The organism is Rhodomicrobium sp. R_RK_3 (assembly GCF_002198715.1).
Lineage (GTDB): Bacteria > Pseudomonadota > Alphaproteobacteria > Rhizobiales > Rhodomicrobiaceae > R-RK-3.
Genome location: NZ_MWLK01000033.1, coordinates 111,848 through 167,023, shown reverse-complemented (window position 1 = coordinate 167,023; position 55,176 = coordinate 111,848). Strand labels below are relative to the sequence as shown.

At 65.0% G+C, this 55,176-nt stretch carries 54 protein-coding genes and 1 other RNA gene; 28 read left to right on the top strand and 27 right to left on the bottom strand.

All coding sequences use genetic code 11. From position 1 onward, the window contains the following. Positions 1–190: 190 nt before the first annotated feature. From tolB to BLEFHOIH_RS20320, 5 genes are all read right to left on the bottom strand, one after another. Positions 191–1,498: a Tol-Pal system beta propeller repeat protein TolB gene (gene tolB / locus BLEFHOIH_RS20340; RefSeq protein WP_348626060.1), complete on the bottom strand. Its 1,308-nt coding sequence runs from the start codon at positions 1,496–1,498 to the stop codon at positions 191–193. 580 nt (positions 1,499–2,078) lie between these two features. Continuing rightward, positions 2,079–3,146, bottom strand: a complete 1,068-nt coding sequence (locus BLEFHOIH_RS20335; RefSeq protein ID WP_088347865.1) for a hypothetical protein — start codon at positions 3,144–3,146, stop codon at positions 2,079–2,081. Between the two features lie 10 nt (positions 3,147–3,156). Then, entirely contained in the window at positions 3,157–3,612 is a 456-nt protein-coding gene (gene tolR / locus BLEFHOIH_RS20330) for a protein TolR (protein ID WP_088347864.1), read from the bottom strand. A gap of 3 nt (positions 3,613–3,615) precedes the next feature. Then, entirely contained in the window at positions 3,616–4,302 is a 687-nt protein-coding gene (gene tolQ, locus BLEFHOIH_RS20325) for a protein TolQ (RefSeq protein ID WP_245297104.1), read from the bottom strand. Positions 4,303–4,758: 456 nt separating this feature from the next. Next, the gene (locus tag BLEFHOIH_RS20320; RefSeq protein WP_088347862.1) at positions 4,759–5,166 is read right to left on the bottom strand and encodes a hypothetical protein; all 408 of its coding nucleotides are present in this window, start codon (positions 5,164–5,166) and stop codon (positions 4,759–4,761) included. A 142-nt stretch (positions 5,167–5,308) separates the two neighbouring features. Between BLEFHOIH_RS20320 and BLEFHOIH_RS20315 the strand changes: the two genes are divergently transcribed. Continuing rightward, positions 5,309–5,728: a VOC family protein gene (locus BLEFHOIH_RS20315; RefSeq protein ID WP_088347861.1), complete on the top strand. Its 420-nt coding sequence runs from the start codon at positions 5,309–5,311 to the stop codon at positions 5,726–5,728. A 200-nt stretch (positions 5,729–5,928) separates the two neighbouring features. On the opposite strand, the gene fdxA is transcribed toward BLEFHOIH_RS20315, so the two are convergent. Further along, positions 5,929–6,267 (bottom strand): ferredoxin FdxA, encoded by a 339-nt coding sequence (gene fdxA / locus BLEFHOIH_RS20310; protein WP_088347860.1) that lies wholly within the window; start codon positions 6,265–6,267, stop codon positions 5,929–5,931. Positions 6,268–6,531: 264 nt separating this feature from the next. Here fdxA and BLEFHOIH_RS20305 point away from each other — a divergent pair, with 264 nt between their 5' ends. From BLEFHOIH_RS20305 to BLEFHOIH_RS26860, 3 genes are all read left to right on the top strand, one after another. Continuing rightward, positions 6,532–7,086, top strand: coding sequence for a YfbU family protein (locus BLEFHOIH_RS20305; RefSeq protein ID WP_170937285.1), 555 nt, complete (start codon positions 6,532–6,534; stop codon positions 7,084–7,086). A gap of 574 nt (positions 7,087–7,660) precedes the next feature. Next, the gene (locus BLEFHOIH_RS20300; protein WP_088347858.1) at positions 7,661–7,849 is read left to right on the top strand and encodes a Flp family type IVb pilin; all 189 of its coding nucleotides are present in this window, start codon (positions 7,661–7,663) and stop codon (positions 7,847–7,849) included. An 87-nt stretch (positions 7,850–7,936) separates the two neighbouring features. Then, a complete protein-coding gene (locus BLEFHOIH_RS26860; protein ID WP_170937284.1) occupies positions 7,937–8,113 on the top strand; it encodes a hypothetical protein in 177 nt (58 codons plus the stop codon). Between the two features lie 260 nt (positions 8,114–8,373). On the opposite strand, the gene BLEFHOIH_RS20290 is transcribed toward BLEFHOIH_RS26860, so the two are convergent. The 5 genes from BLEFHOIH_RS20290 to BLEFHOIH_RS20270 form a co-directional block, all read right to left on the bottom strand. Beyond that, the gene (locus tag BLEFHOIH_RS20290) at positions 8,374–9,087 is read right to left on the bottom strand and encodes a phosphatidylserine decarboxylase (RefSeq protein ID WP_088347856.1); all 714 of its coding nucleotides are present in this window, start codon (positions 9,085–9,087) and stop codon (positions 8,374–8,376) included. 92 nt (positions 9,088–9,179) lie between these two features. Continuing rightward, complete coding sequence (locus BLEFHOIH_RS20285) at positions 9,180–11,030, bottom strand: ABC transporter ATP-binding protein/permease (protein WP_245297119.1); 1,851 nt, start codon at positions 11,028–11,030, stop codon at positions 9,180–9,182. Positions 11,031–11,263: 233 nt separating this feature from the next. After that, positions 11,264–11,641: a glyoxalase superfamily protein gene (locus tag BLEFHOIH_RS20280; protein WP_088347854.1), complete on the bottom strand. Its 378-nt coding sequence runs from the start codon at positions 11,639–11,641 to the stop codon at positions 11,264–11,266. Positions 11,642–11,647: 6 nt separating this feature from the next. Then, positions 11,648–14,518, bottom strand: coding sequence for a pyruvate, phosphate dikinase (ppdK, locus tag BLEFHOIH_RS20275; protein WP_245297103.1), 2,871 nt, complete (start codon positions 14,516–14,518; stop codon positions 11,648–11,650). A gap of 137 nt (positions 14,519–14,655) precedes the next feature. Further along, the gene (locus tag BLEFHOIH_RS20270) at positions 14,656–15,096 is read right to left on the bottom strand and encodes a gamma-glutamylcyclotransferase family protein (protein ID WP_170937283.1); all 441 of its coding nucleotides are present in this window, start codon (positions 15,094–15,096) and stop codon (positions 14,656–14,658) included. A gap of 198 nt (positions 15,097–15,294) precedes the next feature. On the opposite strand from BLEFHOIH_RS20270, the gene BLEFHOIH_RS20265 reads away from it, so the two are divergent. Together BLEFHOIH_RS20265 and BLEFHOIH_RS20260 are read left to right on the top strand one after the other, a co-directional pair. Beyond that, positions 15,295–15,675 (top strand): hypothetical protein, encoded by a 381-nt coding sequence (locus tag BLEFHOIH_RS20265; protein WP_125461834.1) that lies wholly within the window; start codon positions 15,295–15,297, stop codon positions 15,673–15,675. A gap of 11 nt (positions 15,676–15,686) precedes the next feature. Next, a complete protein-coding gene (locus BLEFHOIH_RS20260) occupies positions 15,687–17,903 on the top strand; it encodes a primosomal protein N' (protein WP_088347851.1) in 2,217 nt (738 codons plus the stop codon). Between the two features lie 112 nt (positions 17,904–18,015). Here the strand turns inward: BLEFHOIH_RS20260 and BLEFHOIH_RS26405 are convergent, their stop codons facing one another. Next, complete coding sequence (locus BLEFHOIH_RS26405) at positions 18,016–18,282, bottom strand: hypothetical protein (RefSeq protein WP_125461833.1); 267 nt, start codon at positions 18,280–18,282, stop codon at positions 18,016–18,018. Between the two features lie 381 nt (positions 18,283–18,663). Between BLEFHOIH_RS26405 and BLEFHOIH_RS20255 the strand changes: the two genes are divergently transcribed. The 12 genes from BLEFHOIH_RS20255 to BLEFHOIH_RS20195 all read left to right on the top strand — a co-directional run bounded on the left by BLEFHOIH_RS20255 (position 18,664) and on the right by BLEFHOIH_RS20195 (position 30,328). Then, positions 18,664–19,134 carry a BLUF domain-containing protein gene (locus BLEFHOIH_RS20255; protein WP_125461832.1) on the top strand — a complete coding sequence of 157 codons (471 nt, stop codon included), beginning with the start codon at positions 18,664–18,666 and terminating at the stop codon, positions 19,132–19,134. Positions 19,135–19,271: 137 nt separating this feature from the next. Then, positions 19,272–19,742: a BLUF domain-containing protein gene (locus BLEFHOIH_RS20250; protein WP_088347849.1), complete on the top strand. Its 471-nt coding sequence runs from the start codon at positions 19,272–19,274 to the stop codon at positions 19,740–19,742. 285 nt (positions 19,743–20,027) lie between these two features. Further along, on the top strand, positions 20,028–20,588 hold the full coding sequence (locus BLEFHOIH_RS20245; protein WP_088347848.1) for a F0F1 ATP synthase subunit delta: 561 nt from the start codon (positions 20,028–20,030) through the stop codon (positions 20,586–20,588). Then, the gene (atpA, locus tag BLEFHOIH_RS20240) at positions 20,588–22,120 is read left to right on the top strand and encodes a F0F1 ATP synthase subunit alpha (RefSeq protein WP_088347847.1); all 1,533 of its coding nucleotides are present in this window, start codon (positions 20,588–20,590) and stop codon (positions 22,118–22,120) included. The genes BLEFHOIH_RS20245 and atpA overlap by 1 nt, the downstream gene beginning before the upstream one ends. A 133-nt stretch (positions 22,121–22,253) precedes the next feature. Further along, positions 22,254–23,138, top strand: a complete 885-nt coding sequence (locus BLEFHOIH_RS20235) for a F0F1 ATP synthase subunit gamma (RefSeq protein ID WP_088347846.1) — start codon at positions 22,254–22,256, stop codon at positions 23,136–23,138. Between the two features lie 124 nt (positions 23,139–23,262). Beyond that, complete coding sequence (atpD, locus tag BLEFHOIH_RS20230; protein ID WP_088347845.1) at positions 23,263–24,690, top strand: F0F1 ATP synthase subunit beta; 1,428 nt, start codon at positions 23,263–23,265, stop codon at positions 24,688–24,690. Between the two features lie 12 nt (positions 24,691–24,702). Beyond that, on the top strand, positions 24,703–25,113 hold the full coding sequence (locus BLEFHOIH_RS20225) for a F0F1 ATP synthase subunit epsilon (protein ID WP_088347844.1): 411 nt from the start codon (positions 24,703–24,705) through the stop codon (positions 25,111–25,113). 215 nt (positions 25,114–25,328) lie between these two features. Continuing rightward, complete coding sequence (locus BLEFHOIH_RS20220) at positions 25,329–25,511, top strand: DUF465 domain-containing protein (protein WP_088347843.1); 183 nt, start codon at positions 25,329–25,331, stop codon at positions 25,509–25,511. A 361-nt stretch (positions 25,512–25,872) separates the two neighbouring features. Then, the gene (hisS, locus tag BLEFHOIH_RS20210) at positions 25,873–27,402 is read left to right on the top strand and encodes a histidine--tRNA ligase (protein WP_088347943.1); all 1,530 of its coding nucleotides are present in this window, start codon (positions 25,873–25,875) and stop codon (positions 27,400–27,402) included. A 4-nt stretch (positions 27,403–27,406) separates the two neighbouring features. Next, on the top strand, positions 27,407–28,579 hold the full coding sequence (locus BLEFHOIH_RS20205; RefSeq protein ID WP_088347841.1) for an ATP phosphoribosyltransferase regulatory subunit: 1,173 nt from the start codon (positions 27,407–27,409) through the stop codon (positions 28,577–28,579). Continuing rightward, positions 28,576–29,361, top strand: a complete 786-nt coding sequence (gene hisG, locus BLEFHOIH_RS20200) for an ATP phosphoribosyltransferase (RefSeq protein ID WP_088347840.1) — start codon at positions 28,576–28,578, stop codon at positions 29,359–29,361. The genes BLEFHOIH_RS20205 and hisG overlap by 4 nt, the downstream gene beginning before the upstream one ends. Before the next feature lie 43 nt (positions 29,362–29,404). Beyond that, positions 29,405–30,328: a methionyl-tRNA formyltransferase gene (locus tag BLEFHOIH_RS20195; RefSeq protein WP_170937280.1), complete on the top strand. Its 924-nt coding sequence runs from the start codon at positions 29,405–29,407 to the stop codon at positions 30,326–30,328. Between the two features lie 81 nt (positions 30,329–30,409). Here the strand turns inward: BLEFHOIH_RS20195 and BLEFHOIH_RS20190 are convergent, their stop codons facing one another. Continuing rightward, entirely contained in the window at positions 30,410–31,915 is a 1,506-nt protein-coding gene (locus BLEFHOIH_RS20190) for a DnaJ domain-containing protein (protein WP_170937279.1), read from the bottom strand. Between the two features lie 287 nt (positions 31,916–32,202). Between BLEFHOIH_RS20190 and BLEFHOIH_RS20185 the strand changes: the two genes are divergently transcribed. Then, positions 32,203–32,853, top strand: a complete 651-nt coding sequence (locus tag BLEFHOIH_RS20185) for a TetR/AcrR family transcriptional regulator (protein WP_088347838.1) — start codon at positions 32,203–32,205, stop codon at positions 32,851–32,853. 181 nt (positions 32,854–33,034) lie between these two features. Next, a complete protein-coding gene (locus BLEFHOIH_RS20180; RefSeq protein ID WP_088347837.1) occupies positions 33,035–33,460 on the top strand; it encodes a DUF2852 domain-containing protein in 426 nt (141 codons plus the stop codon). 228 nt (positions 33,461–33,688) lie between these two features. On the opposite strand, the gene BLEFHOIH_RS20175 is transcribed toward BLEFHOIH_RS20180, so the two are convergent. Next, the gene (locus BLEFHOIH_RS20175) at positions 33,689–33,892 is read right to left on the bottom strand and encodes a hypothetical protein (protein WP_125461831.1); all 204 of its coding nucleotides are present in this window, start codon (positions 33,890–33,892) and stop codon (positions 33,689–33,691) included. 387 nt (positions 33,893–34,279) lie between these two features. Beyond that, complete coding sequence (gene secA, locus BLEFHOIH_RS20170) at positions 34,280–37,102, bottom strand: preprotein translocase subunit SecA (RefSeq protein ID WP_088347835.1); 2,823 nt, start codon at positions 37,100–37,102, stop codon at positions 34,280–34,282. A 398-nt stretch (positions 37,103–37,500) separates the two neighbouring features. Here secA and BLEFHOIH_RS20165 point away from each other — a divergent pair, with 398 nt between their 5' ends. From BLEFHOIH_RS20165 to mutT, 3 genes are all read left to right on the top strand, one after another. Beyond that, positions 37,501–38,388 (top strand): peptidylprolyl isomerase, encoded by an 888-nt coding sequence (locus tag BLEFHOIH_RS20165; RefSeq protein ID WP_245297102.1) that lies wholly within the window; start codon positions 37,501–37,503, stop codon positions 38,386–38,388. Positions 38,389–38,545: 157 nt separating this feature from the next. After that, the gene (gene argJ, locus BLEFHOIH_RS20160) at positions 38,546–39,769 is read left to right on the top strand and encodes a bifunctional glutamate N-acetyltransferase/amino-acid acetyltransferase ArgJ (protein WP_245297101.1); all 1,224 of its coding nucleotides are present in this window, start codon (positions 38,546–38,548) and stop codon (positions 39,767–39,769) included. Between the two features lie 45 nt (positions 39,770–39,814). Then, positions 39,815–40,225: an 8-oxo-dGTP diphosphatase MutT gene (mutT, locus tag BLEFHOIH_RS20155; RefSeq protein ID WP_088347834.1), complete on the top strand. Its 411-nt coding sequence runs from the start codon at positions 39,815–39,817 to the stop codon at positions 40,223–40,225. Positions 40,226–40,404: 179 nt separating this feature from the next. Here mutT and BLEFHOIH_RS20150 read toward each other — a convergent pair whose 3' ends face one another. The 7 genes from BLEFHOIH_RS20150 to BLEFHOIH_RS20115 all read right to left on the bottom strand — a co-directional run bounded on the left by BLEFHOIH_RS20150 (position 40,405) and on the right by BLEFHOIH_RS20115 (position 44,957). Continuing rightward, the gene (locus BLEFHOIH_RS20150) at positions 40,405–40,860 is read right to left on the bottom strand and encodes a YbgC/FadM family acyl-CoA thioesterase (RefSeq protein WP_088347939.1); all 456 of its coding nucleotides are present in this window, start codon (positions 40,858–40,860) and stop codon (positions 40,405–40,407) included. Continuing rightward, positions 40,844–41,902, bottom strand: coding sequence for a Holliday junction branch migration DNA helicase RuvB (ruvB, locus tag BLEFHOIH_RS20145; RefSeq protein WP_088347833.1), 1,059 nt, complete (start codon positions 41,900–41,902; stop codon positions 40,844–40,846). The genes BLEFHOIH_RS20150 and ruvB overlap by 17 nt, the downstream gene beginning before the upstream one ends. An 85-nt stretch (positions 41,903–41,987) precedes the next feature. Then, the gene (locus tag BLEFHOIH_RS20140; protein ID WP_088347832.1) at positions 41,988–42,245 is read right to left on the bottom strand and encodes a hypothetical protein; all 258 of its coding nucleotides are present in this window, start codon (positions 42,243–42,245) and stop codon (positions 41,988–41,990) included. Positions 42,246–42,260: 15 nt separating this feature from the next. Next, positions 42,261–42,875, bottom strand: a complete 615-nt coding sequence (gene ruvA / locus BLEFHOIH_RS20135; protein WP_088347831.1) for a Holliday junction branch migration protein RuvA — start codon at positions 42,873–42,875, stop codon at positions 42,261–42,263. Between the two features lie 205 nt (positions 42,876–43,080). Further along, positions 43,081–43,620: a crossover junction endodeoxyribonuclease RuvC gene (gene ruvC, locus BLEFHOIH_RS20125; RefSeq protein ID WP_088347829.1), complete on the bottom strand. Its 540-nt coding sequence runs from the start codon at positions 43,618–43,620 to the stop codon at positions 43,081–43,083. Positions 43,621–43,734: 114 nt separating this feature from the next. Then, complete coding sequence (locus tag BLEFHOIH_RS20120; RefSeq protein ID WP_125461830.1) at positions 43,735–44,094, bottom strand: hypothetical protein; 360 nt, start codon at positions 44,092–44,094, stop codon at positions 43,735–43,737. 116 nt (positions 44,095–44,210) lie between these two features. Further along, positions 44,211–44,957 (bottom strand): YebC/PmpR family DNA-binding transcriptional regulator, encoded by a 747-nt coding sequence (locus BLEFHOIH_RS20115; RefSeq protein WP_088347827.1) that lies wholly within the window; start codon positions 44,955–44,957, stop codon positions 44,211–44,213. 251 nt (positions 44,958–45,208) lie between these two features. Between BLEFHOIH_RS20115 and rhuM the strand changes: the two genes are divergently transcribed. Beyond that, complete coding sequence (gene rhuM / locus BLEFHOIH_RS20110; protein WP_088347826.1) at positions 45,209–46,273, top strand: RhuM family protein; 1,065 nt, start codon at positions 45,209–45,211, stop codon at positions 46,271–46,273. Positions 46,274–46,281: 8 nt separating this feature from the next. On the opposite strand, the gene BLEFHOIH_RS20105 is transcribed toward rhuM, so the two are convergent. The 4 genes from BLEFHOIH_RS20105 to BLEFHOIH_RS20090 form a co-directional block, all read right to left on the bottom strand. Further along, positions 46,282–47,103, bottom strand: coding sequence for a TIGR00282 family metallophosphoesterase (locus tag BLEFHOIH_RS20105; RefSeq protein ID WP_088347825.1), 822 nt, complete (start codon positions 47,101–47,103; stop codon positions 46,282–46,284). 13 nt (positions 47,104–47,116) lie between these two features. Then, positions 47,117–47,692 (bottom strand): 5-formyltetrahydrofolate cyclo-ligase, encoded by a 576-nt coding sequence (locus BLEFHOIH_RS20100; RefSeq protein WP_088347824.1) that lies wholly within the window; start codon positions 47,690–47,692, stop codon positions 47,117–47,119. 62 nt (positions 47,693–47,754) lie between these two features. Further along, a non-coding RNA gene (gene ssrS / locus BLEFHOIH_RS20095) (6S RNA) lies at positions 47,755–47,916 on the bottom strand. Positions 47,917–48,011: 95 nt separating this feature from the next. Continuing rightward, on the bottom strand, positions 48,012–50,021 hold the full coding sequence (locus BLEFHOIH_RS20090) for a pentapeptide repeat-containing protein (protein WP_088347823.1): 2,010 nt from the start codon (positions 50,019–50,021) through the stop codon (positions 48,012–48,014). Between the two features lie 158 nt (positions 50,022–50,179). Here BLEFHOIH_RS20090 and BLEFHOIH_RS20085 point away from each other — a divergent pair, with 158 nt between their 5' ends. Further along, positions 50,180–50,476 carry a YciI family protein gene (locus BLEFHOIH_RS20085; RefSeq protein ID WP_088347822.1) on the top strand — a complete coding sequence of 99 codons (297 nt, stop codon included), beginning with the start codon at positions 50,180–50,182 and terminating at the stop codon, positions 50,474–50,476. Between the two features lie 48 nt (positions 50,477–50,524). Here BLEFHOIH_RS20085 and BLEFHOIH_RS20080 read toward each other — a convergent pair whose 3' ends face one another. Next, on the bottom strand, positions 50,525–51,331 hold the full coding sequence (locus BLEFHOIH_RS20080; RefSeq protein WP_088347821.1) for a glucose 1-dehydrogenase: 807 nt from the start codon (positions 51,329–51,331) through the stop codon (positions 50,525–50,527). Between the two features lie 135 nt (positions 51,332–51,466). On the opposite strand from BLEFHOIH_RS20080, the gene pgsA reads away from it, so the two are divergent. The 3 genes from pgsA (at position 51,467) to glyS (ending at position 54,658) form a co-directional block, all read left to right on the top strand. Further along, positions 51,467–52,060, top strand: a complete 594-nt coding sequence (gene pgsA / locus BLEFHOIH_RS20075; RefSeq protein ID WP_088347820.1) for a CDP-diacylglycerol--glycerol-3-phosphate 3-phosphatidyltransferase — start codon at positions 51,467–51,469, stop codon at positions 52,058–52,060. A gap of 3 nt (positions 52,061–52,063) precedes the next feature. Beyond that, on the top strand, positions 52,064–52,321 hold the full coding sequence (gene moaD, locus BLEFHOIH_RS20070; RefSeq protein ID WP_088347819.1) for a molybdopterin converting factor subunit 1: 258 nt from the start codon (positions 52,064–52,066) through the stop codon (positions 52,319–52,321). A 129-nt stretch (positions 52,322–52,450) separates the two neighbouring features. Continuing rightward, entirely contained in the window at positions 52,451–54,658 is a 2,208-nt protein-coding gene (glyS, locus tag BLEFHOIH_RS20065; protein ID WP_088347938.1) for a glycine--tRNA ligase subunit beta, read from the top strand. Positions 54,659–55,176 lie beyond the last annotated feature (518 nt).

Below are 55,176 nucleotides of genomic sequence, written 5' to 3'. Positions count from 1 at the left end.
GCAAGCCACTCTCAGTAGCTAGCCGAGCGGGGGATGAATTATCAAGCTGGCTGGGGGTTTCGAGTGACTTTTTGCAAGGTGTATGATGCGAAAATGCCACGAGGAATCAGGGCGATCCGCAGATGTTCCCACTCCGCTATACAAGGCGGACCGGGGATTTGACGATAAAGTGTAAGTATACGCCAATTGCCTATTTCATGAGCGGGGACCAGGACGGGTCCGACGCGAAGGCCGAAGTCGGCAGCACGCGCTCGTTGTAGCCGGTCAGATCGATGGTGAAAAGCCGGGGTCCGCCGCTCTCCCCTTGCGACTCCCGGAAGAAGGTCAGGACACGTCCGTTCGGCGACCAGCTCGGCCCCTCATTGTGGTAGCCCTCGGTCAGGATGCGCTCGCCGCGCCCGTCCGGCTGGATGACGCCGATCAGGAATTGCCCACCGATCTGCTTGGTGAAGGCGATGAGATCGCCGCGCGGCGACCAGACCGGCGTCGAATAGCGCCCGTCGCCGCCGGTGAGCTGGCGCTGGCCGCTGCCATCGGCGTTCATGACGAAAAGCTGCTGCCGCCCGCCGGCGCGATCCGATTCGAAGACGATCTGGCGGCCGTCGGGCGAGTAGCAGGGGCCGGTGTCGATGGCCTGCGTCGTCGTCAGGCGGCGAAGCTGGCGGGAGTCGAGATCCATTTCGAACAGGTTGGAGGCGCTGTCCTGCTGCAGGCTCATGATGATGCGGTCGCCGCGCGGCGAGAAGCGCGGCGCGAAGGTCATGCCGGGGAAATTGGCGACGACTTCCTGGCGGCCCGAGGCGATGTCCATGCGGATGACGCTGGGGCGGCCGCCTTCATAGGAGGTGTAGGTGATCTCGCGGTTGTTCGGGCTGAAGCGCGGCGTCAGGACGAGGCTCGTGCCTTTGGTCAGCACGCGGAGATTCTGGCCGTCCTGGTCCATCAGCGCGAGGCGTTTGACGCGCTTGTTCCTGGGGCCGGACTCCTCGATGAAGGCGATGCGGCTGTCGAAATAGGCCTTTTCGCCGGTCAGCCGCTGATAGATGGCGTCGGCGATGATATGGCCGATGCGGCGCCAATTGTCCGATGAGGTGGTGAAGGACTCGCCGGTCAGTTCGCGGCCCGAATAGACGTCCCACAGCCGGAACTGCGCCTTGATCTGGCCGCCGCCCGCATCGGTGATCTGCCCGACGGCGAGCGCTTCGGCGTTGATGACGCTCCAGTCGCGGAAGCGCGGCGGGGCGTCGACGGTGTAGATGCGCTCGAGGAAGGCGGCGCGGTCGATGGGCTTGAACAGGCCGGAGCGCTCGAGGTCGGCGGCGATAATGCCGGTGACGGCATCGGCGAGCTGCGCGCTCTGGCCGCTGGCGCCCGCGAGGAAGGGCGAGATGGCGATCGGGATGGGGCGGATATTGCCCTGGGTGATGTCGACCTCCATCACCGCGCCGGCGGGATAGGGGGGGATGGCAAGGAAGGCAAAAATTGCAAGTAAGAACAATGTCGTGAGGCGCTTCGCTGACGCGCCCTTCGGTGGCTCTGCCGGGGACGAGTCCGGCCTTTTTGCCCTCTCCCATGGGGAGAGGGTGGCGCGGCAGCGCCGGGTGAGCGGGTAATGCCTCTCCGATAGTTTGTAACCCCTCACCCCCACCCTCTCCCACTGGGAGAGGGAGTCCGGCTGTGCATGGTGCTGGGGCATGGTGTCTCTCATCAGCCGATGATCCGGCTGGGGGCGAAGTTGGGGGAGTAGACAGGTCGCGGCTGATTGCTGCGAGTGAGTTTGGCAGGATAAGCGGCAGGAACAGGAAGAGGTGCATCGGAGGGGGGCGTGCCCTTTTCCAAGGCCCCAACCCCTCACCCCAACCCTCTCCCCAGGGAGAGGGAGTCCGGCTGCGGCGGGTTGTGAATCATGTGCTATCCCCCGATGCCCGCGCGCACTCCGCTTAACCTCTCCCAGGGGAGAGGTCGGCGCGGAGCGCCGGGTGAGGGGTTGCGGACTTTGGGTTGAGCGTTCCGCTCTCATCCGATCCTCGCCTCACGGCAGGCCGCGTCGCGTCGCGCTGAATCCTGGGCGAACATCCTCATCCGCCGAACATCCGGCTGGGGTCGAAATTCAGCAGCATGTCCCGCCATTGGCCGTATTTTTCCGGCGGCATGCGGTAGGGCTGGCATTGGAAGATGGCGCGCATGGCGCTGTCGGCGGCGGGGCGGAAGAAGGGCGAATCAAAGCTGTTGGCAAGTTGCGGCGGACGGCTGAGCGTGCCGTCCTGGTTCAGCTCGATGCGCAGCTTGACGATGATCGCGTCGCCGCCGAGGCCGCCGACAGGCGGGGTCCAGCAGCGGGCGATCTGGGCGCGGAAGGCGTCGATGTCGTTGGCGCTCATGCGGCCGTCGCGGCCGGCGGGGTCGCCATGCGATTCGCGGTCGGGCAGCGGCTCGGGCGCGGTGCCGAGCGCCTGCTCCTGCAGCGAACTCGGCTTGCGCCAGGGCTCGCGGGGGCCGTCCTGCGACGGACGCTGTCCGGCGGTCGGGTCGCGGTTGAGCAGGGCGGCGATCTGCTGCGGATCGAATTCCGCCTTGCCCTCGGCGTCGGGCGCCGGCCGTTCGGCGAGCTCGGCGATGCGGTCGCGTTGCGGCCGGGCTTGCGGCTTCGGCTCGGGGTGTTTCTCGGGCTTGGGCTTGGCTTCGGATTTGGCCGCCGCTTCCTGGCGGGGCTTGGGCGCCTCGACGCGCTTGGGCGCGGGCGGCGTTGCGGCGGGCTTTGCCGCATTGGCCGCCGGGGCCTCGGGCTTTGGCGGCGGCGTCTGTTTATCGGCCTTGGCCTCGCTGTCGGCGGGCGCGGCGGTCTTCGGCTTGGGCGGGAGCAGGGCGGCCTGCTTCTGGGCGACCGTCTCGGCGGGAGGCCGGATTTCGACGGCGGTCGGCACGACATTGGCGGGCTGCTTCTCGGCAGGCGGCGGACGGCTCGCGGTCTCTTCGCTCGCCTCGTTCGGCTTGCCCGCCTTCAGCATGGTGACGGCAGATGGCGGCGCCACCGCGACCGAGATCGGCTGCGTCTCCTTCAGCGGCTGGTGCGCGCCGAAGCTGACCAGCGCGGCGGCCAGCAGCAAGGCGTGGAGCACGAAAGAAAGCAGCAGACTCGCCCGCAAGAATTTTGCCTCATTTAGGTTGCGTCGGCTCGGCTATCAGCGAGATGTGCTGGAATCCCGCGGCGCTGATCTTCCCCATGACCTTCATCAGCAGGCCGTAATTGGCCTGCGCGTCCCCCCGGATGAATATCAGCTCCTGGGGGCCCGTCTTGGCGATGGCGGTCAGCTTCGGACCAATGTCGTCGAGAGTGATTTCCGATTCCTGAAGATAAATCCGCCCATCTTGCCCGACGCTGAATGTGAGGGGCTCCTTCTGCGTTTGCGGGGCCGAGGCGTTGGCTTCGGTGCTCGGCAGGTCGATCGGCACGCCGACCGTGAGCAGCGGCGCCGTCACCATGAAGATGATGAGCAGCACCAGCATCACGTCGACGAAAGGCGTGACGTTGATCTCGCTCATCGGCTGCCGCCGCGCCCGCCTGCCGCCGCGCGCCCGTTTCGATCCGCCCCCTTGCAGTGCCGCGCCCATGCTCTAGGCCCTCATGTCGATCTGGCGGGAGACGATGGCGATGAACTCATCGGAAAAGCCCTCGAAGCGCTGGGCGAGGCGGCCCGCCTCGGCCGAGAACTTGTTGTAGAAAATCACCGCCGGGATGGCGGCGAGCAGGCCGAGCGCCGTGGCGAACAGCGCCTCGGCGATGCCCGGCGCGACGACCGCGAGGCTGGTGTTCTTCGAGGCGGCGATGGACTGGAAGCTGGTCATGATGCCCCAGACCGTGCCGAACAGCCCGACGAAAGGCGCGGTCGAGCCGACCGTCGCCAGAAACAGCAGCCGCCGCTCGAGCCGGTCGATCTCGCGGGTGATGGTCACATCCATGACGCGCTCGATGCGGTGCTGCACCCCGGCGAGCGGACGGGCGGTGCCTTCGATGGAGCGGCGCCATTCGCGCATCGCGGCGATGAACAGCGCGCCCATGGCCGAGGCGCGCTTCTGGGTGACGATGGCGTAGAGCTCGTCGAGCGACTGTCCCGACCAGAACAGGCGCTCGAAATCCTCCGTCTCGCGGCGGGTACGGCGGAAAAGCACGGTCTTCTCGATAATCACGCCCCAGCCCCAGATCGACGACAGCACCAAGCCGATCATGACCAGCTTGACGACGATATGGGCTTGCAGAAAGAGGGCAAGAAAGGAGAAATCCGGCGCGGCGGCCTCAGGCATGCGAAGTCTCTCCATCCGATGGCGCCGGAAGCGCGCAATTTCCTTGCGACACAACCCTTGTATACGAGTCGTGACTGTGACGCCGCTTGCAGGATTCGCAAGCGGCAGTTGGGTGTTTTAGGCGGGCTGCGTCACTGTGTGGGTAATTAGGCCAAAACCTTGGCGTGTGTCACCAGGGAGATAGCTGCGAATTCCGCAGGGATATTTTTGCGCGGGGCCTGGCGGCGAGGCGAGGGAGACATGATCGTCGCCCTCCACCAAAAAGAAAGCCGGCGCCCCGGAGCGCCGGCTTATTGCGGGTCTGATGAACGGACCTGATTCGCGGGGAGCCTTTCAGGCCCTCGGACAGCATGACCCGCAAGCACGACCGGGAAATCGACGCCGGTTCCCGGAAATTTCGCGCAATTTACGGATTTGATCGTGACCGGCTCCGATTGGAGCGGTCATTGACGCGTCCTAGTAGCGGCGCCACGGACGGCGGTCACGCTCTTCCTCGCGGTCCCGGTCACGCTCGCGGTCGCGCTCTTCCTCCTCCGCCTCGTCCTCGCGGTCCTTGCGGTCGCCGATTTCCTTCAGGCAGTTCTCCGGCACCCAGGCATTGTCGAGGCGGCGCGGCTCGATCTTGCACCAGCCATATTCGGTGCATTTGGCCTTGATCTTGGTGTCGGGACGCAGCCGGATCTTGGTCTCGCAATGATGGGCGTCGCAATCGAACACGGCGGTCTTCTTGACGACGAGGAAATAGCGGATCTCGCGCTCGTCGCCCTTGTCCCGGCCACAGCAATAATAATCGGCCTTGGCGGCCCCTGATCCAGAGCCGAGCAGCGGCAGTGCCAGCAACGCGGCGAACGCGTACAGTCTCATCGTGATTGCCCCTTGGAGGTGGAAACGTTCTGCAAGATTGCGTAGTCCCAATTAACCCCCGGAAAAGTTTTTGTTTTATTAAAATTAGAACGAACTCGGCCTATCGCTAATGAAGGCTTAAAAGCGCGAAAAGGAGCCGCGAATGCTTCGCCTGTCCATGATTACGCTCGGCGTCCGGGACGTCGCGGCGGCCACGGCGTTTTATGAGGGGTTCGGCCTGGCGAGGTCGCCGGCCAGCCAGGAGAGCGTGAGCTTCTTCCAGATCGGGCACGGCGTGCTCAGCCTGTTCGGCCGGGAGGCGCTCGCGGAGGATGCCAATGCGGGCGATGTCTGGTCAGGCGCGGGCGGGGTGACGCTGGCGTATAATCTGCCGGATGAGGCAGGCGTGGACGAGGTCATGGCGCGGGCCGAGGCGGTCGGCGCGCGGATTTTGAAGCGGCCGCAAAAGGCGTTCTGGGGCGGCTATCACGGCTACTTCGCCGATCCGGACGGCCATGTCTGGGAGATCGCGTATAACCCGTTCATGCCGGTGGATGAGACCGGGGCGGTGACGTTGCCTTGAGCATGGCGGGCGCGGAAGCGCGCGAAGGCAGAGTGTGCTCGCCGACGCAGGCGTTGCGGTGTCATTCCCGCGACGGCGGCAATCCAGTACGCAGCAGTAGTCGCGTTCAGGCCGAGCCTAAGCGGTTAATACTGCCATTTACTGGAATCCCGCCTTTCGCGGGAATGACAAGAATTGGGAATGTCTAGGCCGGTCGTGGCCTAATCGCCCTCACCCGGATTGGGCGAGAAATACTTCTCCAGCTTGCCCTGTTCCTCGGCGAATTTATCGGCATCGGGGAGGCTGGGCTTCTTCACCGTGATATTCGGCCATTTCTCGGAATAATCGCGGTTGAGCTCGATCCAGGATTCCAGGCCCGGCTCGGTATCCGGCTTGATGGCGTCGACCGGGCATTCCGGTTCGCAGACGCCGCAATCGATGCACTCATCCGGATGGATGACGAGCATGTTCTCGCCTTCGTAGAAGCAGTCGACAGGGCAGACTTCCACACAATCGGTGTGTTTGCATTTGATGCAGGCGTCCAAAACGACATAGGTCATCACAGTCCTCCGCTGACTGGATCTTCGTCTTTGAAGCAAGGCTGAGTGTAACGAACCCATGCCGAAGCCCCTGTCACAAGCCTCGGCGGATACTCGCGTCCTTAACGCAAATCGCCCCGACTAGCAAGGCGCGGACTGCCGCGCCGGTGGACGGTCTGGGTTGCGCAATCCTCGGGCGAGTCCTGTGCGCGACAGCCAATCAGGAATTGCGAATCGCCGCCCCGCTCATCAAACTTGCAACAACCCCAAGCCTGGAGAGCGGATGTGCTCAATCTCACGGATGTGGAACGGCGTATTCTCATCAACCAGTCGCGCATTCTGGCCGCGCTCTATCCGCTCGAGGCCCCGGAATTCGAACGCACGATCGAGATTTTGTCCGAAGGCTATCATGAGGGCTGGCAGGATGTAGTGCTCAAGGGGCTGAAGGCGCCGTTCCCCAAGGAGGAGATGAACTTCGTCTATCAGGTGCTGGAGATGTATGACTGGCTGCAAAAGTCCTTTTATGCGATCTCGCTCGAAGACAAGGTCCAGCTCAAGGAACAGACGCTGGTCTTCCCCGGCTTCGACCCTCGGACCGAGCGCAGCCACCAAGCCTATGCGACTTTCCTGATCGAGCGCCTCGACCGCTTTGCGTTTGTCGAGGTGACGAAGCCTCTGGCCGCGCCGGTGCCGATGCGGGCGGTCTATGAGGAGATGCTGAAGGGACTGCCCAGCTTCGGCGCCGATGTGCTGTCGGCGACGCAACTCAAGGCCGTGATCGCCTACATGTCGGCGATCAAATCACCCCCGGTGCAAACGCCTCGGCGCGCCGCGTCCTGAGCGCATCGCGCGCAGCCTTCGCCATCCTCGGCGCGCCGGACTTATGGCGGTCCACCAGCTCCGCTTCCCGCGTGCCCTGACGAAGCTCGAGCGTGTCAGCAGCAATTTGGCGATGCGCCGGAATGCGCGCCAGGACGATGGAAGCGGCAAGACCTCCGAGAGCGTGTAGAGGGCCCGGCGCATCGCCAAGTTGCTGCTCGTCGGAAGGTCATTGATCCATCCGGTCTAGCGAATGCTCCATTTCGGTTGCGTGTCTTTACAATGCAACTACAGATTTAGCCGAAAGGCACGCGGTGTCAATTAAGATTTCTTACCTATTAAGGTCTTGAGATCGGTTGCGGCTCGACTTCCGCACTGGGCGCGGGGCCTCCATTGGCGGTCGTCCCGATTTCGAACTTTGTTAATGGTACGCGCCCAATTTGCTTCAAGCTGATCTCATTATCGGGCATCTGAAAGCGTTCTTTAATGAATGGCTCCTAGATTTGGACCATCGGGCGCGGTGGAGTGCTTGCCGCCCAAAGAACAACTTGGTCAACCACCCAACTCAACCTGTTAAGTGTTCAGGAGACACGATATGTACAGCTTGATTACGGCCTTTGCTCGGGATGAGCGCGGCGCGACTTCGATCGAATACGGCCTGATTGCTGCGGGCATCGGCGTGGCGGTGATCACGCTGGTCGGCCAGGTCGGCGACGAGATCCGCGACCTGTTCACCGGCCTCGACCACCAGCTCAACAGCTTCAACAGCACCACCGGCCAATAATCAGCCGTCCTCGCTCAAGGGCAGAAGCGGTCCCGGACCCGCATTCTGCCCTTGCGATCTCTCGCCGCTCCGATGGGACGGATGCCGATGCCGAAGGCGATCAGCCAATTCTTCAGCCAAACCAGGGGAGCCGCCACGCTGGAATACAGCATGGTCATGGCGGCGGTTGTGCTGGGATTGATGTCGGCGATCGTGTCGCTGGGGGAGATTTTGAGCGGAATTTTTCAGACGGTCATTTCCGCCATCGCCCTGATGAATGGCTGACGAGCGATCGCGCGGTCAGGGGCGGCCAGCGGGCCAGATCCATATTTTAAGTATGCAGGCGCTTGCCGAGAATTCGCCAGCCTCAAATCGCCTTGAGCGAAATAATTGATTTATTTGCTTTTCCGAAGTCCCCGCGAAGGCGGGGATCCAGTACGCCGCAGCGATAAATCTCGGGCAAAGCCCTCATTTAAGTGCTGCCCTTTACTGGATCTCCGCCTTCACGGGGATGAAAAAAAACTGTGTTCGCCCAATCGACAGGGCTAGCTCACCCGCCCCGACCGACTCGGCTCATCGGAGCGCAGATCGGCCAGCACGGTCTCGCCGCCGACGACGCGCTGGCCTTCGCAGACCAGGATGCCCGACGCGCTCGGGATATAGATGTCCACGCGGCTGCCGAAGCGGATGAGGCCGATGCGGGCGCCGGCTTCGACCGGCTGGCCGTCGCGCACGAAGGTGACGATGCGGCGGGCGATCAGGCCGGCGATGCGCACCACGCCGATCTCCGTCCCCGAAGCGCTGCGAAACACCATCGCCTCGCGCTCATTGTCCTCGCTGGCCTTGTCGAGCGCCGCGTTGAGATAGAGGCCGGGAATATAGATCCGGCGCACCACCTGGCCGTCGACCGGGGCGCGGTTGATGTGCACGTCGAAGACCGACAGGAAGATCGAAATGCAAGTGTAAGGGCGGTCGGCGAGGCCGAGTTCGCTGCGCGGCGTGTCGAGCGCGACGGAGGTGATCTTGCCGTCGGCGGGGGCGATGATCAGCCCCTCGCGCACCGGCGTGACGCGCGGCGGGTCGCGGAAGAAATAGGCGACATAGCCGGTCAGCAAGAGCGCCAGCCAGCCGAGCGGCGCCCAGAGCAGGAACATCAAGATGGTGATGACGATGCCCGCGCCGACGAATTTATGCCCATCCCAATGCACGGGCACGAGCCCGGCGCGGATCGTGTCGATGAGATTATGACGGTCGTTCATGGCGGTCCCCTTGCCGTCTAAATTAAGGCGGCTCATAGCACGCAATGGCGACAAGACTTAGCGTTTTTAGGGGTTTTTCTACGGGTAGGCCTTCATTCGGCGGGGATCGGCTCGATGGTCAGCGTGCGGTCGACCAGCGGATCTCCGGACAGCTCGCGGGCACGGCGCTCGATATCATCGGCCTCGCGCTGGCGCGCCCACATGCCGGCATAAAGGCCCTGACGCTGGAGCAACTCATCGTGGCGGCCGCGCTCGACGATGCGGCCGGCATCGAGCACCAGGATCTCATCGGCATGGATGATCGTGGACAGCCGGTGCGCGATGACGAGCGTGGTGCGGTTCTGCGAGACCTGTTGCAGCGCCGCCTGGATCTGGTTCTCGGTAAAACTGTCGAGGGCCGAGGTCGCCTCGTCCAGCATCAGGATCGGCGGGCTTTTGAGGATGGTCCGGGCGATGGCGACGCGCTGCTTCTCGCCGCCCGACAGCTTCAGTCCGCGCTCGCCGACCATCGACCCGTAGCCGCCCGGCAGCATCTGGATGAAGCCGTCGATCTGCGCCATGCGGGCGGCCTCGCGCACCTCTTCATCCGTGGCGCTCGGGCGGCCATAGCGGATATTATATTCGATGCTGTCATTGAACAGCACCGTGTCCTGCGGGACCATTCCGAGCGCGGCACGCAAGGAGTCCTGCGTCACCTCCGCGATGTCCTGGCCGTCGATCAGCACCCGCCCGGAGGTGGTTTCGTAGAAGCGGAAGAGCAGCCGCGAGATGGTCGATTTGCCCGCGCCCGAGGGGCCGACGATGGCGACCATCTTGCCGGCAGGCACCTCGAAATCGACGCCCTTGAGAATCTGCCGCGCCGGATCGTAGGAGAAATGCACATCCTCGAAGCGGATATGGCCCTGGCTGACGATGAGCGGGCGGGCGCCGGGAATGTCCTCGACCTCGGGCTGTTGGCCGAGCAGCTCGAACATCGCCTCGATATCGACGAGGCCCTGGCGCAGCTCGCGATAGATCATGCCGAGGAAGTTCAGCGGCAGATAGAGCTGGATCAGCATCGCGTTGATCATGACGAAATCGCCGACCGTATGCGTGCCGTTGACGACGCCGCGCGCCGCCAAGAGCATGCAGATGGTCAGCCCGATCGTGTAGATCAGCGTCTGGCCGGTGTTCAGCACGGCGAGCGAGGTATAGGTGCGCACGGCGGCCCTTTCGTAGCGCAGCATGGAGAGGTTGAAGCGGCCCGCCTCCCAGCCCTCATTGCCGAAATATTTGACCGTCTCGTAATTCAGCAGGCTGTCGATGGCCTTGGTGTTGGCCTCGGTGTCGCTGTCGTTCATCTCGCGCCTAATCGCGATCCGCCATTCGCTGGCCCAGACAGAGAACCAAATATAGAAGACCAGCGTCACCGCGATGATCAGCGAGAACAGCCAGCCGAAGAAATAGGCGGTGATGCCGAGCACCATGGCCAGTTCGACCACGGTCGGGATCGAATTCAGCATCCCCATGCGGATGATGAGTTCGACGGCGGTGCGCCCGCGCTCGACGACGCGGCTGAGCCCGCCGGTCTTGCGCTCCAGGTGGAAGCGCAGAGACAGGGCGTGCAGATGCACGAAGACCTGATTGGAGACGTTGCGCACGGCGTTCTGGCCGACGCGGGTGAACAGCACGTCGCGGATCTGGGTGAAGCCCATCATCAGCACGCGGCCGACGCCATAGGCGAAGATCAGCATGACAGGCACCAGCGCCAGCCCGGCGAAGCCGATGCCGGCGTCCGGGCCGGTCGCGCTGCCGGTCAGCCAGTCGACGGCGGCCTTGTAGGCGAGGGGCGTGGCGACGGTGATGACTTTCGCGGCCAGCAAAATGACGCCCGCTACGACCACGCGCCGCTTCAGATCCGGGCGGTCCTGCGGCCAGATGAAGGGCAAGAGGCCCTTGAACACGGCGATCGGGCCGGTCCGTCTTTCTGGCGCGCCGAAAAAGGACGCGCTGGGTGGTTCGCTTCGTTGCAGCAAGCTGTTCTCGCCAGGAGTGGGGCGCGCGCCCCGCGCCCGTTCGATGGGGTTCAGCGATATAGATGAGGGGCGGGAGAAGTTAACGCAAGTTTTTCCGCCCGGTGGTGGCCGGGTAAGGAGGCTGGCACTCACACATTAAGGTGAGAAGGGGAGTCTCTCCGCTAAGTTTCCGTCGCTTTGTCCGCCGGGGTAAAGAAGGTCAGGCGGTTGCCGAAAGGGTCCGTGAGGCGGGATTCGCGGTTGCCCCAGGGCGTCGCCTCGACGCCGGGGCGGGCGTATTTGTACGCCTTCGCCCGCAGAGCGGCGGCAAAGGCATCGACATCGTCGCTTTCGATGCGGACCTGCGCGCCGGGGCTGGCATCGCCGTAATGCTCGGACAGGTGTAGCCGGCAAACACCCGAGCTGACTTGCATGTAGAGCGGGAAGTCATCGCCGAAGCGATGCTCCCAATCCACCGTGAAGCCGAGGAAATCACAGTAGAATTCCCTCGCCTTGGCTTCGTCGAAAATGCGCAGGACCGGCGTCGGCGCTCCCAGCATCGGCGCTCAGTCCGATTTGGCGGACTTGGCCTTCGACTGGGCGACCAGCGTCGCCTGGGCTGCCGACAGCCGGGCGACCGGCACCCGGTAGGGCGAGCAGGATACATAGTCGAGGCCGACGCGCTCGCAGAAATCGATCGAGGCCGGGTCGCCACCATGCTCGCCGCAAATGCCGAGCTTGATGTTGGGCCGCACCGCCCTTCCCCGCTCGACGCCGATGGCGACCAACTCGCCGACGCCCTCCTGGTCGATGGTGACGAACGGGTCCGCCTCGATGACGCCCTTGGACGTGTACTCACCGAGGAAGCTTGCGGCGTCGTCCCGGCTCACGCCGAAGGTGGTCTGGGTCAAATCGTTGGTGCCGAAGGAGAAGAACTCGGCGGTCTCGGCGATCTCGCCCGCGCGCAGGCAGGCGCGCGGCAGCTCGATCATGGTGCCGACCTGATAGACCACGGTCTCGCCCTTCTCGCGGAACACGTCGCGGGCGACCTTGTCGATCTGCTCCTTGACGATGTCGAACTCCTTCTTGACGCTGACCAGCGGGATCATGATTTCGGGCGCAACCGGCGCGCCGGCCTTGCGGCCCGCCTCGATGGCGGCCTCGAAGATGGCGCGGGCCTGCATTTCCGCGATTTCCGGATAGCTGATGGCGAGGCGGCAGCCGCGATGGCCGAGCATCGGGTTGAATTCGTGCAGCTCGGCGAGCCGGTGCCGGATCTTGGCCTCGTCCGCGCCCAGCGCTTCGGCGACCTCTTTGATTTCGGCATCCGTATGCGGCAGGAATTCATGCAGCGGCGGGTCGAGCAGGCGGATGGTCACCGGCAGCCCGGCCATGATCTCGAACAGCTCCACGAAATCCTGGCGCTGCATCGGCAGCAATTTCGCCAGCGCCGTACGGCGCCCGGCCTCGTCGGTCGCCAGGATCATCTCGCGCACGGACAGAATGCGGTCGCCGTCGAAGAACATATGCTCGGTGCGGCTGAGGCCGATGCCTTCGGCGCCGAATTCGCGGGCCTGCTTGGCGTCGCGCGGCGTCTCGGCATTGGCGCGCACCTTCATGCGGCGGATTTCGTCGGCCCAGATCATCAGCTTGGCGAAATCGCCGGACAGCTCCGGCTGGATCATCGGCACCGCGCCGAGGATGACCTGGCCCTTGCCGCCGTCGATGGTGATGATGTCGCCCTCGCGCAGCACGGTGTCGCCGATCGACATGGTGCGCGCCTTGTAGTCGATGCGGATCGAGCCCGCGCCGGAGACGCAAGGCCGCCCCATGCCGCGCGCGACAACGGCCGCGTGCGAGGTCATGCCGCCGCGCGCGGTCAGAATGCCGGCGGCGGCGTGCATGCCGTGAATGTCCTCGGGGCTGGTCTCGGTGCGCACCAGGATGACGGTGTGGCCGCTACCTTTTAGGCTCTCGGCCTTATCGCTGTCGAACACGATCTCGCCGGTCGCCGCGCCAGGGGAGGCGGGCAGGCCGGTGGTCAGGATATGCTTGTCGGCCTTGGGGTCGAGCATCGGGTGCAGGAGCTGGTCGAGCTGGCCGGGGTCGATGCGAAGGATGGCTTCCTCGCGGGTGATGACGCCCTCATCCGCCATGTCGACGGCGATGCGCAGGCCGGCCTTGCTGGTGCGCTTGCCGGAGCGCGTCTGCAGCATCCAGAGTTTTCCCTCCTGGATGGTGAATTCGACGTCCTGCATGTCGCGGTAGCGAGTTTCCAGCTTGTCGTAGATGGCGGTCAGCTCGGCGAAGACCTCCGGCATCAGCGCTTCGAGCGAGGGCTTGGTGTCGCCCGCGCCGATGCGCGCCTCCTCGGTCAGGTTCTGCGGCGTGCGGATGCCGGCGACGACGTCCTCGCCTTGCGCGTTGACCAGGAACTCGCCGTAAAGCTTCTTTTCGCCGGTCGAGGGGTTGCGGGTGAAGGCAACGCCCGTCGCGCTGGTCTCGCCGCGATTGCCGAACACCATGGCCTGGACGTTGACGGCGGTGCCCCAATGGTCGGGGATGCCGTGCAGCCGGCGATAGGTGATGGCGCGGGCGTTCTTCCAGCTATCGAAGACCGCCGCGATGGCGCCCCAGAGCTGCTGATGCGGGTCCTGCGGGAAGGGCTCGCCATGCTCGCGCTCGACGGCTTCCTTATATTCGGCAACGATCTTTTCCCAATCGTCGGCTTCGAGGTCGGTGTCGAGATCGGCGCCGGCCATGCTCTTGTAATTGTCGAGGATCTCCTCGAAGACGTGATGATCGACGCCGAGCACCACGTCGGAATACATCTGAATGAAGCGGCGGTAGCTGTCATAGGCGAAGCGCTTGTCGCCCGCCTTCGCGGCAAGGCCCTCGACGGTCGCGTCGTTCAGGCCGAGATTGAGCACGGTATCCATCATGCCCGGCATCGAGGCGCGCGAGCCGGAGCGCACCGAAACCAGCAGCGGGTTGCTCGCATCGCCGAAGGTGGCGCCGACCGTCTGGCCGACGATGGCGAGGGCGGCCGCGACTTCGGCCTTCAGCGCGTCGGGGAATTGCTTGTTGCCGTCATTGTAGATGGCGCACATCTCCGTGGAGATGGTGAAGCCGGGCGGGACCGGCAGGCCGATATTCGACATCTCGGCCAGATTGGCGCCCTTGCCGCCGAGCAGGTCGCGCAGGTCGGCCGAGCCGTCGGCGCTGCCGGGGCCGAATTTATACACAAAACCATCATGCTTCTTCGCCGCCGGGGCGGCCGGCTTCGCATCGGCACCCGGCGCAGCGCCGTTTTGAGCGGGCTGGGCCTGGCGCGGCTTGGGAGCGGTGCCCTGCAGGAATGTCGCCATGTTCTCGGCGAGCCGGACATTGTTTTCCAGCGACTGCTTGATCAGATCGTAGAAGATATTCGTGGGCATCAACCTATCCCGTCATATGCTCTTTCGGCGAAACTTTCCGTCAGATGCGATTTGGAGAGGGCCCGATCAATCGCCGCCAAAGACGGACGGCAAGATGTAACCGACTTACTTGCAGGACTTCAAGGCCCGCGCGTTCTCTAGGCAAACGGCGCGACGATAGGCAGCCGCCCGTTGCGCAGAAAGCGGCCGTCCGGAATGCGCCGCGCTGGGTGGACCGGGTGGTGGTAGAAATAGACCCAGGCCTGCAGCGCCTCTCTTGAATGCAGTCTCACTGGCACGATAACGCGTTGATAGGCTTGCGGTTCGGGCTGTTTGACGCCGCAGCCTTCATATTCGTCGAGCCAGGCGAACGTGCGGCCCGGATTGAGCAGCCTGACTGCGTCGCCATGCACGATTTCGCCCGGCTTTTCGGTCGGTACCGCGCCCGGATAGGCGCCGATCCTGTAGAGCCGTCCCGGCATGGCGGCAGGCCCCAGATAGGCGCTTTCGGCGGCCAGCCGCCGCGCCATCCCATGGCCGGAGCCCGGCCGCAGCGTGCCGTAGATGAACAAGGCGTCCGTCCGAAGGAACTTGTCCAATTGTCTCAATCCTGACACGACCCGGCGGCATGGCAAGGGCCGCAAAATACCCATTTGCGCATTTTAGGGCTACTCATGGCGCTGTCATCCCGGCTTTATGCCGCGCGCGGCCTGGCGATGATTGCCAAGCCGTGAATACGCGGATCATGCCGATTGACTTCGGCACCGGCCCGTCCAAAGTGTGAAGGCGAGGCGAGTATGTTGAGAGAACTTCTATTATCCGTTGCCAGCGGCGTGATTGTCGCGCTGATCATGCAGGTTTTCGGCGGCGGCAGCCGGCGCGATACCGGCATGCGGCAGACCATGAGCAATGTCAATTATAGCCAGCCGCGGCGGCAGCGCAGCTTCGGTGGCGGGCTGGCGCGTTTCGTGCTGGCGATCGGCGGCGGGCTCGCCCTTGCCTATAGCGTGGCGCCGTTCATCCTGCCGCGCCGGTTCCGCGATTTCGACGGCGGCTATGACCGGTTCGACGATTTCAATGGCTTCCACGCTATCACCGCCAACGCGCCGATGCTGATCCTGACCATTCTCGGCACCATCGTCATCTGGCTGCTGCTGTCCGCCTTGATGCGGCGCTGACCGGAGGCGCGATGGCCGATCTGCTGGGCTATCCGGAATCTCCGGAATCCGTCTCGGGCGTTTCGACCGTGCCGGTGCTGCTGCCGCTGCCGATCGACACCACCTATGACTATCTGCCGCCCGAAGGGCCGCCGCTCGAGCCCGGCGAATTCGTGCTGGTGCCGATCGGGCCGCGCAAGGAGATCGGCGTCGTCTGGGAGCGCGACGCCGCCGCCCGGCCGGTCGATCCGAAGAAGCTGAAGCGGATCGTCGAGCGCTTCGAGCTGCCGCCGCTGCCGGCCACGGCGCGGCGCTTCGCCGATTGGGTGGCGCGCTACACGCTGTCGCCCAGGGGCATGGTGCTCAAGATGATGATGAGCGCCAATGACGTGTTCTCGCCCGACACGCCGCGCTGGGGCTTCAAACTCGCCGGACCGCCGCCCTCGCGCCTGACGCCCGGACGCCAGCGCGCCATCGAGGCCGCCGAGGACGGGCTGATCTGGCCGAAAGCCGCGCTCGCCGAGCGGGCGGGTGTCAGCTACGGCGTCATCGATGGGCTGGCCGAGGCGGGGACGTTTCTGCGGGTCGAGCTGCCGCGGGCGAAACTCCCCCGTCCGAAGGCGGATTTCGCGCCGCCGGATCTTTCCGAGGCGCAAGCCTACGCGGCCCATGCGTTGCGGGAGCGGATCGCGGCGGGCGGCTATAGCGTGTCGCTGATCGACGGCGTCACCGGCTCCGGCAAGACCGAGGTCTATTTCGAGGCCGTCGCCGAGGCGATCCGCCAGGGACGGCAGGCGCTGATCCTGCTGCCGGAGATCGCGCTCACCAACCAGTTCCTCCAGCGCTTCGAGGCGCGCTTCGGCTGCCGTCCGCAGGAATGGCACTCCGCCATCGGGCCGGGCGAGCGCGCCCGCGTCTGGCGCGCCGTCGCCGAGGGCGAGGCGAAAGTCGTGGCCGGCGCCCGCTCGGCGCTGTTCCTGCCCTTCGCCGATCTCGGCCTGATCGTCGTCGACGAGGAGCACGACAGCGCCTTCAAGCAGGAGGACCGCGTCTCCTATCAGGGCCGCGACATGGCGGTGCTGCGCGCCTCGCTGAGCGGCGCGTCCGTGGTGCTGAGTTCGGCGACGCCATCGCTCGAAAGCGTCGTCAACGCCCAGCAGGGCCGCTATGCCCATCTGATCCTGCCGCAGCGTTTCGCCGGCGCGCAGATGCCGGAACTCTCCGCCATCGACCTGCGCAAGACGCCGCCCGAGCGCGGCCGCTGGCTCAGCCCGCCGCTGGTCCAGGCCACCATCGAGACGCTGGAGCGCGGCCAGCAGACGCTGCTCTTCCTCAACCGTCGCGGCTATGCGCCCTTGACCCTCTGCCGGACCTGCGGCCACCGCATCGAATGCCCGCAATGTTCGGCGACGCTGGTCGAGCACCGGTTCCGCCAGCAGCTCACCTGCCACCATTGCGGCTTCACCCTGCCTTTGCCCAAGACCTGCCCGAAATGCTCGTCGGAAGGCTCCCTCGTGCCGTGCGGGCCGGGGGTCGAGCGCGTCGCCGAGGAGGTGGCCGAGCGCTTTCCGGGGATCGAGACGGCGATATTGTCCAGCGACCTGGTGCCCGGCCTGCGGGCGCTGCGGGAGATCATCGAAAAGATCGCGCGGGGGGATGCCAAGATCATCATCGGCACCCAGCTCGTCGCCAAGGGCCATCATTTCCCGCATCTGGCGACGGTCGGCGTCGTCGATGGCGATCTCAGCCTTGCCAATGGCGATCCGCGCGCCGCCGAGCGGACCTTTCAGCTCCTGTCGCAGGTGACGGGCCGCGCCGGCCGCGAGGACGGCGTCAAGGGGCGCGGGCTGATCCAGACGCATCTGCCCGAGCATCCGGTGATGCAGGCCATCATCGCCAGCGACCGCGACAGTTTCATTGCCCAGGAGATCGAGGCGCGCCGCGAAGCTGCCATGCCGCCATTCGGCCGCCTCGCTGCGCTGGTGATCTCGGCCAAGGTCAAGCCCGAGGCCGAACATTATGCCCGCAAACTGGTGCTCGCCGCCCCGCGCTCGGCGAAAATCTCGGTACTCGGCCCGGCCGAGGCTCCGCTCGCCCTGATCCGTGGCCGTCACCGCTACCGCCTCCTCGTCAAGGCGTCCCGCGATGCCGATCTGCAGGCCTATTTGAGACATTGGCTCGATGGAGCGCCGCCGGCCAAGGGGAGCTTACGGCTTGCCGTGGATGTCGATCCTTACAGCTTCTTATAAGCGCTCTTAATTCCCACTGCCCCTCCCGCACGCAAAAAGTGTGAGCGACTATGCTTATATCTCATGGGTATCTCTCCTTCAAATACTCATGAGTAAACCTGTGACTTCCTGGTTATTTCCTCGGTTGATGTGCGCTCCAGATGGTGCGAGTTTTTGCAGCCTGCGCCTCGAATACTGCAAGATTTAACAGATAAGCGAGAAAATCTTGATCTTGCTCGGCAGCCATCACCGAAAGCTCCGAGGTCATCGCTTCGATATATTCAAGGATACTTTCTCTGTCGAAAGTCTGACGGTCGGTTTGACCATGGATTGTACTCGCATAATCCGGATGTCGATGAATGCTGTAATCATTGACATTTTTTTGCTGTCCTTTCGCCATAACGTTCCCCAAATAGACACAAAACGTACTTCATTCTGCATATTTGAAAATGAAGGTAAAGGCTTAAGTCAAAACATCTTTTGATTTGAACGGTTATCCGCAAGACAATCAGGCGGAGTGGATAAGGGCAATACCCTCGAACACGGACGCGTGAACACTGTATCCATGCTCCGAATCGCCAGAATTGTGCCCACTAAAGCTGCAAAAATCGTTACATAGGTATGTTGCAGAGCACGCCATAGGTAATGTGGGTAGGCGTCGCGTCTGATACTGGGGGTTGATTGTTTGTTAAGTTTGAGTGGGGGATAAGCTTGCGGATACCGGTCGCATTTGAACAATTTTTTTAGCGAAATCCTCGCGCGGGCCGGTCACGGTAAAACCATGCGACAGGCCTATCCGACGAATGGCGGCGGCGAGCCGGACTTTTATCGAATCACCTATATCAGTTCCGCAAAGGGGGACATCGGCAAGGCCGAGCTCGACGCGATTCTGGACGTCTCGCGCCGGCTCAACGCCCGCGACGCCGTCGGCGGGCTGCTCCTCTATCATGACGGCCATTTCTTCCAGTGTTTCGAGGGGCCGCGGGAGGCCGCTGAAGACACCTTCGCCCGGATCCGGCGCGACCCGCGCCATGCCGGCCTCATCGTGCTGGCCTCGCACCCTGTCGAGCAGCGCCGGTTTCGCCGCTGGTCGATGGCCTTCTTCCCCATCGATCAACTGACCAGCCGCCAGAGGCAGGACTTCGTCGATTTCACGCAGGTCGAGGCGCATTTCTCCGAAGCCGCCAAAGCCGGCGATCCGACCGCCACCTTGATCGAGAGCTTTGTCGGCAGCTTCCGCGGCCTGGAATGAGCCGGCCACCCCGCCGCCTGAATGAGACCTCAGAAGATGAGATCTTGCGCCGGTGAAACCTTAATCGCGTGGCCTTATCGAAAAATCGAAGCTTTCGCCCAAGCCTTCCCTCACACGCTGTCCAGCAGTATTTCACGATGGAGCATCCTCATGCCACGGCAGATGCCGGCGAAAGCGGATTGCACCGGATCTGCTATGTCAGTTCGGCGCGAGGCGAAATCGGCGTGCAGGGGTTGGTCGAGCTCCTCGATGTCTCGCGCGACCGAAACCAGGTCGCCGGCCTCACCGGCCTCCTGCTCTACCACGACGGCAATTTCATGCAGGCGCTCGAGGGTCCGGATCAGGCGGTGCGGAAAATGTTCGAATGGATCAAGACCGACCCGCGCCATACCGGCCTGATTCAGATGCAAGGGCGCGATGTCGGCGCACGCATGTTCCGGCGCTGGCTGATGGCCTTCCGGCCGGTCGATCAGCTCGCAACCGACCAGCGGCGCGAATTCCTCGATATCCGCCAAATCGCCAGGCAGTTCGGACCCGGCGGCAAGGACCGTGAAGAGACGGCGATCTTGATCGAAAGCTTTCTCTCTAGCTTCCGCGACCTGCACTGAATGAACGAGGCGTTCCACCCGGCCATGGGCGCTTCGGGCAGACCGATTGCGTCGGCCGGCGCGCTTCGCCGATGCCCCCCGCGCGCCGCCACATTCACCTAGCCAATAAGACGCATTGATTCCCAGCATCCGCCTTATTGCAAGCCGCACAAAGCCTGTGTTAGAGAACCTGCGACATCTTCATTTCTCAAGTTTCGGGTGCGATGCGGCCCTGGAGCTTTTATGGGCTGCGCAAAAGTCCGGGCGGGCCTTCAGCACGCAAGGCAGAATGGGAAGAACGCTAAGTTGACTGGCGAAACCACACTTGTTGCGGGAATGGCGGGGCGCTACGCGACGGCGCTGTTTGAACTCGCGCGCGACGAAGGCAAGCTCGACGAGACGGCGGCCGCGCTGACCGCGCTCGACGAACTGCTGGACGAGAGCCCGGATCTGGCGCGGCTGGTCCGCAGCCCGATCTTCTCCGCCACCGAACAGGCGGCCGCGCTGGCGGCCCTGACCGAGAAGGCCGGCATTCCGCCGCTCACCTCCAACTTCCTGCAATTGCTGGTGAAAAACCGCCGGCTGTTCGCCCTGCGCGACATCGTCGCCGGCTTCCGGACGCTGCTCGCCGATCATCGCGGCGAGATCCGGGCCGAAGTCACCTCGGCGGTGCCGCTTTCCGATCAGCAGACGGATGATCTGAAGGCGACGCTGAAGGCCAAGACCGGCAAGGACGTTTCGCTGACCAAGAGCGTCGATCCGGCGCTGCTCGGCGGGCTGATCGTGAAGATCGGCAGCCGGATGGTCGACTCATCGATTCAAACCAAATTGAGCAACATGAAAATCGCCATGAAAGAGGTAGGCTGATGGAAATCCGGGCCTCGGAAATCTCCTCGATTTTGAAGGAGCAGATTAAGAATTTCGGCCAGGAGGCGGAAGTTTCTGAGATCGGCCAGGTGCTCTCCATCGGCGACGGTATCGCCCGCGTCTATGGCCTCGACAATGTCCAGGCCGGCGAGATGGTGGAATTCCCCGGCGGCATTCAGGGCATGGCGCTGAACCTCGAAGTCGACAATGTCGGCGTCGTGATTTTCGGCGAAAATCGCGGCATCAAGGAAGGCGACACGGTCAAGCGCACCGGCTCGATCGTCGAAGTGCCGATCGGCAAGGGCCTCTTGGGCCGCGTCGTGGACGGCCTCGGCAATCCGATCGACGGCCGTGGCCCGATCGTCGCCACCGAGCGCCGCCGCGTCGACCTGAAGGCGCCGGGAATCCTGCCGCGCAAATCCGTGCACGAGCCGATGCAGACCGGCATCAAGGCCATCGACGCGCTGATCCCGATCGGCCGTGGCCAGCGCGAGCTGATCATCGGCGACCGCCAGACCGGCAAGACCGCCGTCGCGCTCGATGCCATCCTCAACCAGAAATCCATCAACGCCAGCGGCGACGAGAGCCAGAAGCTGTATTGCGTCTACGTCGCGGTCGGCCAGAAGCGCTCGACCGTCGCGCAGTTCGTCAAGGTGCTGGAAGAGCAAGGCGCGCTCGAATATTCGATCGTCGTCGCCGCCACCGCCTCCGACCCGGCGCCGCTGCAATATCTCGCGCCCTATGCCGGCTGCGCCATGGGCGAGTATTTCCGCGATAACGGCATGCACGCGCTGATCGTCTATGACGATCTGTCCAAGCAGGCCGTGGCCTACCGCCAGATGTCGCTGCTGCTGCGCCGCCCGCCGGGCCGCGAAGCCTATCCGGGCGACGTCTTCTATGTGCACAGCCGCCTGCTGGAGCGCGCCGCGAAGCTGAACGAGGATCATGGCTCGGGCTCGCTGACCGCCCTGCCGATCGTCGAGACGCAGGCGAACGACGTGTCCGCCTATATCCCGACCAACGTCATCTCGATCACCGACGGCCAGATCTTCCTCGAGACGGACCTGTTCTACCAGGGCATCCGCCCGGCGGTGAACGTCGGCATCTCGGTGTCGCGCGTGGGCTCCTCGGCGCAGATCAAGGCGATGAAGCAGGTTGCAGGCTCGCTGAAGGGCGAGTTGGCGCAATATCGCGAAATGGCCGCCTTCGCCCAGTTCGGCTCGGATCTCGACGCCTCGACCCAGCGCTTGCTGGCCCGCGGCTCGCGCCTGACCGAATTGCTGAAGCAGCCGCAATTCTCGCCGCTGCTGGTCGAAGAGCAGGTCGTCGTGATCTTCGCCGGCACGCGTGGGTTTCTCGATCCGCTGCCGGTCGCCTCGATCGGTCGCTTCGAACGCGAATTCCTCGCTTTCATGCATGACAGCCATCAGCCGCTGCTGGACGAGATCCGCACCAAGAAGGCGCTGAGCGAGGACATGGAAAAGGCCCTGCGCGGTGCGCTGGAGAAATTCTCCAAGGGGTTTGCCGCGTAAGCGGTTTGGGCATCCGCATGATCCGCGAAATTTGGCGGATCATGCGCCAGGGAAGAGGTAAGGCCGCCATTCCGCAAGGGTCGGAGCGGAGGCCGGATATGACGGACGGGGCGACTATTTTGGCGGGAATGCAATGCCGAGCTTAAAAGATCTCCGCAATCGAATCGCCTCGGTGAAGGCGACGCGCAAGATCACCAAGGCCATGCAGATGGTCGCGGCGGCAAAGCTGCGCCGCGCCCAGGAAGCGGCCGTGGCGGCGCGCCCCTATGCCGAGCGCATGAATGCGGTGCTCGCCAATCTCAACGCCCATCTCGGGTCCACCGAAGGCGCCTCGCCGCTGCTCGTCGGCACCGGCCGCGACAAGGTGCATCTGCTGATCGTGATGACCGCCGAGCGCGGCCTTGCCGGCGGCTTCAACACCAATGTCGCCCGCATGGCGCGCCAGCAGATCCGCGCGCTGCAAGCCCAAGGCAAGGACGTCAAGCTGCTGCTGGTCGGCCGCAAGGGCGCCGACGCGCTGCGCCGCGACTATGGCGGGCTGTTCCAGGAAACCGTCGACCTGCGCGCCGTCCGCCAGATCGGCTATGCCGAGGCGCAAGGGGTCGCCCGCCGCCTGCTGCGCATGTTCGACAATGGCGAGTTCGATGTCGCGACGCTCCTGTTCTCGGAGTTCAAGAACATCCTGACGCAGAAGCCGACGGCGGTGCAACTCATCCCGGCGCGCCTGCCCGACGCCGCCCCGGTCGACAATTCCGAGCCGCATGCCGATTACGAATTCGAGCCGGAAGAGGAGGACATCCTCCGCGACCTGCTGCCGCGCAATATCGCAACGCAGATCTACCGCGCCATGCTCGAGAACGTCGCCGGTTTCTATGCCGCGCAGATGGCCGCGATGGATAGCGCGACGCGCAATGCCGGCGACATGATCGAGGCGCTGACACTGAGATACAACCGCAGCCGCCAGGCGCAGATCACCAAGGAGCTGATCGAGATCATCTCCGGCGCCGAGGCTTTATGACGGCATGATTGGTCCGAGCGGGCGGAAGATCTGGACCGGCCGCTCCCATTTCTGAATGGGTCTTCGTGAGGCGGCGCGCTCAGAATGCGCCGGGCGAGACCAAGAGACGACAGGAAACAGCTTCATGGAACAAGAGAAAACCATCGGCCGCGTGCGGCAGGTCACGGGCGCCGTCGTCGACGTGCAGTTCAACGGCCATCTGCCCGCCATTCTGAACGCGCTCGAGACGCAGAACCAGGGCAACCGGCTGGTGCTCGAGGTCGCGCAGCATCTCGGCGAGAACACCGTCCGCACCATCGCCATGGACTCCACCGACGGCCTCGTCCGCGGCCAGGAAGTCATCGACACCGGCAACGTGATCGCGGTGCCGGTCGGCGAGGAAACGCTCGGCCGCATCATGAACGTCATCGGCGAGCCGGTGGACGAAGCCGGCCCGATCAAGTCGAATGAGCGCCGCCCGATCCACGCGCCCGCGCCCAGCTTCGTCGAGCAGTCGACGGAAGCGGAAATCCTCGTCACCGGCATCAAGGTCATCGACCTGCTCGCGCCCTACGCCAAGGGCGGCAAGGTCGGCCTGTTCGGCGGCGCCGGCGTCGGCAAGACGGTGCTGATCCAGGAGCTCATCAACAACGTCGCCAAGGCGCATGGCGGTTATTCCGTGTTCGCCGGCGTCGGCGAGCGCACCCGCGAGGGCAACGATCTCTATCACGAGATGATCGAGTCCGGCGTGAACAAGGAAGGCGGCGGCCAGGGCTCCAAATGCGCCCTCGTGTTCGGCCAGATGAACGAGCCGCCCGGCGCCCGCGCCCGCGTCGCGCTGTCCGGCCTCGCCGTCGCCGAATATTTCCGCGACCAGGGCCAGGACGTGCTGCTCTTCGTCGACAACATCTTCCGCTTCACCCAAGCAGGCTCCGAAGTGTCGGCACTGCTCGGCCGCATCCCCTCCGCCGTGGGCTACCAGCCGACGCTGGGCACCGACATGGGCGAATTGCAGGAGCGCATCACTTCGACCGACAAGGGCTCGATCACCTCGGTGCAGGCCGTCTACGTGCCCGCCGACGACTTGACCGACCCGGCCCCGGCCTCGACCTTCGCGCATCTTGACGCCACCACGACGCTGTCGCGCTCGATCGCGGAAAAGGGCATCTACCCGGCCGTGGATCCGCTCGACTCGACCAGCCGCCTGCTCAGCCCGCTGATCCTGGGCGAAGAGCATTACGGCGTCGCCCGCCAGGTGCAGGCGATCCTGCAGAAATACAAGTCGCTGCAGGACATCATCGCCATTCTGGGCATGGACGAGCTGTCCGAAGACGACAAGCTGGTCGTCGCCCGCGCCCGCAAGATCGAGCGCTTCCTGTCGCAGCCCTTCCACGTCGCCGAAGTCTTCACCGGCAAGTCGGGCGTGCTGGTCGATGTCGCCGACACCGTGAAGGGCTTCAAGGGCCTCTGCAACGGCGAATACGACCATCTGCCGGAACAGGCCTTCTACATGGTCGGCACCATCGAGGAAGCCGTGAAGAAGGCCGAAGAACTCGCGGCCGAAGCGGCCTAAGGATCATTGCGGATGGCCGAAACGTTCAAATTCGAACTGGTCTCGCCCGAGCGGCTCCTGGTCTCCGCCGATGTCGGCGAAGTCCTGGTGCCCGGCTCGGAGGGCGATTTCACCGTCTTGCCGCGCCACGCGCCGGTCATCGCCATGCTGCGGCCCGGCGTGCTGCGAATCCCCGAGATGAGCGGCGAACTGGCTGAAATCTATGTGCGCGGCGGCCTCGCCGATGTCGGCCCGGACAAGCTCGTCGTATTGGCCGAGCAGGCTGTGCCGCTCGGCAAGCTGCAGCGCGAATTCCTCGCCCGCGAGATCAAGGAGGTCGAAGACCTCCTCGCCGAGACCCAGGATGAGGACGTCCGCCGTCTCGCGGTCGACACGCTGGAGCGGCTGCTGAGCCTGCGCGAGACGCTCAATCTGGCCGCGTAGGCAAAATCACCTATACGTCTTAAGGCCTTGCAATTGGCTGTGTTTCAGCCAGTCGCAGGGCCATTTGTCATCTTATGGCAACAGTTGCAACCAAATGTTGTCAACAGATTCTACACAACCGCGCCGGCCCATTCCCGTAAGCGTTGAACCTGTTAGACTTTCGGTTGAGGTTCTGCCATCATGGCAGCCCTTGAAGAGAAGAAACGGAGGTTCCTATGGCGCTTGACGCACATGTTGACGAGCTGTCCGGCAAACATAGGGCTTTGGACAAGCTGATCCAGGAAGAGATCGCCCGTCCATCGTCCGACAGCTTAAGAATAGCAGAGCTGAAACGTCAAAAGCTTCTTCTCAAAGACCGAATGGCCCGCCTGCGATCTCACTTCAAAGACGCGTTCTAGCGGCCTTCCATTCCAACCCCGCCAATTGCGCCGTGGGTTCTCCGGAGCATCTTCTGGATCGTGGAGCAGTATTTTCCCCCGAAGATTGCGTCCCGGAATGAGATGAGCGTCTCTCTGTCGTGGTCGACAGACGATCGCTCTCCCCCGGCGTAGGGCGGGACTTCCGGACGGGTTTCATTTCCGTTTACCATTCGCGCCCGCGCTTGCTGACCGCTGGGCAATCGTCTAGAAAATCGTTGATTGAGGCGAAGCTGCCGCGCGGGCTTGGAAAGCCGGCGCTCGCGGCTTCGTTCGCTATTTCCGACAGCGGGCATTACATCCCGTCTATCGCCGCGCGGCGCGGCCCCGAATGGATGGCATTATGAGCAGCAAGAAGGCGGATAAGCGCCCCGAAGCGCGTCTCCCCAAGGGCATGCGCGACATCGAAGCCCCCGAGCTTCGCGCCATGGAGCGGATGCTGGGCACCATCCGGCGCGTCTATGAATCCTACGGGTTCGAGCCGCTCGACACCCCCGCCTTCGAATATACCGACGCGCTCGGCAAATTCCTGCCCGACCAGGACCGTCCGAATGAGGGCGTCTTCTCGTTCCAGGACGAGGACGAGCAATGGCTGTCGCTGCGCTATGATCTGACGGCGCCGCTGGCCCGCTATGTGGCGCAGAATTTCGATGGGCTGCCGAAGCCGTTCCGGCGCTATCAGACGGGGCCGGTGTGGCGGAACGAGAAGCCGGGGCCTGGGCGGTTCCGGCAGTTCACCCAGTTCGACGCGGACACGGTCGGCACGGACAATGTCGCCGCCGATGCCGAACTGTGTATGCTCGCGGCGGATGCCATCGAGGCGCTGGGGATTCCGCGCGGATCGTTCGTCATCCGGGTGAATTCGCGCAGGATTTTGGACGGGGTGATGACGGCGGCCGGTCTTGGCGAGGACGAGAATGCCAGGCAGCGGCTGACGGTTCTCCGTGCCATCGACAAGCTCGACCGGCTCGGCATCGAAGGCGTGCGCGAATTGCTGGGCGCCGGCCGCAAGGACGAGAGCGGCGATTTCACCAAGGGCGCCGGATTGAATGCCGCCCAAATCGCCGCGATCGAAGCGATGTTCGGCTTCAGTATCACGGTCGAAACCGGCGCCGATGGCCTCCGCACGCCGAAGACGGAAGGCCAGTTTCCGAAGGGGTTTCCGTCCATTGCCGACGTCCCCGCGCTGAATGAGGGGCTGACCGAGGTCGGCCAGATCATCGCGCTGGTCGAGGCCGCCGATTACGGCGACCGCGTCCGTTTCGATCCGACAGTCGTCCGGGGCCTCGAATATTACACCGGCCCCGTCATCGAGGCCGAACTGACCTTCGAGGCGACCGACGAGAGCGGCGCGCCCGTCCGCTTCGGCTCGGTCGGCGGCGGCGGGCGTTATGACGGCCTCGTCTCGCGCTTCAAGGGCACCAAAATCCCCGCGACCGGCTTCTCCATCGGCGTCTCGCGCCTCTATTCGGCGCTGCAGGCGCTCGGCAAGCTCGAAACCGATGCCGTCTCCGGCCCGGTCGTCATCCTCGCCATGGATAAGGCCCGGCTCGGCGATTACAACCGCGTGGCCCGCACGCTGCGAGAGGCAAATATCCGCGCCGAAATCTATCTCGGCACCTCGGGCATGAAGGCCCAGATGAAATATGCCGACAAGCGCGGCGCACCTTGCGTCGTCATCCAGGGCGGCGACGAGCTGGCGCGCGGCGAAGTCACCATCAAGGACCTGATCGAGGGCGACCGGCTCTCCGGCGAAATCGCCGACCATCAGGCGTGGCGCGAAGGCCGCCCGGCGCAATTCTCGGTCAAGGAAAACGAACTGGTCGAGGCCGTGCGCTCGGTGCTTGCGCGTCACGCCAAGGCGTCAGGATAATCCCATGACCGCCGAGTCAGCCTTGCGTTTCGAGGCGCTGGAAGTCCAGGCCGAGCAGATCATGGGCATCTTCGCGCGCGCCGGCTATGAGCGTGTCGCGCCGTCCTTCATCCAGCCCGCCGACATCTTCCTCGACTGCATCGGGGAGGCGCTGCGCAACCGCACCTATGTCTTCACCGATCCGGACGGCCAGGAGCTCTGCCTGCGCCCGGACCTGACCATCCCGGCCTGCCGCATCTATCTCGAGCGCAATCCGCATGCCGATGCGCCCGCGCGCTACGCCTATAACGGCCCCGCCTTCCGCTATCAGGCCGAGCCCGACGCGCTGCGCCCGCGCGAATTCCGGCAGGCAGGCATCGAGAATTTCGGCGCCGCCGACCGCGAGCAGGCCGATGCCGAAGTGCTGGCGCTGATCCTCGACGCCGTCCGCCTCGCCGGCCTCACCGGCTTTGAGATCCGCTGCGGCGACCTCGGCCTCTTCCGCGCCCTCCTCAGCGCGCTGCCGATCCCCGCCCGCTGGCAGGACCGGCTGCTGCACAGTTTCTGGCGCCCCGGCGCGTTCCAGAGCGTGCTGCGCCGCCTCGCCTCGCCGCCCGCCGCGCTGCCCGATCCGGCCATCGCCGCGCTCGCCGAAAGGCTCGACCCGGCCGACCCGCTCGCCGCCGAACAGGAGGTCGCCGCCTTTCTCGACGCGAAGGCGCTGACCCTGCTCGGCGCGCGCAATCTCGGCGAGATCACCACGCGCCTGCTCTCCGCCGCCGCCGATATGCGCGAGCAGCCATTGTCCGGCCATGTGGTGACGCTGGTCGAAGACTATCTCAAGATCTCCGGCACGCCGGACGCCGCGCTCGCCGCCATCGCCGCGCTTTCCAAGGATGCCGGTATCGATCTCGCCGCGCCGCTCGCCGTCTGCCGCCGCCGGCAGGTTTTGCTGCGCGAGGCCGATATCGACACCAATGCGCTGCATTTCGACGCCGATTTCGGCCGCCAGTTCGAATATTATTCCGGCTTCGTTTTCCAGATCGAGCTGCCGGGGCGGGGCATTGCCGGGCAGATCGCGGGCGGCGGCCGCTATGACGGGCTGCTCGCCTCCATCGGCGCCGAGCGCGACGCGCCCGCCATCGGCTCGGCCATCCACACCGAGCGTCTGCTGGCATCGAAGGGAGGCGCCCGATGAGCGCGGAAAAACTCATCCTCGGCGTACCCTCGAAGGGCCGCCTGATGGAGCAGACCGCCGATTATTTCGCCGCGCGCGGCCTCGCTTTCGCGCGCACCGGCCATGAGCGCGGCTATCGCGGCGAGATCGCGGGCTTCGACGATGTCGAGATCGCCTATCTGTCGGCCTCCGAGATCGCACGGCATTTGCAGCTCGGCCGCATCCATCTCGGCGTCACCGGCGAGGACCTGATCCGCGAGCATATCGCCGACGCCGACCAGCGCTGCGATTTCGTGGCCAAGCTCGGTTTCGGGCGCGCCGATGTCGTCGTCGCGGTGCCGGAATGCTGGATCGATGTCGCAACCGTCGCCGACCTCGAGGAAGCCGCCGCGATCTTCTACCGCGAGCATGGCCGCCGCCTGCGCGTCGCGACGAAATATATGAACCTGACGCGGCATTTCTTCGCGCGCGCGGGGCTGGTGAGCTACCGGCTGGTCGAGAGCCTCGGCGCGACCGAGGGCACGCCCGCCGCCCAGACCGCCGAGATCATCGTCGACATCACCACGACGGGCACGACGCTGCGCGCCAACCATCTGAAAATCCTCGCCGACGGGCTGATCCTGCGCTCCGAAGCCTGCCTCGTCGCCTCGCGCGTCGCGGCGCGTCCGGACGCGGTCCGGGTGGCGGAGGCTCGCATCCGGACTCAGTTGGCGCAATTCGGCGCGACCGCCACCATTGGTGCCGATGGCGAGGCTCCGCCGCGGGCACGCGCGAGCGCCGGCAAGCGCAAGCGTCCCGGTTGAAGCATTGCGGCGGCGATCTGGGGGCTATCTTTCGAGGGGGAACATGCGTCTGATCGTGATGGGCCAAAAGGCTTTCGGCAGGGACTGTCTGGAGAAGATCCTTGACGCGGGCCATGACGAGGTCGTGGCCGTCTATTGCGCGCCGGATGACGAGGGGAAGGGGGCCGACCCGTTGAAGGCGTTCGCGCTTTCGAAGGGGCTTCCGGTGCATCAGCCGGCCAATCTCAACGAAGAGCCGACGCTCGAGACGCTGCGGTCGCATGACGCCGATCTGATGGTCATGGCCTATACGACGATGTTTGCGCCGAAGGCGGCGCGCGACATTCCGCGCCTCGGCTCGATCTGCTTTCACCCCTCGCTGCTGCCCCGACACCGGGGGCCGTCCGCGCTCAACTGGCCGATCATCTGGGGCGAGACCAAGTCCGGCTTCTCGTGGTTTTACCCGGCGGATGGGCTGGACGGGGGCGATCTGGCTCTCCAGTGGGAATGCGACATCGGCAGCGACGACACCGTAATCGACCTCTATTTCAAGAAGATCTTTCCGGCGGGCGTGGAAAGCGTGCTGCAGGTTTGCGATCTCTTCCGGTCGGGCAACCCGCCGCGCGTCGCGCAAGACGAAACGGCGGCCACCTATGAGGGCTGGTGCCGCAAGCGGCACGCCAAGATCGACTGGGCCCGGCCCGTCGCCGAGGTCTACAACCTGATCCGCGGGACGAACCCCGCGCCGGGCGCCTGGACCACTTATGCGGGCTCGAAGCTCGACATTTTCGACAGCCGCTCCATCGCCGGATCGGCGACGGGCGCGCCTGGCGAGGTGCTGTCGCTCGGTACGGACGGCATGGTGGTGGCGGCCGACGGCGGGGCGATCCGTGTCATCCGGGTGCGGCCGGCGAAAGGCGCGAAGATGCCGGCGGCCGCGTGGGCGGCCGAAGCCGGAGTTAGCCCAGGCGACCGCCTCGGCGAGTGATCGCGTCCACGGAGGGGGAAGACCTCTGCCGGCGACGGCACCCCCTCGCCTACAGGAGCGGCGGCGGAAACAGCGGCAAGCCTATCCGCCCGGACGCACATTGCGAGCGACCCGGAAGCCGCGTGCGCTTTCGAAGCTGCCGCCCGCCGACGGCTCGCAATCGGCATCACGGTCGCCGTCGTCGAGCCATTGCCAATTGCCGTTCTTGCGCCGTCCATTGCAATCGCGCGACGCCTCGCGGCCGGACAGCGGCGCGACCACCCGGTAGGACTGGCCGGTGACGCCGGTCAGCCAGTCGGCATAGGCGCTCGCCTCGCGCTGGCTGACATTCATCACCGGATCTTCCGAATTGCGCGGGCCGGAGCGGTAGGGCAGGCAGATGCCGTCGGCGACGCAGGCGTTCCACTGCGCCACGGTGATCGTCGACAGGCTGATGGCGAGGCCGGAGCCCTCGCCGGGTGCCGCGCTGCGCCGCGCCAGCGACATCACCGGGCATTTGGCGCAATCGCTGAACGCATCGGCGCTGACTTCGCCCGAGCCGGGGATCGGCCGCTTTCTTGGCGGCGCCAGCGTCTCGGGCGCGGCGGCTGAGGGTTGCGCCACGTCCGGCTCCTTCAGGCGCGCCAGCATGCGGGCGGTCGCCCGCGCGCCGCCCTCTTCCTCGTCATAGGCGGTCGACCGGCCGGGCGGGTCGTATTTCGGCGGCTCCTCCTCCAGCCGGGCGATCTCGGCGTCGCTGAGGCCGGAAATTCTCGGCGGCTGCGCGGGCAGCGCCTGGGTGACGTCGCCGGACTCGCCCGACAATTCGGCGCGCTTGGCGGCGGCGGCTCGCTCGCTGAGCGAGGGCATGACCGGCGCCGGCGCGGCAGGCGCGGGCGCCGGGGCCTGGATCGGCGGCGGGGCTGGCCGGTCGAGCGCGGCGACCCTGGACGCGGGCGGCTGCGGCTGGCCCTGCGGCGCGGCGGGCTTCTCGACCGCCGTCACTCTGGGCGCGGGAGGCCGAGCCGCGGCAGGCGGCTGGGCCGGCAGGGCGCTGGCGGCGGGCGACGGCGCCGGCGCGGCGGGCTTCACCTTGGCGGCGGCTTCGCGGGCTCTGGCAAGCGCCTTGTCGTGATCCTCGGTCTCGGCTTTCGCCGGCGGCGCCGCGGGCGCGGGCTGGGCTGCGACGGCGGCGGGCGGCTCGGGCTTGTGGTCCTGGCTGGCGCTGACCAGCGCGCCCGGACGGTCGCCCGCGCTGTCGAAGACGGCGATATCGGCAACCACGACCACCCAATAGAGCGCCGCGCTCGGGCCGAGCAGCAGCAAAAACACCATCGCGGCGAGGCGGCCCCATTGCGTGCGCTTCGCCTTCTCGCGCTTGTCGGAGAAGGACAGCCATTCATTATAGGCCTGGCGGCGGGATGCGTCCTTCAGCCCTTCATAGGCCGTATTGATGCGCTTGAAGGAGCGCTCGGCCTCGGCATCGCCCGGATTGTGGTCGGGGTGGTAATATTTGGCGAGCTCGCGGAATGCCTGCTTGACTTGGTCGTCATCGGCATTCTCGCTGATACCGAGAATGTCATAGTAATTTTCAGCGCCCAGGCTCATTTGCAGCAAACCAGCTTTTTCGTCGACTCTATGATAGGCCGGATTTATGAACGCGGCCCACACCATCCGGCGGGGCCATAGTACAGCAAATGCCGCCCAGCGAAACCGGCCGGGGCACCGTCCTGCATTTTTCGAATGCCGATGTATCAGTTAGGCATGAATCGGGCCTAATCTTGGCAAAACCATGGGAAAAATCACCTATTCGGACGTTTTACGCAGCTTGGAGTCCCGGTCTGCCGAGCGATGGCTGATGCGGTCCGCGCCGTAGTCATGTAAACATCTCTCACATGAAATGGTCCAAACCTCCTGAAGGCCCGCCCGGTCGGCGGGGCTATCACCACGGCAATCTGCGCGAGGCGCTGATCCGGGGCGCGCTTGCCTTGATCGCGGAAAAGGGGCCGGCCGGCTTCACCATCGCCGATGCGGCGCGCTCGGCAGGCGTCAGCCCGGCCGCGCCCTACCGGCATTTCCGTGACCGCGACGACCTGATGGCCGATGTCGCCCGGCTCGGCTTTCAGGAATTCACCGCCCGGCTCGCCAAAGCCTGGAACGACGGCAAGCCCGACGCGATGTCCGCCTTCGAGAATGTCGGCCGCGCCTATCTGGCCTTTGCGCGCGACGAGCCGGCTTTTTACGCCGCCATGTTCGAGGCGGGCGTGCCGGCCGCGCCCAATCCGGAGCTGCGCCAGGCCGGAGACAGCGCCTTCGAGATTTTGCGCCACGCCTCGGAAGCGCTGGTCGCCAGCCTGCCGAAGGAGCGCCGGCCGCCTTCGATGATGATGGCGCTGCATATCTGGGCGATCTCGCACGGCATCGCGTCGCTCTTCGTGCGGGCCGGCAGCCGCAAGACGCCGATGGCGCCGGAGGAACTGCTCGAGGCGGCGATGCTGGTTTATTTTCAAGGACTTGGATTGTCGGCGAAGTCGGCGGGCGCGTAGGAGCGGAGGGGCCGGAACGCCGCCGCCATATCGCGGGAGCCCGTCTCGCGGCTCGGAGAAGGAGACGGCGCGCGCCGCGCGCACGCCCACGCAGCCAGCCCCGGCTTTCCCATCTCCCCTTGACAAGCGAAATCGGCCGGTCCATTTATGTGAATGTAACTAACATTTACATGAGGATTGCATGGCTATCGCCGCGAGACTTGATGAGATCGGCAGACCGGCCTGGATCGCCGTGATGGTCCTGGGCTTCGTGGTTTTCTGGCCCGTCGGACTTGCCGTCCTGGGCTTTCTTTTATGGAGTGGACGCATGGGAATGGGATGTGCGCATGGTGGCCGCTGGGGCCGTTGGAAGCACGATCGCTGGGCACGTTTCGGCCATGAGGGCCGCCGCCCGTTCGGCCGCTATGACAGCGGCAATTCCGCCTTCGACGAGTACAAGGCCGACACGCTGCGCCGGCTCGAGGAGGAGCAGACCGAATTTCTGGACTTCCTGCAGCGCCTGCGTCATGCCAAGGACAAGGTCGAGTTCGACCAGTTCATGGCCGAGCGCCGCAACCGCCCGCAGACCCCGCCCGCAACGCCGTCGCCGGATGGCGAGGGGCAGTAGGCGAGACGGCGCGTAAGATGCATTGGTTCGCGCGGTGCCCCGAAATGGGCGCCGCGTTTTCTGTATTTGGCTCAAAGAATTTTCTACGAAATCCCCGCGAAGGCGGGGATCGAGTATCCACAAACCTAAAATGGGCTTTCGGTCCAACCACTTACGTTGCGGCGTACTGGATCCCCGCCTTCGCGGGATTTCGTCTGAGAGGCGGAAGCGGGGTCAATCCAGCCTGTCCTAGTCCTCAGCCCGGACAATCATAGGCGGGCGCGGAAGGCGCGCGTCGCGCAAGACGAGCAGCGGGTTCTCGGGGATTTTTGGCGGTTTGATGCCGAAGGGGCCGGCGGGCAGGAAGACGGCGAGCGTGTTCCGCCGGATTCGGATGCGGCCACGGCGCTCGCCCGTGCCACCGATAATTCTGACCTCGTGACTGCGCGCCATCTGCGGTCTCCATCTTTCGATGAGCCCCATTTTGGGCGAATTCGCCGGCGCGCACAATCTTTAGTTGTGGGTTTCCATCGGGAAACACGCGGCGCGGAGACGGACTACTTGTCATTCCCGCGAAGGCGGGAATCCAGCCGCAGCGACGGCTTTTGGGGTGTGCCCAATGGCGGCCTTTGCCCTTTACTGGATCCCCGCCTCTGCGGGAATGGCAAAAAAATCTTAGTCGTCGTCCCGGACGCCGCGAAGCGGTGAGCCGAGACCCAATCATCGATCCGCGAATGCTGCGGCAAGTGGAGAGGCGAGTGGGCCCCGGCTCTGACGGCCGGGGCGACGGAAATTTAGGCCGGGTACAACCCCATAACGGCGTGCGGGGCGCTCGCCGTGCTACGCCACCAGCGCGCCGTGGCAGTGCTTGAACTTCTTGCCGGAGCCGCAGGGGCAGGGTGCATTCCGCGCGACCTTGCCCCAAGTGCCGGGATCGTTCGGGTCGACCGCCGCCGCAGCGGCGGCGCGGTTGCGCACCGGCGCCGGGCCGCCGCCCCGTCCGGGCTTGCGGGCGACGGGGCCGTCGGTGCCGGTCGCGGCCTCGGCCATTTCGAACTCGTCCTCGCCGGTCAGCGGATCGACATGGATCGCGCGCATCTCGGGCAGGTCTTCCATCGGCATCTCGTAGCCCTGGTTGGGCGCGAGCTGGATGTGCATGAGCTGTTCGGTCACTGCGAGGCGCAGGCGCGACAGCATCGCCTCGAACAGCGTAAAGGACTCGCTCTTATATTCGTTCAGCGGGTCACGCTGGGCATAGCCGCGCAGGCCCACGGCTTGGCGCAGATGCTCCAGCATCAAAAGATGCTCGCGCCAGAGCTGGTCGAGCGTCTGCAACAGCACGCCCTTTTCCACCTGCCGCATCAGGTCGGGGCCGAGCTCGGCGGCCTTGCGGGCGGCGGCGGCGTCGGCCTTCTCGATCAGGCGCTCCAGGATTTCCTCGTCCGCGATGCCTTCTTCCTTGGCCCAGTCGGCGACCGGCAGGTCGAGATTGAGCACGCCTTTGACGCCTTCCTGCAGGCCCTTGGCGTCCCATTGCTCGGCATAGGCGTTGGCCGGAATATGCTCGGCGACGAGCTGCTCGACGGTCTCGCGGCGCATGTCGCCGACGGTCTCGCTGACCTCGTCCTTATGCATCAGCTCGATACGCTGCTCGAAGATGACCTTGCGCTGGTCATTCATCACGTCGTCGAATTTGAGAATGTTCTTGCGCATCTCGAAATTGCGCGCCTCGACCTTCTGCTGCGCCTTTTCCAGCGCGCGGTTGATCCAGGGATGGATGATGGCCTCGCCCTCTTCCAGGCCGAGGCGGCGCAGCATGCCGTCCATGCGGTCGGAGCCGAAGATGCGCATCAGATCGTCTTCCAGCGAGAGGAAGAACTTCGAATCGCCCGGGTCGCCCTGGCGGCCGGAGCGGCCGCGAAGCTGGTTGTCGATGCGGCGGGATTCATGCCGCTCGGTGCCGACGACGTAAAGGCCGCCGGCCTTCAGCGCGGCTTCCTTCTTCTCGGCGATCTCGGCGCGCAGAACCTCCGTCTGGGCGGCGATCTCAGCGTCATCGGGCGTCTTGCCCTTTTCGCGCTGTTCGGCCAGCCAGTTCTTCAGCCGCATTTCCAGATTGCCGCCGAGCTGGATGTCGGTGCCGCGGCCGGCCATGTTGGTGGCGATGGTGACCGCGCCCGGCACGCCGGCCTGGGCGATGATGAAGGCTTCCTGCTCGTGGTAGCGGGCGTTCAGCACCTGATGCGGGATCTTCAGCGCCTTCAACTCCTCGGCGAGCTTTTCCGACTTCTCGATCGAGGTGGTGCCGACGAGGATCGGCTGGCCGCGCTCGCGGCAATCGCGGATGGCCTGGATGACGGCGATGTTCTTCTCGCGCGCGGTCCGGTACACCTCGTCATGATGGTCCTGGCGCACCATCGCCCGGTTGGTCGGCACTTCGATGACGTCGAGCCCGTAAATGTCGCCGAACTCGCCCGCTTCCGTCAGCGCCGTGCCGGTCATGCCGGCGAGCTTGTCGTAGAGGCGGAAATAGTTCTGGAAGGTGATCGAGGCGAGCGTCTGGTTTTCCGGCTGGATATCGACGCTTTCCTTGGCTTCGAGCGCCTGATGCAGCCCTTCCGAATAGCGCCGGCCTTCCATCATGCGGCCGGTGAATTCGTCGATGATGACGACCTTGCCCTGGCGGACGATGTAATCGCGGTCGCGCAGGAACAGCTTGTGCGCCTTCAGAGCCGAATTGACGTGATGGACCAGCGAGACGTTCTCGATGTCGTAGAGCGAGGTGTCGGCGCTCAGCACGCCCTGGGCGCGCATCAGCTCTTCGACCCGCTCATTGCCGGCCTCGGTGAGCGACACGGTGCGCTGCTTCTCGTCGAGCTCGAAATCCTCGGCGGCGAGCTGCGGGATGATGCGGTCGATGGCGATATAGAGGTCGGAGCGGTCCTCGACGGGGCCGGAGATGATCAGCGGCGTGCGCGCTTCGTCGATCAGGATGCTGTCGACCTCGTCGACGATGGCATAGGCGTGGCCGGATTTCTCCGGATTGCGGCCGCCGAACTGCACCATCTCGCCGACCGAGTATTTCATATTGTCGCGCAGATAGTCGAAGCCGTATTCGTTGTTGGTGCCGTAGGTGATGTCGCAGGCATAGGCTTGGCGGCGCTGCTCGTCGTCCAGCTCGTGCAGGATGACGCCGACGCTCATGCCGAGGAACTTATACACAGCTCCCATCCATTCGGCGTCGCGGCGGGCCAGATAATCGTTCACCGTGACGACATGCACGCCGCGCCCGGCGAGCGCATTCAGATAGACGGGGAGGGTGGCGACCAGCGTCTTGCCTTCGCCGGTCTTCATCTCGGCGATCTTGCCGTCATGCAGCACCATGCCGCCGACGAGCTGCATGTCGTAATGGCGCTGCCCGAGCGCCCGCTTGGCGGCTTCGCGCACGGTTGCGAAAGCGGGGACGAGGAGATCGTCGAGCGATTTGCCCTCGGCGAGCTGTTTGCGGAATTCGGCGGTCTTGGCGCGCAGCGCCTCGTCCGACAGGGCCGAAATCTCGGGCTCCAGCGCGTTGATCGCCGGCAGGCGCGCCTCGTAGGCTTTCAGCTTGCGCTCGTTCGAGGTGCCGAAGATCTTACTGGCCAGCGTCGCAAAAGAAACCATTTCAAAGCCTCAACATCGTCTCGCCCTTGTCCGGGCAGGGCTGACGGAAATTAATCGAACTCCGGCGTCCTGAACAACCGGGGCTCGTTCGACCGTCATTCACAAAACATGGAACGATGATCTTGGAAGGTCATTCAATGCACGATGGCCGACGCGTCCGCTGACAGCCGGGTATGTCGCATCCGCAGAGATAAGTTGGGCGTCAACCCTTGTCAACGCACGGCTTGGGCCAGGAAAGGCTCTTAAGCCTATTTTCAGGCGTGCCAACGAAATCTTTGCGCGCGGCCGGAAGGAGCGGTAAAGAGGCTGCGAGTAACGACTGCCGCATCCAGAGCACATTCCTGTGGCCAAGCAATGGGCCACCTGCCCCCGCGAAACCAAATCAAGAGGACGAACCGTTGAGACCGATAGCTTCAGCCGCCTTGCTTTTTGCGGCGGCCATTTTCGCAAGCCCCGCCATCGCCGCGCCTGAAACCGTGGTCGCCAATGTCAACGGACAGGGCATCACCGAGGCGGAGCTGGGCTTCGCCGAGGCCGAGATCGGCTCCGAGCTGGCCGGCGTTCCCGCCGAAAGCCGCCGCCGCGTCCTGGTCGAATATCTCATCGAAGCGCATCTGATGGCGGACGCCGCCGAGAAGGCCAAGCTCGCCGACGGCAAGGATTTTGCCGGCCGCATGAACTACTACCGGATGCGCGCGCTGCGCGACGCCTTCTTCGAGAAGCAGATCCGCGACAGCGTGCCCGACACCGAGGCCAAGGCGCTCTATGACGAGCGCGTCAAGAGCCTGCCGGCGCAAGAAGAAATTCGAGCCCGTCACATCCTGGTGAAGACCGAGGACGAGGCCAAGAAGGTCGCCGCCGAACTCGCCGCTGGCGCCGATTTCGCCGAGACGGCGACGAAATATTCGCAGGATCGCGGCGGCCAGGGCGGCGGCGATCTGGGCTATTTCGCGCGCGGCCAAATGGTGAAGTCCTTCGAGGACGCCGCTTTCTCGCTGGAGAAGGGCAAGCTGTCCGCGCCGATCCAGACCGAATTCGGCTGGCACATCCTGAAGGTCGAGGACAAGCGCGACCGTCAGCCGCCGAGCTTCGACGAGGTGAAGGAGCAGATTTCGGCTTCGCTGATCCAGTCCAAGCTGCAATCGACGGTTCTCGACCTGCGCAAGAACGGCAAGATCGAAATCCTCGACGCCGACCTGAAGAAAGCCGTCGAAGCCGACGAGAAGGCCGCGACCGAAGCGCAGCCGCAGTCGCCGCAGCCCGCCGACGCGGCAAAGAAGCAGTAATTACGGATTTGCGGCGCCGCCGCCGGATCTTCGGACCCGGCAGCGGCCCGTGCGACACTCTCTATATCTCAGATATCTGCCGGAATTTTCGGGACGGGCGCGCTCCTTGCCCTCGCGGGGACTGGCTTCCTCCCGGTTGCATGTGAGGGGAAGCCCCGTGACGCCATCGCCATTCGCGCCGAAAGACACCCCGAAGCTTCCCGCCATCACGGGCGTGCGCATGGCCGCCGCCGAAGCCGGCATCCGCTATAAGAACCGCAAGGATGTGCTGCTGGTGCTGCTGCCCGAGGGCACGCAGGCGGCGGGGGTGCTGACGCGCTCGAAAACCTCGTCGGCACCGGTCGACTGGTGCCGGCGGCAATTGGCGCATGGCCGGGCGCGGGCGCTGGTGGTCAATTCGGGCAATGCCAACGCCTTCACCGGCCTGCGCGGCTGGGAGACCGTCGAGACGACCGCCGCGCTTGCGGCCGTGGCGGCGGGGTGCGATGCGTCCGAGGTGTTCCTCGCCTCGACCGGGGTGATCGGCGAGCCGATCCCGCCGGGGAAGTTCGAGGGCGTACTGGACCGGCTGGCGGGCGAAGCCGTCGAGGACGGGTTCGCTGAAGCGGCGAGCGCCATCATGACGACGGACACCTTTCCCAAATTCGCCTCGCGCACAGCCGAGATCGGCGGTGTCACGGTGACGCTGAACGGCATCGCCAAAGGCTCCGGCATGATCGCGCCCGACATGGCGACCATGCTCGGCTTCATCTTCACCGACGCCGCTATCGTCGCGCCAGCGTTGCAGGCCCTCGTCAGCCGCCATGTCGAGACGACGTTCAATTCGATCACGGTCGACAGCGACACCTCGACCAGCGACACGCTGCTGGTCTTCGCGACCGGCAATGGGCCGCGTATTGAGAGCGCCGACGATCCGGCGCTGGCCGGGTTCTCAGAAGCGCTGCGCGACCTGATGCAGGAATTGGCGGTGCTCATCATCAAGGACGGCGAGGGCATCTCCAAGCTGATTACCGTGACCGTCGAAGGCGCCGAGAGCGATGCGGCGGCCAAGCGCATCGCGCTGTCGATCGCCAATTCGCCGCTGGTGAAGACGGCGGTCGCGGGCGAGGATGCCAATTGGGGCCGCGTGGTGATGGCCGTCGGCAAGGCGGGCGAGGCGGCGAACCGCGATAAGCTGTCGATCTGGTTCGGCGATATCCTGGTGGCTGAAGAGGGACACCGCAGCCCGGATTACAGCGAGGCGGCGGCAAGCGCGTATATGAAGGGCAGCGAGATCGCCATCCGCGCCGCTGTCGGCACCGGCGGGAGCGGCCGCGCCACGGTCTGGGGCTGCGATCTGACGGAGGGCTATCTCAGGATCAATGGCAGCTACCGGAGCTGACGCCCGTATCCGCCCCACTAGCAAAGCATTGACAGGAGTTCGCCCATTTCCGCCCCGGTTAAAGTCGTGCTCGTCGCCGCCGTCGCGCTGATCGATGAGGATGGGCGCGTGCTGCTGACCCAGCGGCCGGAGGGCAAGTCCATGGCCGGCTTGTGGGAATTCCCCGGCGGCAAGGTCGAGCCCGGCGAGACGCCGGAAGCCGCGCTCATCCGCGAGATCCGCGAAGAGCTCGGGATCACCCTGCGCACGCCCTGCATCGCGCCGCTCACTTTCGCCAGCCATGGCTATGAGAATTTCCATCTGCTGATGCCGCTTTTCGTCTGCCGCCGCTGGGAGGGCGAGGTCGCGCCACAGGAGGGCCAGGCCATCGCCTGGGTCCGCGCGGCAAAGCTGCGCGACTACCCCATGCCCCCCGCCGATCTCCCCCTGATCCCGATCCTGCAGGACTGGCTTTAGCGGATGATACGCCGATCCCGTTTCTCGAAATCCCCGCGAGGCGGGGATCCAGCACGCCGCAGGATTCGTGGTAGGCAGAGCGTGACCGCCAGCACCGTGATTACTGGATCCCCGCCTTCGCGGGGATTTCGTTTTAGCAGTTGGCTGACGCCCTGGGCGACGGGTTTGGCGGGAACCGTCTATTCCTTGAAACGCGCAACGATCGCCGGGGGCAGGCGCAGGGGTTTGCCCGTCTGGCTGATCAGCACGATTTTGGCGCTGAGCCGGCAGAGCGTCCGTTCGCCGCGCCGGACCTCCTGCGCCATGGTCAGATGCGCGCCGCCCAGTTCGGCGCATTCGGTGACGATTTCGAGCAGTTCGTCGATGCGGGCGGGGCGGAGATAGTCGACCTCCAGCCGGCGGACGACGAAGGCCGCGGGAGCCCCGCCATCGCCCGGCGCGTGCAGCTCGAAATGGTGGACGCCGAGCAGGCGCAGCATGTCGGAGCGGCCCCTTTCGCACCAGCGCAGATAATTGGCGTGGTAGACGAGGCCGGAGAAATCGGTGTCCTCGAAATAGACGCGGACTGGCAGGATGTGGCGCCTGCCCACGATCCGCCCGGCCAGATCCGGCCAGCGCTCAGATGGCGGCGTCATCGGCATTCGGGGGCGGGTCGAACATGAAAAGCTGGTTGCCGCTCGGGGCGGACGGGGCGGCGAGGCCGATATGGCGGAACGCCTTCAGCGTCAGCACGCGCCCGCGCGGGGTGCGGCCGATGAAACCCTGCTGCAGCAAATAGGGCTCGACGGTTTCCTCAATGGCGTCTTTGCTTTCGCTGAGCGCCGCCGCGATGGTCTCGATGCCGACCGGGCCGCCATTATAGTTCTCGCCGATGCAGCGGAGATAGCGGTGGTCCATACCGTCGAGACCGTGCGGGTCGACTTCGAGCTGGCTGAGCGCGCGGTCGGCGATCTTGGCGTCGATCTCCGGGGCGCCATAGGCGGTGGCGAAATCGCGCACGCGCCGCAGCAGGCGGCCGGCGACGCGGGGCGTGCCGCGCGAGCGGCGCGCCACTTCGCGCGAGCCGTCCGGCGTCATCTTGACGCCGAGCACCCGGCCGCCGCGCGTCACGATCTCGATCAGTTCGTCCTCGGTGTAGAAATTCAGCCGGATCGGAATGCCGAAGCGGTCGCGGAGCGGCGTGGTCAGCAGGCCGGTGCGGGTGGTGGCGCCGACCAGGGTGAATTTGGCGAGGTCGATGCGGACGGAGCGCGCGGCCGGGCCTTCGCCGATGATGAGGTCGAGCTGGAAATCCTCCATGGCCGGGTAGAGGATTTCCTCGACCGCCGGATTGAGCCGGTGGATTTCGTCGATGAACAGCACGTCGCGCTCTTCCAGATTGGTGAGCAGCGCCGCCAGATCGCCCGCCTTGGCAATCACCGGACCGGAGGTCATGCGGAAGCCGACGCCCAATTCGCGCGAGACGATCTGGGCGAGCGTCGTCTTGCCGAGCCCGGGCGGTCCGGCGAACAGCACGTGATCGAGGGCATCGCCACGGGCGCGGGCGGCGTCGATGAAGACTTTCAGATTGGCGCGGGCGCGTTCCTGGCCGATGAATTCGGTCAGCCGCTGCGGCCGAAGGCTGAGCTCGCCGTCGTCCTCGTCCCGCTTTTCGCGCTCGATGAGTCTTCCATCCATGGCGCGAATCTAGAGGATTCCCTGGCTCGCGGAAATGAGAGTTTGCGAAAGGCCCGAAAGGGTCGCGGCGTCGGAACTGTCTGCCTTAGGCGTCGCGACGCGAGACATAGACAAGAACGGCGAGGGCAAGAGTGACAAAGCTAATCGAGACATAGACATAAGCCACATGTCTCCATTCGATGATTTGGACGGCGGCCAAAACCAGCGCGGTCAGGAAAGTCAGCGCCGCAATAGCGCTGATCCAAGCGGACATCAGACGCTCGATCACCTGATTATGCTCCACGGCCAGATCCGGGAACCAAGCGGGCTTTGATTTCATCGAAACGCAGTCGTAAATCGACATTCGATCACCAGCTTCCTATTTTGCAAGTTCTTTCAGGCCGTGCCTGATCAACTCTTCCGCCCTGACGCTTTCGCCGAGCTTGGCCGATACGGAGGCGACGGCGGTGTTCGCTTCGGCCGCGCTGTATCCCAGATTGATGAGCGCCGAGACCGCGTCCGCCGTGGGAGAGGCCGGTCCCGCGCCGCGCGGCCCGCTGAGCTGCACGCCGACGTCACCGGCGACCAGCAGAGCGGGCGCCTTGTCGCGCAATTCGCTGACGATGCGCTGGGCGACCTTGGGGCCGACGCCGGGCGCGCGGGCAACTTGGGCCTTATCCTGCAACGCGATCGCATTGGCCAAATCCTGCGGTTCTAGAGTCCCCAAAACCGACAGCGCGACCTTGGTTCCAACGCCCTGAACGTTTTGCAACAGCCTGAACCAGCTCCGCTCGGCGTCGCTCAGGAAGCCGAACAGCTTGATCGCGTCCTCACGCACATAGGTCTCGATGGTCAGCGTAACCGGCTGGCCGATAGCGGGCAGCCGCGCCATGACGCGCGCCGGGCAGGACACCTCATATCCGACGCCGCCGACATCCACGATCACCCAATCCTTCCCGACGCTGTCCAAAAGTCCCCGGAGCTTCGCTATCATCGGTCTTGCACAGTCCAGCGGCAATATTCGGTGAATTGAAACTGCTGTATTTTACGCATGGGTATAAGAATTAACTGAAACCGCGACGGCGGTTTTTTGAGTATGTCCATGAATTGTGGCGGTTTTTCCATAGTCCTGCCGGTCATGCACAGGTTTCGCGGCTCGGCGGCCGCAGCGTCGTCGAAGCGGACGGTCATTTGCTGCCTCAAGCCGCCGGGCGGGCGCGGGCCGGCGGCTTGTCTCCGGCCAGCAGCGCGGTGCGGAGCGCCGTCGACTGGCGGTGATGGGCGTGGGCGATGGCGATGGCCAGCGCGTCGGCGGCGTCGTCCGTATCGGGGGCGGCCTTGGGCAGCAGATAACCGATCATGGCGCGGATCTGCACCTTCTCGGCATGGCCGGAGCCGGTGACGGTCTTCTTGATGAGGTTCGGCGCGTATTCCGCCACGGTGAGCCCGGCACGGGCCGGGGCCAGCAAGGCGATGCCGCGCGCCTGGCCGAGCTTCAGCGTGGCATGCGCGTCGCGATTGACGAAGGTCTCCTCGACGGCGGCTTCATGCGGGCGCCAGTCGGCGAGCACCGCGTCCAGCCCGGCGAACAGCGCCACCAGCCGGTCGCAGAGCGGCGCCTTGGCGTCGGACGTGACCGTGCCGCAGGCCACGAAGCTGAGCCGGGGCCCCGATGTTTCGATAATCCCCCAGCCCATCCGCCGCAGGCCGGGATCGATGCCTATGATCCGAACGCTCATTCCCCGCCCCGCCGAATCAGCTCTCACGAGCCTGTCAGGCAGGTTTGCAGGGGCCCGCGGATACGCGCAAGGAATTTTCGCGGGCCGCTACGGGGTTTGCATGGGTGGCCCGGCCTACCAGCAGACGCGGTACTGGTCCTGGCCGGAGCAGGTCTTGCCGCCTTCCTTGACGATCGCCGCGCCCGACCGGGCCTGACCGCCTGATTTGGCCGCTGGCTTGTTCGGCCCGGATGCGGTGGTCTTGGGCGCCTGGGTGGACGCGGTCTTCTTCTTGAGCTTCTTCTGCACCGGAGCCTCGGCCGAGGAGCCCGCCGCCGGGTTGGTGTTGCCGGTCGCGCCATGGTCGCCCGTGGTCACGGAATGGCTGATGGCGGTGTGGCTGCCGGTGCCGGCCGGCGTGCCCTGGTCCTGCGCGGCGAGCGGCGCGGCGCCGGCCAGGGTGAACGCGACGCAAAATGCGGTGCTTAATCTCATGATCTGCCCCTCCTCTGGGATGCGATGGTTGCCGGAAACCATTCTGCGGCATGATCCTTGTCGCAAACCGTTCCCCATTCCCGCCGGGGCGGGAACGCCGCTTTGCAGACCCGTGCCTAGGCTTCCATGCGCGCCATCACGCTCTCCGAAATGTCGAAATTCGCATAGACGTTCTGCACATCGTCGGAATCTTCGAGTGCATCGAGCATCTTAAGCAGCTTTTCCGCTTTTTCGTCGTCGACGCCAACGGTATTTTGCGGCCGCCAGATCAACTTGGCGGCATTGGGCTCGCCCAGCTTCTCCTCGAGCGCCCGGCCGACCTCATGCAGCAGGCTCGCCTCGCAATAGAACCAGTGGCCGTCCTCGTCGGTGCTGCAATCATCGGCCCCGGCTTCGAGCGCGGCCTCCAGCATGGCGTCGGCGCTGCCGGCCTTGAGCGGATATTCGATCTCGCCGACCCGGTCGAACATGAACGAGACCGAGCCGGTTTCGCCGAGATTGCCGCCATATTTGGTGAAGGTCGAGCGCACGTCGCCCGCCGTGCGGTTGCGGTTGTCGGTCAGCGTCTCGACGATGACGCCGACGCCGCCGGGCGCAAAACCCTCATAGCGGATTTCCTGGTAATCGTCGCCGCCGGCCTCCTGGCTCTTCTTGATGGCGCGATCGATATTGTCCTTCGGCATATTTTGCGCGCGGGCGGCCAGAATTGCGGCGCGCAGGCGCGGATTGAAGGCCGGATCGGGCAGCCCCATTTTCGCCGCCACGGTGATTTCCTTGGACAGCTTTGAAAACATCTTGGCGCGCTTCTTGTCCTGCGCGCCCTTGCGATGCTGGATGTTCTTGAACTTTGAATGGCCTGCCATGTCGGGGTCCGTCGTGAGATAGGCAGCGGCGCGGGGCTTTGCCGCCGTTTTGCGAAATGTTTTGATTGCGTGCCAAACTTATAAGCCGGGCTGGAGCGGAAATCCAGACCGGTGGGGCGGGCGATCAAGGCGCCAGCGAGAGACAGGGAAAATGCCATCGGATAGGTAATATTCAGAGACTTGAACAATACAAGAACATGATATGAGATAGCGCGATCCGATCCCCGAATGCAGCACAGGAAACCAGTGTGATGCCGCTCGAAGACGGGCAAGAGCCGGTCGAAATCCTCGAAGACGCCGATACGGGCGATCGCTTTCTCGTCTACGGGACCGCGCAGGGTGTCGAGCTGGAATTGCGCTTCGACGCCGCCGAACCCTGGTTCAGCCAATCTCAGCTTGCGCAGATTTTCGGCGTTTCCGTTCCCAGCGTAAATGAGCACATCGGACGGTTTTTGGCCGATGGCGAACTCGACGAGGCAGTTATTCGGAATTTCCGAATAACTGCCTCGGACGGCAAGAGCTACGCCGTCAAACATTACGGGTTGGACGTGGCGTTCTACGTCGGCTATCGCGTCAACTCTCGCGAGGGAGTGCTTTTCAGGCGGTGGGCTACGCAGGTCCTCACTCGGTTCGCCACGAAAGGGTTTCTCGTCCACACGCGGCGCCTCAAAGACGCCGAAAACTTTGACCGCATCAAGCAGTTGCGGGAGATCATCGCCGAAATCCGTGCGAGCGATGTAAACCTCTACGGCGAGCTGGGGCAGATCTGTTCGTTCTGTCAGGACTACGATCCCAAATCTCAAACATGGCGTGATTTTTATGCGCGGATGCGGGCGAAGCTTTATTGGGCCGTCACCTCGCAGACGCCTTCGATGCTGATGGCCGAACGCGCGAACTCTGATGCTCCGAATATGGGCTTGCAATCCTGGGCGGCAGAGGACATCCGTCAATCTGACGCGCTGTCCGCCGCGTCTTACCTGTCGGAGAGAGAATTTCGTGAACTGAACAGCGTGACAGTCATTCTGCTCGATGTCTTCGCCGATCAGGCGGAACTGGGGCGGCTGACGACCATGGCCGCAGCAGAATCGCTGTTTGAGAAACAGCTTAAGCTTTTGGGCCGAAGCATACTGACGCATGGCGGCAACGTCAGCCGTGCTGCTGCTGATGACCGCGCCAAAAGCGAGTACCAAAAATTCGATGCCAAGCGCAAGGCAGAGCACCTGTTTACGGAGCTTGATGCTTTGAAGGAGCTAAAAAATCAAGCCAAGGATCTACCTAAGACCCGTAAGGTGAAGCCCAAGTCAGCGAAATCGTAGAACGCCTTCTACAACCACATCGCCGGCTCGACCTGCCGCAACACCCCGCCGATCCGTAGCGGCTCGATGGCTTTGGCGAGGCCGGTCGCGTCGTCGGTCTCGATGGCGACGCCGCAGATGGTCGCCTCGCCCATGGCGGGCTCGAAGCGGTTGCTGGCGATCTTGCGCTGGAAGCGCTGCAGCGGCTCGTCCTTCTGCATGCCGATGACGGAATTGTAGTCGCCGCACATGCCGACATCCGTCATGTAGGCGGTGCCGCCGGAGAGGATGTGATCGTCGGCGGTCGGGACATGGGTGTGGGTGCCGACCACGGCGCTGACGCGGCCGTCGAGGAAATGGCCGACGGCTTCCTTCTCCGAGGTGGTCTCGGCGTGGAAGTCGATGAAGATGGCGTCGGCCTTGGATTTCAGGCCGCCTTCGCCGATTTCGCGGTCGAGCGTGCGGAACGGATCGTCGAGCGCGTCCATGAAGACGCGGCCCATGACGTTCATCACCAATACCTGGGCGCCGTTCGCGGCCTCGAAGAGGCCCGCGCCGCGCCCCGGCGTGCCGGGCGGGAAATTGGCGGGGCGGAGCAGGCGCGGCTGGCGGTCGATGAAGACGAGCGCCTCGCGCTGGTCCCAGACGTGGTTGCCGGTGGTGACGACATCGGCGCCGGCGTCGAGCAGTTCCTGGCAGATCGCCTCGGTGATGCCGAAGCCGCCGGCGGCGTTCTCGCCATTGACGATGATGAAATCGGTGCGGTAGCGCGCCTTCAATTGCGGCAGTTCGCGCATCACGGCATTGCGCCCGGAGCGGCCGACGACATCGCCGAGAAAGAGAATGCGCATTGCCAAGCTTTCGTTAGGGGCCGATCGGTCCCGAGGGCGTCAGAATCCAGTCGAGCTGCTGATCATAGGCGAGTTTGGGCACTTCTGGCACTTGCTGGGCGTCGAAGGCAAGGCCGATGGCCGCCGTCGCGCCCCTCGCCCGGAAGGCGGCGAGCGTCCGGTCATAATGGCCGCCGCCATAGCCGAGCCGGTAGCGCCGCGCATCGAAGGCGAGCAGCGGCACCAGGAGGATCGCGGGCGAAACGCGCGGCGCATCGATGGGCTCGGGAATGCCGAAGGCGCCGGTCCGCAGCGGATCGCCGAAACCCCATTGCCGGTAATCGAGCGGCGCCGGCCCGGCGATCACCGGCAGCGCCAGCTTCCAGCCGTCGGCGGCGAGCCGTTTCAGCAGCGGCAGGCAGTCGAACTCGCTGCGGACGGGATGATAGGCGCCGACGAGCCCCGGCGGCACGCCAAGAAATCCGAGCCCGATCCGCGCGACCTTTTCGGCCGCCTCGATCCGCTCGGCCGCGGACACGGCGTCGCGCACGGCGCGCGCTTTGGCCCGGAAGACCTGCTTTTCACTTTCGATCTGGAAATCTGATGTCATGCGGCCCTTGTCGTCGAGGTCGCCGCGAGAAGCAAGGCCGGGAAGCCTGCCATCCGATATAAAGTGGAGCCGCGATGACCGTCGGTTATGTTAGATCCGCCTGGGCCCTACTATGTAGGTGGGCGCCGAGTGTCCGGAACCAGGGCTCCGGGCAGGGTCAGCTCCCTGTCAGATCTCATCGGCCCCGGGATTTAAGTTGTACCTAACGCATCCCGCAGCTCCACCCGCATTATCTGGTGAATCGCGCGGCGATTTCCAGGGCATTCTTTGAATTCATATGCCCTGGCGGCAACAGGCGGCGGGCAAAGCAGTTTGAGGGTTATCGCGCGCGTAACAGATTGCGCACGGCGATGACGAACAGGCCGATCAGCAGCGCGCCGAGCAGGTTCTGCGCGATCGCCGCCGTCGACACGCTCAAGGGCACGCGCAAGAGCGGTCCGCCGGGCGCACTCTCGAAGCCGTAGAGGCAGCCATAGACGCGGCGCGCGGCGTCCGTGCTCTCCCAGCCGAGGAAGAAGAAAGTGTTCTTCAGCGACAGGAACAGCGCCTCGCCGGTTGCGCCGCCATCGCCCGCGATGCAGCCGCCGCCCGAGAACAGGCCGGCCAGGCCGTGCCCGAGCCAGCCGAGCGCGGAGGCCGCCCAATCCAGCATGGCGGCGAATTTCGGCTGGGCCGGCCAGGGGGGAAAGTCCGGCAGGGCATCGGCCGCTCCGGTCAAGCCATCCGGGCGGCGCGCGCCGAGATAGACGAGCGCGAAGGCAAAGATGGAGATCAGGAACAGTGCCATCGGCCGCAGCAGCGAGCGGCCGAAATTCGACAGGCCCCCATAGAGCCAGCCGACCCAGAAGCGGGCGAGCCCGCGCCCGAGCGGCCGGTCCTGCCAGAAGCGGCGGCAGCGGATTTCCTGGGCGAAGAATTCGCGCTCGCGCTGATGGTCCTGGGTGTCGGCGGCCAGATTGCGCAGGCGGCGATAGCGGGAGGCGAATTCGGGGTCGCCGCAGGTCTTCAGGCCGCGAAAGAGGCGCGGGCGCGGATCGCCCCGGCCCTCGCCGCTCCAGACCGGCGCGCGCGACAAGGGGTCGGCGATCAGCATGTTGTCGAGGCGCGGCGGCTGGCGGAAGCTGGCATCATGGAAGCTCGGCACCTGGGCGAAGCGGGCGCCCGCGAGCACCAGGGGCGCCCGGCCTTGCACCGCCGCGAAGGAAGCGGGGCCTCTGAAGGCGACGTTGCGGAAGCTTGCCCGGCCGCGAAAAGTGGCCTGCAGGAAATTGGCGCTGCCGAGAAAGCGGGCGTCGGAGAAGGAGATGTTGGCCTTGAATTTGGCCGAGGGGAAATCGGCGGATTCGGCGAACAGGGCTTTTTCGAAGCTGGTGTCGCCGCCGAAGACGCAGCCTAAGAATTCCACCGGCTTGGTGAAGCCGACCGAGCCGAAATCGGCGCCGAAGGCGAATTTGGCGGCGCGGAAGATCGAGGTTCCGGCGAACTGCGCCTCGACGAAGCGCGCATCCTGCTGGAAGCGGGCATTCTGGAAGGTCGCCGCGCCGCCGATCTTCACCACCCGGAAGATGGCCTTGCCGGTGAATTCGGCGTCTTCGAAACTGACGTCCTTGAGGAATTCCGCCTCGCCGAACCGGGCTTCGCTGCGGAATCGGGTCTGGTTGAGCTTGGCGGCGCCGAGGAAGCGCGTCTTGACCAGTCCGGCGGTGCCTTCGAAGACCGCGCCCTCGAAATTGCCGTCGGCCTGGAATTCGGCCTCGTCGAAACGGGCATTGCCGCCGAAAGCGGTGCGGATGAACTCGGCATTGCCGCTGAATTTTGCGCCGCGAAAATCGGCGCGCGAGGCAAATTGCGTCTTCTGGAAGCGCGCCGCCGGCACCAGCGGGCCGGTGGTCTCGCGCAGGAATTCGGCCTTTTCGAAATCGGCGGCGGAGGCGAAGGCGGCGTCGTCGAAATTGGCGATGTGGTAGAATTTGACCTGTTTCAGCGTCGCGTCGCCGTCGAAGCGGGCGCCCTGGAAGCGGGCGACATGGGTGAAATGCACATTGGCGAACATCGCCGTGCCGAGGAAATGCGCGCCCTCGAAAATGGCGGGGCCGGGGAAGACGAAATTCTCGAAACTGGCGTCGGAGGCGAATTCGACGCCGGAGAAATCGGCCTTGGCCTCGCTCAGCCAGGCTTCCGTCTCGGCATTCTGGCCCTCGCCGAACCAGTCGAGCGACCATTGGCCGCTCTCTTCAAGCGCCTGCTTGCGCTGAAGCATTTCCAGCGCCCAGGCGTTCCACGGCTCTTCGCCCTTGCCCCAATGGGCCCGGGTTTCTTCCTGATTCATGCGCTTCGCCCCCTCAAGCGTCCTTTCTCTCTTACTGAAAAGAACGGGCAATGACAAAGGCCTATCGCGAGCCGGTTCAGTGAAAATCCCCTATATGAGGCGGCGAAATGCTATGGTTGGCGCAACGGATTTGTGAAACCTGGGAGAACGTCCGAACCATGTTGTATGTGCTGATTTGCAAGGATAAGCCAGTCGATGGGCTGGCGCTCAGGCTGGCCACCCGGCCGGAGCATCTGGCCTATCTGTCGAGTCTGGGCGAAAAGCTGCGCGCCGGCGGCGCCCTGCTCGACGAGGACGGCAAGAATCCGATCGGCAGCCTGATCCTGATCGAGGCGGCGACGCTGGAGGAAGCCCGCGCCATCGCGCAAGGCGACCCTTTTGCCAAGGCGGGGGTGTTCGCGTCGGTCGAGGTGCACCCGTTCCGGCAGTCCGTCGGAGCGGTGCAGGTCGGCTGAGGCCGAAGACGGGCCCGGCTGGCACCGATCGTTCCAGCCGCGCCCAGGCTAACCCTCCACCGGCACCGTATAGTTCAGCGGCAGCCGCCCGCCATCGGCGTAGATCGTCTGCCCGGTGATGTAGCTTGCCGCCGGGCTCGCCAGGAACAGCGCCACCTCGGCGATCTCATCCGTCTCGCCCAGCCTGCCGAGCGGCGTCCGCGACAGGATGCGGCGGCGGATGGCCTCGTCCGACATGATCTGCGCCAGCATCGCCGTGTTGATGCTGCCCGGCCCGATGGCGTTCACCCGGATGCCGTGCGGCGCGAGCGACAGCGCCATCGCCTTGGTGAGCTGCGAGATGCCGCCCTTGGAGATCGAATAGGCGACATGGTCGGCGAGCGCGAAAATAGCATTCACCGAGGACAGGTTGATGACCGTGCCGGGCGCGCCGCCGGCCTTCACCTGCGCCACCATCTGCCGCGCCGCCGCCTGTCCGGCCAGGAACGCGCCGCGCAGATTGACGCGCAGCACGCGGTCGAAATCGGCGGCTGCGAGGTCGAGGAAATCGGCGCTGTCCAAAATCGCGGCATTGTTCACCATGACGTCGAGCGAGCCGCCGAATTCCAGCGCCGCCGCCACCATCGCCGCCACATCGGCCTCCGAGCCGACATCGCAGCGCACGAAGCGCGCGAAATAGCCCGCCGCGTCCAGCTCCGCCGCGGCGGCCTTGCCGCCCGCCTCGTCGATATCGGCGATCAGCGCCCGCGCCCCGGCTGCGGCGAAGCGTCCGGCGATCGCCCGGCCGATGCCCGCCGCCGCCCCCGTCACGACCACGGTTTTGCCAAAAAAATCGCCCTTCTCTGAAACCGGCATGGGCCTTTGTCCTTCTGTCGCCTGATCGGATGCAGGCTAGCGAGGTTCGGCCGGCAGCCGCAAGCGCCGAATGGCCTACCAAGAATTGACCTCGCGGCGATTGACGCCAGCCGCCGGTAATGGTGTTGTTCCGCCATGGATCAGCCCATCCGCCGTTCGCACTCTCTGAGCGTACCTAATCTGCTTACCTATGCGCGGCTCGTCGCGGTGCCGACGCTGGCAGGCGTGCTGTTCTTTTTCGAGGGCGAAACGGCGCGCTGGCTGGCGCTGGCGGTGTTCGTCTTCGCCGGCGTCACCGATTTTCTCGACGGCTATATCGCCCGCGCCTGGAGCCAGCAATCGCCGCTCGGCCGGATGCTCGACCCCATCGCCGACAAGCTGCTGGTCGGGGCGGCGCTGATGCTGCTGGTCGCCGACCAGACCATTTCCGGCTGGTCGATCTGGGCCGCGCTCATCATTCTGTCGCGCGAAATCCTGGTATCGGGCCTGCGCGAATTCCTGGCCGAGCTGAATGTCCGCGTTGCCGTCAGCCGGCTGGCGAAATGGAAGACCACCGTGCAGATGGTCGCCATCGGCGTGCTGCTGGCGGGCAATGCCGGGCGGGGTCTTTGCGACTGTTCGACGGTGGATATCGGACTGGTGCTGCTATGGGTTGCCGCCATGCTGACCCTATATACGGGCTTCGACTATTTCCGCGCCGGCCTGAAATATGTGATGCATGAGCATTAGGACATGACCGTAAAGCTGCTGTATTTCGCCTGGGTGCGCGAAAAGGTCGGCCATGCCGAGGAGGTGGTCGAGTTGCCCCCGGCCGCCAAGACCATCGCCGACGTCATCGCCTGGCTGAAAACGCGCGGCCCCGAATTCGCGGCGGCCTTCGAGCGCGACCAGGTCATCCGCGCCGCCATCGACCAGATGCATGTCAAGCACGGCGCGGCCATCGCCGGAGCGCGCGAAATCGCGTTCTTTCCGCCCGTGACCGGCGGTTGAGATTTGCGCGCCTCGCGCAATTGCCCATTCCTTCGGTGAAAATTCGCCTGTATTCAGGGGGCGAGACCCAGGACGCGCCGCCCGAATCGAAGGTGTGGCTGCGTCCGGCGATATGCTGATGGAATGGCCATGCCCGATTTGCTGCTCGAACTGTTCTCCGAAGAAATCCCCGCCCGGATGCAGGCGCGCGCCGCCGACGATCTGAAACGGCTCGTCGGCGAGGGTTTGCGGGCGGCCGGCCTCAGCCTTGCCGTCAGCGAAGCCGAATCCGGCCCGCGCCGCCTGACGCTGCATATCGAGGGCCTGTCCGCCCGCTCCGCCGATATTCGCGAGGAACGCAAAGGTCCGCGCGTCGGCGCGCCGGAGAAGGCGGTCGAAGGCTTCTTGCGCGGCGCGGGGCTGGCGAGCCTCGGCGCCTGCGAGACTCGCGACGACGGCAAGGGCGCGTTCTACGTCGCCATCATCGAGAAGCCGGGCCGTCCGGCGGGTGAGATCGTGGCCGAGGTCGTCGCGGATGTGATTCGCAAATTCCCCTGGCCGAAATCCATGCGCTGGGGGGCCTCGCGCCTGCGCTGGGTGCGCCCGCTGCATTCCATCCTCTGCCTGCTGGACGGCGAGGTCGTGCCGTTCGAGGTCGAGGGCATCAAGAGCGGCGGCGTCACCTTCGGCCATCGCCGGGCGCTCGATCCGGCTCTGCGCGGCAAGGCGCTGCCCGTCGAGACTTTCGCCGATTACCGCAGCACGCTGGAAGCGGCCAATGTCGTCGTCGAGCGGGCGCGGCGGGTCGAGACCGTGCTGGACGGCGCGCGGGCGCTGGCGGCCGGGGAGAGTTTGACCCTCGTCGATGATGCCGGGCTGGTGGACGAGAATGCCGGGCTCGCCGAATGGCCGGTGGTGCTCGCCGGGAGTTTCGATGCAAGTTTTCTCGACGTGCCGCCGGAGGTGCTGATCACCTCGATGCGGGCGCATCAGAAATGCTTTTCCCTGCGCGAGCCGAAATCGGGGAAGCTGGCCAACCGCTTCCTGATGGTCGCCAATCTGGAAGCCGCCGATGGCGGCGCGGCCATCATCGCGGGCAATGAGCGGGTGATCCGCGCCCGGCTGTCGGACGCCAAATTCTTCTGGGAGAATGACCGCGCGCGCGGGCTCGAGGCCATGCTGCCGAAGCTGGAGGGGATCACCTTCCACGAAAAGCTCGGCACGCAAGGCGAGCGGGTCGAGCGATTGATGAAGCTGGCGCGCGAGATCGCGCCGCTGGTCGGCGCCGATCCGGACAAGGCCGAGCGCGCGGCGCAGCTTTGCAAGGCCGATCTGGTGTCGGAGACGGTCGGCGAGTTCCCGGAATTGCAGGGGCTGATCGGGCGCTATATCGCGCTGGAACAAGGCGAGGACGCCGAGGTCGCCGACGCCATTGCCGAGCACTACAAGCCGGCCGGCCAGGGCGACAGCGTCCCGGCAAGCCCGGTCTCGATCGCCGTCGCACTGGCGGACAAGCTGGACATTTTGGTCGGCTTCTGGGCGATCGACGAGAAGCCGACGGGCAGCAAGGACCCTTATGCGCTCAGGCGGGCGGCGCTCGGCGCGATCCGCACCGTACTGGACAATGGCCTGCGCGTCAGGCTGCGCCCCTGGATCGTCACCCGCACGATCCGCCTGGAGCATAGCCTCCAGGCCAAGCAGGCGCGGGCGCAGGTGGTCGACATCGCCATCGCCGAGGCCGGGCTCGATCTCAGCACGGCGCGCCAGGACGAGATCGCGGTGGCCATCCAGGACAGTCACACGATGGATGTCGGCAAGGTGGTCGCCAATTCCGACGATCTGCTGCGCTTCTTCGCCGACCGGCTGAAGGTCTACCTGCGCGAACAGGGCGCGCGCCACGACCTGATCGATGCCGTCTTCGCCCTGCCGGGGCAGGACGATCTCTTGATGATCGTGCGCCGGGTCGAGGCGCTCGGCCGCTTCCTGGAGACCGATGACGGCGCCAACCTGCTTGCCGGGGTGAAGCGCGCGCAGAACATCCTGCGCATCGAGGAAAAGAAGGACAAGCGCCCCTTCGAAGGCGAGCCGGACGCCACGCGCCTCGCCGAGCCGCAGGAAAAGGCGCTCGCCAAGGCCATCGGCGAGGTGACTCAGACCGCGCGCGAGCGTCTGGAGCGCGAGGATTTCGAGGGCGCGATGTCGGCGCTGGCGAAATTGCGCGCCCCGGTCGACGCCTTTTTCGACAAGGTCACCGTCAACGCACCCGACCGGGAATTGCGCGAAAACCGGCTAAAGCTCCTGGCGCAAATCCGCGCCGCGACCCTCGCCGTGGCCGATTTCACCAAGATCGAGGGCTGATCCGGACACGCTTCCGACGCTCCGCAGCGCGGCTGGGGAGGGAGAGCCGGAGATCCTCCGAGAGGCATTACCCCCTCACCCGGCGCTCCGCGCCGCCCCCTACCCATGGGAGAGGTTAAGTGGCGGACGGTCGAAGCCGATTGCACGGACGAAGCCGCCCACCCAGGCACTGCCGGACTCCCGCTTCCATGGAAGACCTTTGCAAAACTTCGAATCCTTCGCCCCGGCCGTGAGAGCCGGGGCCCACTCGCCTCTCCACTTGCCGCAGCAATAGCGGAAATATGATTGGGTCCCGGCTCGGCCTGACGGCCGTCCGGGACTACGAGGAGAGGACCTTCGATACGCAAAGGTCTCCATGGGGAGAGCGCCGGGGTGAGGGCGTAAGCCTATCGTTGTTTTGATGCCCCCGGGCATTCGTCATCCGAATGCTGCGGTGAGCCGGGACCAAATCCTGAAGCCGCTAGCCTTGCGGCAGGCGGCGAGGCGAGTGGGCCCCGGCTCTAACGGCCGGGGCGACG

Coding starts and splice junctions, on each gene's coding strand:
- pgsA (WP_088347820.1), top strand. CDS start 51,467: ATGGATCAGCCCATCCGCCGTTCGCACTCTCTGAGCGTACCTAATCTG.
- BLEFHOIH_RS20120 (WP_125461830.1), bottom strand. CDS start 44,094: ATGAGATTAAGCACCGCATTTTGCGTCGCGTTCACCCTGGCCGGCGCC.
- BLEFHOIH_RS20080 (WP_088347821.1), bottom strand. CDS start 51,331: ATGCCGGTTTCAGAGAAGGGCGATTTTTTTGGCAAAACCGTGGTCGTG.
- BLEFHOIH_RS20100 (WP_088347824.1), bottom strand. CDS start 47,692: ATGACATCAGATTTCCAGATCGAAAGTGAAAAGCAGGTCTTCCGGGCC.
- BLEFHOIH_RS20320 (WP_088347862.1), bottom strand. CDS start 5,166: ATGAGACTGTACGCGTTCGCCGCGTTGCTGGCACTGCCGCTGCTCGGC.
- moaD (WP_088347819.1), top strand. CDS start 52,064: ATGACCGTAAAGCTGCTGTATTTCGCCTGGGTGCGCGAAAAGGTCGGC.
- BLEFHOIH_RS20105 (WP_088347825.1), bottom strand. CDS start 47,103: ATGCGCATTCTCTTTCTCGGCGATGTCGTCGGCCGCTCCGGGCGCAAT.
- BLEFHOIH_RS20315 (WP_088347861.1), top strand. CDS start 5,309: ATGCTTCGCCTGTCCATGATTACGCTCGGCGTCCGGGACGTCGCGGCG.
- BLEFHOIH_RS20185 (WP_088347838.1), top strand. CDS start 32,203: ATGAAATGGTCCAAACCTCCTGAAGGCCCGCCCGGTCGGCGGGGCTAT.
- tolQ (WP_245297104.1), bottom strand. CDS start 4,302: ATGCCTGAGGCCGCCGCGCCGGATTTCTCCTTTCTTGCCCTCTTTCTG.
- fdxA (WP_088347860.1), bottom strand. CDS start 6,267: ATGACCTATGTCGTTTTGGACGCCTGCATCAAATGCAAACACACCGAT.
- atpD (WP_088347845.1), top strand. CDS start 23,263: ATGGAACAAGAGAAAACCATCGGCCGCGTGCGGCAGGTCACGGGCGCC.
- BLEFHOIH_RS20195 (WP_170937280.1), top strand. CDS start 29,405: ATGCGTCTGATCGTGATGGGCCAAAAGGCTTTCGGCAGGGACTGTCTG.
- BLEFHOIH_RS20280 (WP_088347854.1), bottom strand. CDS start 11,641: ATGCTGGGAGCGCCGACGCCGGTCCTGCGCATTTTCGACGAAGCCAAG.
- BLEFHOIH_RS20180 (WP_088347837.1), top strand. CDS start 33,035: ATGGCTATCGCCGCGAGACTTGATGAGATCGGCAGACCGGCCTGGATC.
- BLEFHOIH_RS20115 (WP_088347827.1), bottom strand. CDS start 44,957: ATGGCAGGCCATTCAAAGTTCAAGAACATCCAGCATCGCAAGGGCGCG.
- tolR (WP_088347864.1), bottom strand. CDS start 3,612: ATGGGCGCGGCACTGCAAGGGGGCGGATCGAAACGGGCGCGCGGCGGC.
- BLEFHOIH_RS20260 (WP_088347851.1), top strand. CDS start 15,687: ATGGCCGATCTGCTGGGCTATCCGGAATCTCCGGAATCCGTCTCGGGC.
- ppdK (WP_245297103.1), bottom strand. CDS start 14,518: ATGCCCACGAATATCTTCTACGATCTGATCAAGCAGTCGCTGGAAAAC.
- BLEFHOIH_RS26860 (WP_170937284.1), top strand. CDS start 7,937: ATGCCGAAGGCGATCAGCCAATTCTTCAGCCAAACCAGGGGAGCCGCC.
- BLEFHOIH_RS20220 (WP_088347843.1), top strand. CDS start 25,329: ATGGCGCTTGACGCACATGTTGACGAGCTGTCCGGCAAACATAGGGCT.
- BLEFHOIH_RS20175 (WP_125461831.1), bottom strand. CDS start 33,892: ATGGCGCGCAGTCACGAGGTCAGAATTATCGGTGGCACGGGCGAGCGC.
- BLEFHOIH_RS20265 (WP_125461834.1), top strand. CDS start 15,295: ATGTTGAGAGAACTTCTATTATCCGTTGCCAGCGGCGTGATTGTCGCG.
- BLEFHOIH_RS20250 (WP_088347849.1), top strand. CDS start 19,272: ATGGAGCATCCTCATGCCACGGCAGATGCCGGCGAAAGCGGATTGCAC.
- BLEFHOIH_RS26405 (WP_125461833.1), bottom strand. CDS start 18,282: ATGGCGAAAGGACAGCAAAAAAATGTCAATGATTACAGCATTCATCGA.
- BLEFHOIH_RS20300 (WP_088347858.1), top strand. CDS start 7,661: ATGTACAGCTTGATTACGGCCTTTGCTCGGGATGAGCGCGGCGCGACT.
- BLEFHOIH_RS20225 (WP_088347844.1), top strand. CDS start 24,703: ATGGCCGAAACGTTCAAATTCGAACTGGTCTCGCCCGAGCGGCTCCTG.
- BLEFHOIH_RS20190 (WP_170937279.1), bottom strand. CDS start 31,915: ATGAGCCTGGGCGCTGAAAATTACTATGACATTCTCGGTATCAGCGAG.
- BLEFHOIH_RS20140 (WP_088347832.1), bottom strand. CDS start 42,245: ATGTCGATTTACGACTGCGTTTCGATGAAATCAAAGCCCGCTTGGTTC.
- ruvC (WP_088347829.1), bottom strand. CDS start 43,620: ATGAGCGTTCGGATCATAGGCATCGATCCCGGCCTGCGGCGGATGGGC.
- BLEFHOIH_RS20290 (WP_088347856.1), bottom strand. CDS start 9,087: ATGAACGACCGTCATAATCTCATCGACACGATCCGCGCCGGGCTCGTG.
- BLEFHOIH_RS20090 (WP_088347823.1), bottom strand. CDS start 50,021: ATGAATCAGGAAGAAACCCGGGCCCATTGGGGCAAGGGCGAAGAGCCG.
- secA (WP_088347835.1), bottom strand. CDS start 37,102: ATGGTTTCTTTTGCGACGCTGGCCAGTAAGATCTTCGGCACCTCGAAC.
- hisG (WP_088347840.1), top strand. CDS start 28,576: ATGAGCGCGGAAAAACTCATCCTCGGCGTACCCTCGAAGGGCCGCCTG.
- BLEFHOIH_RS20205 (WP_088347841.1), top strand. CDS start 27,407: ATGACCGCCGAGTCAGCCTTGCGTTTCGAGGCGCTGGAAGTCCAGGCC.
- hisS (WP_088347943.1), top strand. CDS start 25,873: ATGAGCAGCAAGAAGGCGGATAAGCGCCCCGAAGCGCGTCTCCCCAAG.
- BLEFHOIH_RS20235 (WP_088347846.1), top strand. CDS start 22,254: ATGCCGAGCTTAAAAGATCTCCGCAATCGAATCGCCTCGGTGAAGGCG.
- BLEFHOIH_RS20085 (WP_088347822.1), top strand. CDS start 50,180: ATGTTGTATGTGCTGATTTGCAAGGATAAGCCAGTCGATGGGCTGGCG.
- glyS (WP_088347938.1), top strand. CDS start 52,451: ATGCCCGATTTGCTGCTCGAACTGTTCTCCGAAGAAATCCCCGCCCGG.
- BLEFHOIH_RS20255 (WP_125461832.1), top strand. CDS start 18,664: ATGCGACAGGCCTATCCGACGAATGGCGGCGGCGAGCCGGACTTTTAT.
- ruvB (WP_088347833.1), bottom strand. CDS start 41,902: ATGGATGGAAGACTCATCGAGCGCGAAAAGCGGGACGAGGACGACGGC.
- ruvA (WP_088347831.1), bottom strand. CDS start 42,875: ATGATAGCGAAGCTCCGGGGACTTTTGGACAGCGTCGGGAAGGATTGG.
- BLEFHOIH_RS20150 (WP_088347939.1), bottom strand. CDS start 40,860: ATGACGCCGCCATCTGAGCGCTGGCCGGATCTGGCCGGGCGGATCGTG.
- atpA (WP_088347847.1), top strand. CDS start 20,588: ATGGAAATCCGGGCCTCGGAAATCTCCTCGATTTTGAAGGAGCAGATT.
- rhuM (WP_088347826.1), top strand. CDS start 45,209: ATGCCGCTCGAAGACGGGCAAGAGCCGGTCGAAATCCTCGAAGACGCC.